This window comes from Pantoea sp. MT58 (assembly GCF_014495885.1).
Taxonomy (GTDB): Bacteria; Pseudomonadota; Gammaproteobacteria; order Enterobacterales; family Enterobacteriaceae; genus Pantoea; species Pantoea eucalypti.
This window is the reverse complement of record NZ_CP061083.1, coordinates 3,894,880-3,952,550: the sequence shown is the minus strand read 5'-3', so window position 1 is coordinate 3,952,550 and position 57,671 is coordinate 3,894,880. Positions and strand designations below refer to the sequence as shown.

The window sequence follows — 57,671 nt, the reverse complement described above, 5'->3', positions numbered from 1 at the left end:
TTGTGGAGCGCGGCTCGCATCAGCAGCTCCTGCAGAAGAACGGCGCGTATACACGGCTCTATAAGATGCAGTTCAGTCAGCCGCTGTGTGCGTAAGAGGTGTGAATGCCAGAAGCTAAAAAATGCGCCTCCGGGCGCATTTTTCGTCATCTGCATTCGCAGTCCATCTTCACGACGCTAACGGCTACAGCATCATTCAGGCATCGCCTCTGCCGGAATTATCGCGCCGCGATGCTGAATCACGATACTGGCTGTCAGATGCCCACGCTGCGCGGCTTCCTCCGCAGAAGCCCCGGTCAGACGGCGCGCCAGATACCCGGCACTGAATGAATCACCGGCAGCAGTCGTATCGATCACTTTCTCTTTCGCCAGACGCACCGCAGGCACATCAATCAGCGGCGCATCGCCGGTGACCACCAGACAGGAGTCGGCACCGCGCTTAATCACGATTTCGCTGGCGCCCGCCTGACGGGTTCGTGCGATAACCTCTTCCAGCGGCGCTTCGCCCCACAGCAGATGCTCATCATCCAGTGTCAGGAAGGCGATATCGGTACAGTTCAGCATGGCGCGATATGCAGCCTGCGCACTGGCGCGATCGGCCCATAAACGCGGGCGGTAGTTATTATCAAAAATCACCTTGCCGCCATTTGCCCGGCAACGGGCCAGTAGCGTCATTAGCTTCTCACGGCTGGACGGCGGCAGAATAGCCAGACTGATGCCGCTGAGATAGAGATAATCGTAGTGCGACAATTGCCCGGCTATCTCCTCAGATTGCGGGCTATCAAGCCAGTAACGCGCCGCAGCATCGCTGCGCCAGTACCAGAAAGTACGCTCGCCATCGGCATCCGTTTCAATCACATACAGGCCCGGCATCTTATTATCGAGGCGCTGGATCAGGTCCGTATTCACCTTCTCCTGCTGCCAGGCGGCGATCATCTGATCGCTGAACGAATCCGTTCCCAGCGCAGTGACATAATCGACCCGCAACTGCTGCTCATCGACCTGGCGGGCGAGATAAACTGCCGTGTTAAGCGTATCGCCGCCAAAGCCCCGTTTGATGTTCTCACCCTTTTCGGACAGCTCAATCATGCATTCGCCAATAATGGCGATTTTCTTGTGCGTCATGGTTTCAGACCTGTAGTGAAATATCGTCCTAGTCTCGCGTCTGGTATGGCAGACGTCAATGATTTTAAAACGCCGTTTTAATTTAACTTAAGGCATGAAACAGCCTCGATCTGGCAGATAAACGCGGCTAACGTCGGCTTGTTTAGCCGATTATGTTAGCGAGACGGCTGATAAACTCGCCGTTTTATATTGCCATGCCGTTCATCTTAATATCACAGGCACTTTTGATAATCGCTCAGTCATCCATTTTGGGGACTTGTTACCACTCAGGGAAATAGCATGGTGATGGAGAGTATTAGCCAATGGCTGCCGTCTTCAAACGACCTTAAACTCCACCCGGAAACCCCGCTCTTCTGGCAACAATGTCATCGACGCTATCGGTTTCAACCCATCTACCGGGTTACCGGTCAATTACTTGCCATTGAACTCCTGACCGCCGTGTCGCATCCTTCTGAACCGGAACGGAATCTTTCGCCTGAAGCCTGGTTTGCCGGACTCGATATCGCCCGGCGCCTGGATGTCGTGCATGAGCAGCTTGAACTGCTGGCAGAATGGAGCGCATTTTTTAAGCGCAGTGATGTGGTCGCTTCGGTCAACATAGACGGTCCTTCACTGCTCGCCATTCAGCAACGACCCGCCATTCGCCGCCTGATTGCCCAGCTGCCCTGGATACGGTTTGAGCTCACCGAGCATCAGGCGCTGCCGCAGGAGGAGAAAGTGGCGAAAATACCGGAACTGGGGCCGCTGTGGCTGGATGATTTTGGTTCAGGTATGGCAAATTTCTCAGCGCTGACTGAACTGAAATATGATTACATCAAGCTGTCGCGCGACCTGTTTATTATGCTGGGCACGACGGATGAAGGGCGGAGTCTCTTTTCGATGCTGCTTGCACTGATTAATCGTTACTGTAACGGTGTCATTGTTGAAGGGGTGGAAACGGAAGCGCAGTGGCAGCAGGTCAAAGCGTCGCCTGCGATTGCTGCACAGGGCTATTACTTTTCGCGTCCCGTCCCCTTTTCTGAATTGAATCACCTCACTCTCCAGCTTCCCTGATGCCGTTGCTCGTGGTCTCGACTATCTTTAACGCAGACCGTGAATGTGCAAGGAGAAAGCGTAATGTCGCGTACCGGGAAAATCGTCAGCTGGGTAGCAGGTATTCTGGTGCTGTTGATTGTGGTGATTATCGTTGTGATCGCTACCTTTGACTGGAACCGCCTGAAGCCCACCATTAATCAGAAAGTCTCAACAGAATTAAACCGTCCCTTTGCGATACGCGGGGATCTGGGCATCGACTGGGCACGAAATCGCGACGAGGCCGGCTGGCGGCGCTGGGTGCCGTGGCCGCAGATCCATGCGGAAGATATTATGCTGGGCAACCCGCCTGACATTTCTGACGTCACCATGGTGCATCTGCAGCGTGTAGACGCCACGCTGTCACCCCTGTCGTTACTGCATAAAGAGCTGTTCATCCCGTGGATTAAGCTGCAGCGACCCGATGCGCGACTGATCCAGACCGCCGATAAAAAGAACAACTGGACCTTTACCCTTGCTGACAGCGACAAGGATGAGAAGAATGCTGCGCCATCGGCCTGGTCCTTCCGTCTGGATAATATTCTGTTTGATCAGGGCCAGATTCGTTATCGCGACGCCATTAACCGCGCCGATGTCACGGTACAGGTCAATCCACTGGGCAAACCGGTGCCGTATACGCAGATCGCCGGAGGCGATGACCAGCAGAAAGGCGCAGGCGACTTTGTCTTTGGCTGGCAGGCCAGCGGCACCTACAACAACGAGAAACTCACTGGCGACGGCAAGATTGGGGGCATGCTGTCATTGCGAAGCCAGAACACCCCCTTCCCGATTCAGGCCGATGTGCGCAACGGCACCACGCGGGTTCAGGTGACTGGCGGTTTGCAGGATCCAATGAACCTCGGCGGGCTTAACGTGCGACTACGCTTCTCGGGCGATACGCTGGCTAATCTTTATGGCCTGACCGGTGTTCTGTTGCCTGACACACCGCCTTATGAAACTGACGGCCATCTGATAGCGAAATTCAATGGTAAAAAGGGCGCGGTCTACCGCTATGAGAAATTCAATGGTCACATTGGTGACAGCGATATTCATGGCTCGCTGATCTACAGCCAGGTCAAACCTCGCCCGACGCTCAGCGGCGAAATGACCTCTGAGCAACTGCGTATGGCCGATCTGGGTCCACTCATTGGCGTGGACTCCGGTAAAGGCAGTGAAAAAACCGCGCAGGCTAAAGCGCGTCGCGGTGAGAAATCGAACCAGCCTGCTGACCGCGTGCTGCCGCATGATAAATTCGAAACCAAAAACTGGGATGTGATGGATGCCGACGTGAAGTTCAGCGGCAAACGGATCGAACACAGCAATTCACTGCCGTTAAGCGATCTCTATACCCACTTACAGATGAAAAACGGCGATCTGCTGCTGGACCCGCTGCGCTTTGGTGTGGCGGGCGGCAATCTCAACAGCACTATCCGACTGGAGGGTGACCACTCGCCAATGCGCGGTCGGGTTGACCTTCATGTTCGTAAGCTGCAACTGCGTCAGCTCTTCCCGACGGTGGAGGCGATGAAGAACAGCCGTGGTCAGCTCAATGGCGATGCCAGCTTTACCGGCACCGGTAACTCAGTGGCCGACCTGCTGGGAACCAGTAACGGGCAACTTAAGCTGCTGATGAATGACGGTCTGATCAGCCGCAGCCTGATGGAAATTGCTGGTCTCAATGTCGGTAACTATGTGGTGGGTAAACTGTTTGGCGATGACCAGGTGCGCATCAACTGCGCCGCCACCGATCTCAAACTGCAGAATGGTGTGGCAACGCCCAACCTGTTTGTGTTTGACACCGAGAACGCGATTATCAATGTCTCCGGCAACGCAAACTTCGCCAGCGAGCGGCTTGATTTGTCGGTGAATCCGGAGAGTAAAGGCATTCGCATCGTGACGCTGCGCTCGCCGCTCTATGTGCGCGGCACCTTTAAAAATCCTGATGCGGGCGTGAAAACGGGGCCACTGCTGGCGCGTGGTGCCGCTGCCGTGGCGCTGGGCGCGGTCGTAGGTCCTGCAGCGGCGCTGCTGGCACTGATCTCTCCAAGTGATAACGAAGATAACCAGTGCAGCACCGTCCTGCAGCAGATGAAGCAGAAGAAGTAACTAGTTGCGGTAGAGCACTTTGATAATGTGATAACCAAAGCCGGTCTTTACCGGCCCGTAAGGCGTCAGCAGCGGGCAGGTAAAGACCGCTTTATCAAAGGCCGGTACCATCTGTCCCTGCCGGAACTCGCCCAGATCGCCACCCTTCCGGCCGGAAGGACAGGTTGAGTGCTTCTTTGCCAGCTCCTGAAAATTGCCGCCTTTCGCCAGTTTCGCCAGAATCTCTTTTGCCAGCGCTTCCTCTTTAACGAGGATGTGTAAAGCCGCCGCGGTTTTCGCCATGTTGATATCTCGGTTGTGTATAATTGCCGCCCAGTATAAACCCCTTTCTTTTGATCTAATCAGGCGATTTCTCCTATGCGTTTAAACCCCAGCCAACAACGTGCCGTCGAATTTGTTACCGGTCCCTGTCTGGTGCTGGCGGGCGCGGGATCGGGCAAAACCCGCGTGATTACCAATAAAATCGCCCACCTGATTCGTGAATGCGGCTATCAGGCGCGCCATATCGCTGCGGTGACCTTTACCAATAAGGCCTCGCGCGAAATGAAAGAGCGTGTGGCGCAAACCCTGGGCCGCAAAGAGGCACGCGGCCTGCTGATTTCGACCTTCCATACGCTGGGACTGGAGATCATCAAACGCGAAACCGCGGCGCTGGGCATGAAGTCCAACTTCTCCCTGTTCGACGATCAGGATCAGCTTGCGCTGCTGAAAGAGCTGACCAAAGAGTGGCTGGAAGAGGATAAGACGCTGTTACAGCAACTCATTTCCACCATCTCGAACTGGAAGAATGATCTGATCGATCCGCAGGGTGCCGCCGCGCTGGCGCGTTCGCAACAGGATAATATTTTTGCTCACTGCTATGCCCTTTACAGCCAGCATCTTAAGTCGTGCAACGTGCTCGATTTCGATGACCTGATTCTGCTGCCGACGCTGCTGCTGCAGCGTAATCAGGAGGTGCGTGAACGCTGGCAGCAGCGTATCCGCTATCTGCTGGTGGATGAGTATCAGGACACCAACACCAGTCAGTATGAGCTGGTTAAACTGCTGGTTGGCGCACGGGCGCGCTTCACGGTGGTCGGCGATGACGATCAGTCCATCTACTCCTGGCGTGGTGCGCGGCCGCAGAATCTGGTGCTGCTGAATCAGGACTTCCCTGCGCTGGAGGTCGTGAAGCTGGAGCAGAACTACCGCTCTTCGCAGCGCATCCTGAAGGCGGCGAATATCCTGATTGCTAACAACCCGCACGTCTTTGAAAAAAAATTGTTTTCGGAACTGGGGCAGGGCAGCGAGCTGAAAGTGCTGACCGCTAACAGCGAAGAGCATGAGGCGGAACGGGTGACCGGCGAACTGATCGCACATCACTTTATCAACCGGACGCAGTATAAAGATTACGCGATCCTCTATCGCGGCAATCATCAGTCACGGACCTTTGAAAAGTTTCTGATGCAGAACCGCATCCCTTATCGCATCTCTGGTGGCACTTCGTTCTTCTCGCGACCCGAGATCAAAGATCTGCTCGCCTATTTGCGCGTGCTGACCAATCCTGAAGATGACAGCGCGTTCCTGCGTATCGTCAATACGCCGCGCCGTGAGATTGGCCCGGCTACGCTGCAGAAGCTCGGTGAGTGGGCCAATCTGCGCAGCAAGAGCCTGTTTAATGCCAGTTTTGATGTCGGCCTGGGGCAGACGCTAAGTGGCCGTGGTCTGGAGCATCTGCAGCGCTTCACCCACTGGCTGAATGAGATTATCCAGCTCACTGAACGTGAACCCGTGAATGCGGTGCGCGATTTGATCCGCGGCATCGACTACGAAAGCTGGCTGTTCGAAACCTCCGGCAGTCCGAAAGCCGCCGAAATGCGGATGAAGAACGTCAACACGCTGTTTCAGTGGATGACACAAATGCTGGAAGGCACTGATATTGATGAGCCGATGACGCTGGCGCAGGTGGTAACGCGCTTTACTCTGCGCGACATGATGGAACGCGGTGAAAGTGATGAAGAGCTGGATCAGGTACAGCTGATGACGTTGCACGCCTCTAAAGGACTGGAGTTCCCCTATGTGTTCCTGGTGGGCATGGAAGAGGGGCTGTTGCCGCATCAGAGCAGCATTGATGAGAACAATATCGAAGAGGAGCGACGGCTGGCTTACGTCGGGATCACCAGGGCGCAGAAAGAGCTGACCTTTACCCTGTGTCGTGAACGCCGGCAATATGGCGAGTTAATCCGGCCTGAACCCAGCCGTTTTCTGCTGGAGCTGCCGCAGGACGATTTGCAATGGGAGACCGAGCGCAAAGTGGTCAGCGCGGAAGAGCGGATGAAAACCGGACAGAGCCGTGTCGCCGGTCTGAGAGCGATGCTGGATAAGGCGAAAAAGAGTTAAACCGGTGCAGGAGGCGAAGACATTTCGCCTCACACGGGTACCATTACGACAGGGTTAACAACCAGTGGACGTAAGACTGATAGTGGCTTTCCTGCTCCAGCAGTTCGCTGCGCAGCGGATGCGCTTCCAGCCAGCCTGCGGGCAGGGTCAGATGCAGGGCATCGTCGTCTGCCTGTAGCCGCACAGCAGGCAGGGTGTCGTCGCGACGGCGGGTGGAGAAAATAATCGCCAGTCGCAGCAGACGGCACATCCTTTCCGCCAGACGCGGCGGCAGGGCGTTTTGCTGGGTCAGCAACGCCAGGTCGATGCTGCCGCTCTGGTTTTGCAGCAAACAGGCCAGCAGCTTCTTCTGCGCCGGTGTGAAGCCGGGAAGGTCGAGGTGACGGACCAGATACGCCGCGTGCTGTGGCGCATGACGGAAGTCGACGCTCAGGCCGATTTCGTGGATCGCGCAGGCGCTGAGCAACAGCTCACGGCAGCGCTGATCCAGCTTCCACGGCGCAGAAACCTGACGGAAGAAACTTTCTGCCAGTTGACGCACGCGGTCTGCCTGTTCGACATCGATGCTGAAACGGCGCTGGACGTTGTGCAGCGTGCGGGTGCGGATATCGCGGTCAATAGGCAGATGCAGCATGCCGTAGACCAGTCCTTCCCGCAGTGCGCCGCCCGCCAGTGTCATGCTATCAATGCTGAGTTCCTGGAAGATGGCGATCAGGATCGACAGGCCACTGGGGAAGACCAGCGCCCGCTCCAGCGTCAGCCCTTCGATTTCCAGCTCTTCCAGTTTGCCGCACTGAATAGCGCGCTGCTTCAACTGCTGCAGTTTATTCAGCGTGATGCGCTCATCCATGCCCTGCGCCACCATGATCTCCTGCAGTGCCTGAACCGTGCCGGATGCCCCGACACAGGCCTGCCAGCCCTGTTCACGCAGTTGCGCTGCCACGGGCTGGATCATCTCACGCGCCGCCAGTTCGGCCTGATCAAAGTTCTCTTTGGCCAGGTGACGATCGCTGAAGAAGCGCTCCAGCCACGTCACACAGCCCATCGACAGACTAAACAACACCGAAGCATGTGAGCCATCGCCGGTGGCCAGCTCGGTGCTGCCGCCGCCGATATCGACCACTAAACGCTGGTCGGACCCGCCCGTGGTGTGGGCCACGCCCTGATAGATCAGGCGCGCCTCTTCTTCACCGCTGATAACGTTGATAGTACAGCCGAGAATCTGTTGAGCCGTATCAAGAAAGGTCTGCGCATTGGCAGCCAGACGCAATGTGGCGGTCGCCACCACGCGAATCTGATCGGGGGGAATATCCTGCAGTTGTTCAGAGAAGAGTCTGAGGCATTGCCAGCCACGCGACATCGCATCGGCTGACAGCAAGTTATTTTTATCCAGGCCGGCAGCAAGGCGAACCTTGCGCTTTATTTTTGCGATGGTCTGAATACTGCCAGAGACCTCGCGCACCACCAACATATGAAAGCTGTTAGATCCTAAATCAATCGCTGCATAAAGTGACGATGCGCTTAGCATGGTGCCCTAACCTGAACGTTTACGGTTGTTGTTGCGAGGCGCGCCGCGACGATTGGCGTTATTTCCCCCGCGACGCGGGCCGTTGCCGGAACGACTGCGTTGCAGACGCTTAGGCGGCGGTAAATCAGTTAACAACGCTTCACTGCTGTACTTGCTGACCGGGATGCTATGGCCAATGTACTCTTCAATCGAAGGCAGGTTCAGCGCGTACTCTTCACAGGCCAGGCTGATAGAGTGTCCGCTGGCGCCCGCACGACCGGTACGGCCAATACGGTGAACATAATCTTCACAGTCGTCTGGCAGATCGTAGTTAAAGACGTGGGTTACCGCCGGGATGTGCAGGCCGCGAGCTGCAACATCAGTTGCGACCAGAATATCTACATCGCCTTTGGTGAAGTCATCCAGAATACGCAGACGCTTCTTCTGAGCAACGTCGCCGGTCAGCAGGCCGACGCGGTGTCCATCAGCAGCCAGGTGGCCCCAGACATCTTCACAGCGGTGCTTGGTGTTGGCAAAAATAATGGCGCGATCGGGCCACTCTTCTTCCAGCAGGGTCTGCAGCAGGCGCATTTTCTCTTCGTTAGACGGATAGAAAAGCTCTTCCTGAATGCGATGGCCGGTTTTTTGTTCCGGTTCCACTTCCACATATTCAGCGCTGTTCATGTGCTCAAATGCCAGTTCACGGACACGATAAGAAAGGGTGGCCGAGAACAGCATGCTCAGACGCTGGGTAGCCGGCGGCATGCGACGGAACAGCCAGCGAATATCTTTAATAAAGCCGAGATCGAACATGCGATCGGCTTCGTCCAGCACCATAACCTGAATAGCACCGAGATTAACGTGATTCTGTTTCGCGTAGTCGATCAGGCGACCGGTGGTTGCCACCAGAATATCAACGCCCTGCTCAAGCACTTTCAGCTGTTTGTCATACCCGTCTCCGCCATAGGCGAGACCCAGTTTCAGGCCGGTTGAGGCGGTAAGGGGTTCGGCATCTGCATGAATCTGCACAGCAAGTTCACGCGTCGGCGCAAGAATTAATGCCCGTGGCTGGTTAACCTGACGGCCTTCCGCCGCAGGATGAGAGAGAAGATGATGAAACGTTGACGTCAGAAACGCCATCGTTTTGCCGGTACCGGTTTGCGCCTGGCCTGCAACATCACGCCCTGAAAGCGTAAAAGGCAGAGCTAACGCCTGAATCGGCGTGCAGTATTGAAAGCCTTTAGTATCAAGGGCTTCCACCACTTTTGGGTGCAGGGCGAAGTCGGAAAACTTCTGTTCAGTTAAGTGTGTTTTGCTCATAGTGTGGTAGAATATCAGCTTACTATCGCTTTACGAAAGCGTATCCGATGAAATAAAGTCAACCAACATTGGTATATTTTACGCCAATTCGCCAGGCATAATCTTGTGGAGTAAAACATGAGCAGCGATAAAATCGTTCATCTGACTGATGACAGTTTCGACACCGACGTGCTGAAAGCCGACGGCGTTACACTGGTAGATTTCTGGGCTGAATGGTGTGGTCCTTGCAAAATGATCGCGCCAATCCTTGATGAAGTTGCAGAAGAGTATGATGGCAAGCTGACCATCGCTAAGCTGAATATTGACGATAACCCAGGCACGGCACCGAAGTATGGCATTCGTGGTATCCCGACGCTGCTGCTGTTTAAAAATGGCGAAGTCGCCGCGACCAAAGTGGGCGCGTTGTCTAAAGGCCAGCTGAAAGAGTTCCTGAACGCCAATCTGGCGTAATGCAGGACTGAATGTCTGGCAGTGGTGAATTTATCTCCTGCTGCTGGACGTTCACTTTCAGGCGTGCTAAGTTACCAATACTGCATTACGAACTTACCTTGTAGTTAGCATCTAAAGTTTTCCCTTGTTGAACCCTGTCGCCCTGTACCTTATAAAGATAGAACGGTTCAGCAATCTTACGGTTAGCTCCAACTCTGGCATCACATTCGGACACCTTCTTGCATACCGATCGCCATTCCATACGATGATCGTCGGGAAGAGCCGAAAAGAGCCATTAACGGCATGGATTAATTGCCATACCACTCACGACAAACATTCCGAGTATTACCCCGAGTTTAAGAACCCATCACTATGAATCTTACCGAATTAAAGAATACGCCGGTTGCTGAGCTGATTACTCTCGGCGAAAATATGGGACTGGAAAACCAGGCTCGTATGCGCAAGCAGGACATTATCTTTTCAATCCTGAAGCAACACGCAAAAAGCGGCGAAGACATCTTCGGTGATGGCGTGCTGGAGATCCTTCAGGATGGATTTGGATTCCTCCGTTCCGGAGACAGCTCCTACCTCGCCGGCCCCGATGATATCTACGTTTCTCCCAGCCAAATCCGCCGTTTCAACCTCCGCACGGGTGACACCATCTCTGGCAAAATCCGTCCACCAAAAGAAGGTGAACGTTATTTTGCGCTGCTGAAAGTTAACGAAGTTAACTACGACAAGCCGGAAAACGCGCGTAATAAGATTCTGTTCGAAAACCTCACGCCGCTGCACGCAAATAAACGTCTGCGTATGGAGCGGGGTAATGGCTCAACGGAAGATTTAACCGCACGCGTACTCGATCTGGCCTCGCCAATCGGTCGTGGTCAGCGTGGTCTGATTGTGGCACCGCCGAAAGCCGGTAAAACCATGCTGCTGCAGAATATCGCGCAGAGCCTGGCGTATAACTACCCGGATTGCGTGCTGATGGTGCTGCTGATCGATGAGCGTCCGGAAGAAGTGACCGAGATGCAGCGTCTGGTGAAAGGCGAAGTTATCGCTTCAACCTTCGATGAGCCAGCTTCACGCCACGTTCAGGTTGCTGAAATGGTGATCGAAAAGGCCAAGCGTCTGGTTGAACACAAGAAAGATGTCATCATCCTGCTCGACTCAATCACACGTCTGGCGCGTGCCTACAACACCGTGGTTCCTGCTTCAGGTAAAGTCCTGACCGGTGGTGTGGATGCCAACGCCCTGCATCGTCCAAAGCGTTTCTTTGGTGCTGCACGTAACGTGGAAGAGGGCGGTAGCCTGACCATCATCGCGACCGCGCTGGTTGATACCGGTTCTAAGATGGACGAAGTGATTTACGAAGAGTTTAAAGGTACCGGTAACATGGAACTGCATCTCGCCCGTAAAATTGCTGAAAAACGCGTCTTCCCGGCGATTGATTACAACCGCTCTGGTACGCGTAAAGAAGAGCTGCTGACCTCTCAGGAAGAGCTGCAGAAGATGTGGATCCTGCGTAAGATTATTCACCCAATGGGCGAAATCGACGCAATGGAGTTCCTCATCAACAAGCTGGCGATGACCAAAACCAATGATGAATTCTTCGACATGATGAAGCGTTCTTAATCCGGGATTGCCAGGCCGAAGCACAGATTCGGCTTTTTTAGTCCAGATGCGCAGAAAATCGACCTTACGCCACGTCTCAACGTGGCGTTTTTCATTTGTGAGCTATAGGATTGAACACTGGCAGGAGCATTTATAATGACTGTGGTAGTGATGGCGAACTTTTGACCGTTCGTCTGTCTCTTAATGCAGAATTCGGAATCCGACACAGCGACCGGCGCGTTTTTTCGCGTATTGTTGTGCGGGATGTTAGCTGAGAGCGTTTAACGTGAATTTACTCACTATGAGTACTGAGCTTGGATTAATTTTTCTCTTTTCCCTGGCTTTCCTCTTTTTTGCTCGAAAAGCAGCTAAAAAAATTGGTTTAGTTGATAAGCCTAACTCACGTAAACGCCATCATGGCGCGATTCCGTTGGTGGGCGGCATTTCTGTGTTCGCAGGTATCTGCTTTACGTTTGCCATTACCAACTATTACCTGCCACACGCGATGCTCTATCTGGGCTGCGCAGGGGTGCTGGTGCTGGTTGGCGCACTGGATGACCGTTTCGATATCAGCGTCAAATTTCGCGCGGTCGTGCAGGCCATTGTCGCGCTGGTGATGATGTTTGGCGCAAAACTTTATCTGCTCAGCCTGGGCTTTATCGTCGGTCCGTTCGAGCTTATCGTTGGCCCCTTTGGCTATGTGCTGACACTGTTTGCCGTCTGGGCTGCAATCAACGCCTTTAATATGGTGGATGGCATCGATGGTCTGCTGGGCGGCCTCTCCTCCGTCACCTTTGCCGCCATGGGAATCATCCTCTACTTCGATGGCCAGACCAGCCTTGCGATGTGGTGTTTTGCGATGATTGCCGCCACGCTGCCCTATATTCTGCTTAATCTTGGCTTCCTTGGCCGCCGCTTCAAAGTCTTTATGGGTGATGCCGGCAGTACCATGATCGGTTTCACCATTATCTGGATTCTGCTGGAAACAACGCAGGGCCTGAGCCATCCCATTACCCCCGTCACCGCACTCTGGCTTATTGCCATTCCGCTGATGGATATGGTGGCGATTATGTATCGTCGTCTGCGTAAAGGCATGAGCCCGTTCTCGGCTGACCGTCAGCACATCCACCATCTGATCATGCGCGCCGGTTTCACCTCACGTCAGGCCTTTGTGCTGATAACTGTTGCTGCGGCCATCCTTGCCGGGATCGGTGTGCTGGGCGAATATCTGGCGTTCATTCCGGAGTGGGTGATGCTGCTGTTGTTCCTTGGCGCTTTCATGGTTTACGGCTACTGCCTGAAACATGCGTGGCGCGTGGCGCGACGTATCCGGCGCATTAAGCGCCGCCTGAGCCATTACCGCGAAGCAAAAAATAAATGAACCCGATGCTGATTAAAGGATACTTCTTCCATGCCTTCTGACGTTGTGGACAACGAACTGGATATTCGCGGCCTGAGCGGCCGTTTATGGCGTGGCAAACGCTGGATCATCGGGCTGGCACTGCTGTTTGCTCTGGTCGCCTGGCTGGTCACGCTGCTGCTGAAACAGGTCTGGAGCACCACCGCGATCACCGATCGTCCCACGGTGAACATGCTGGGTTCATACTATTCGCAGCAGCAATTCCTGACCAATCTGGATGCGCGCAGCAACACCTTAACCCTGTCAGCACCGTCACCGACTGTGATGGATCAGGTTTATCAGGAGTTCATCATGCAACTCGCGTCGTGGGATACGCGTCGTGAGTTCTGGCAACAGACGGATTACTTCAAGAGCCGCAAAACCGGCAATGCGCATAACGATGCTGCGCTGCTCGACGATATGATCGGCAATATCCTGTTTACGCCTGCTGACGCGGCCCATAACCTGCCCGATAACGTCAAACTCAAAGCGGAAACGGCAGGTGACGCCAATAATTTACTGCGTCAGTACATTGCCTACGCCAGTGAGCGCGCCGCGCGTCATCTGAACGATGAGTTAAAAGGTGCCTGGCGGGTACGTACCGATCAGCTGCAGGCGCAGGTGAAACGTCAGGAAGATGTGGCTAACGCGGTGTTCCAGCGCCAGCAGCATCGGCTGGAGCAGGCGCTGAAGATCGCCAGCCAGCAGGGCATTAATGAGAAGCAGACGCGCGAAGTGGGTGAGAATCTGGCAGACAGCGATCTGTTCCTGCTGGGTCAGCCGGTTTTACAGGGCCAGCTGGATACCCTGCGCGCAACGGGGCCGAGCTTTGATATCAGCTATGATCAGAACAGAGCAATGCTGACCACGCTGCAGGCCGGACCAAAACTGAACAGCAAGTTTCAGACCTACCGTTATCTGCGCACACCGGAAGAGCCGGTATCACGTGACAGTCCGCGACGTCTGTTCATGATGATTATGTGGGGTGCCGTTGGGGCATTAACAGGCGCGGGAGTGGCGCTGGCACGTCGTCCGCGTCTGATGTCAGACACGCATGAGTGAGAGAAACAGTGTGAAAGTTCTGACCGTATTTGGTACTCGTCCCGAAGCGATTAAAATGGCGCCACTGGTTCAGGCGCTGTCGCAGGATCCTGCTTTTGAATCGCGCCTGTGCGTCACCGCACAGCATCGCGAAATGCTCGATCAGGTGTTGCGTCTGTTTAAGCTCGAACCGGATTATGACCTTAATATTATGCGCCCTGAGCAGGGACTGACTGAGATTACCTGTCGCATTTTAGAGGGCATGAAAACCGTCCTGCTCGATTTCAAACCAGACATTGTGCTGGTGCATGGTGACACCACCACAACACTGGCTGCGAGCCTGGCCGCCTTTTATCAGCAAATTCCGGTCGGACATGTTGAAGCCGGTCTGCGTACCGGCGATCTCGCTTCGCCGTGGCCGGAAGAGGGCAACCGCAAACTCACCGGTCATCTTGCCCGTCTGCACTTCACCCCTACCACCCGCTCGCGTCAGAACCTGTTGCAGGAAAACCTGCCCGATTCGCGCATCATTGTCACCGGCAATACGGTCATTGATGCGCTGCTGTGGGTTCGCGATCGGGTGCTGGATGACTGCAATCTGAATGCACAATTAGCGGCGCGCTATCCCTTTATCGACCCGGATAAGAAACTGGTGCTGGTTACCGGTCACCGGCGTGAAAGCTTTGGCGGCGGTTTTGAGCGTATCTGCAGCGCGCTGGCGCAGATTGCCCGCCAGCATCCTGAGGCGCAGATCGTCTATCCGGTGCACCTCAATCCGAATGTCAGCGAGCCGGTTAACCGGATTCTCAGCGGCATTGAGAATATCATTCTGATTGAACCGCAGGAGTATCTGCCTTTTGTCTGGCTGATGAACCGTGCCTGGCTGATTCTGACCGATTCCGGCGGCATTCAGGAGGAAGCGCCTTCACTGGGTAAACCGGTGCTGGTGATGCGTGACACGACCGAGCGTCCGGAAGCGGTTGATGCGGGTACCGTTAAACTGGTAGGGACGGATATCGACAGGATCGTGGCCAGTGTCAGTGAATTGCTGAGCGACGACGATGCCTGGCAGGCGATGAGCCATGCCCATAATCCGTATGGCGATGGCAAAGCCTGTGGCCGAATTTTACAAGCCTTAAAAGATAACAGAGCTGAATTATGAGTTTTGAAACCATCTCCGTGATTGGACTGGGATACATTGGGCTGCCGACGGCAGCCGTTTTTGCCTCAAAGGGAAAAAAAGTGGTGGGCGTGGATATCAACGCGCGTGCCGTTGAAACCATCAATCGTGGCGCGATCCATATCGTAGAACCCGATTTAGATGAAGTGGTGCATGCGGCGGTTACGCGTGGCGACCTGCGCGCCACCACGCAGCCTGAACCCGCTGACGCTTTTCTGATCGCCGTACCGACGCCGTTCAAAGATGAATATCAGCCCGATCTGCGCTTTGTGAAAGCCGCAGCGGAGTCGATCGCACCGGTTCTGAAGAAGGGCGATCTGGTGATTCTGGAGTCCACCTCACCGGTGGGCAGTACAGAACAGATGGCCGAGTGGCTGGCTGCGGCGCGTCCTGATCTGCGCTTTCCGCAGCACGGTAAGACGCCCGATATTTTTGTCGCCTACTGCCCGGAGCGCGTACTGCCTGGCAAGGTAATGGTTGAGCTGATTAACAACGACCGGGTGATTGGCGGCATGACGCCTGCCTGTTCCGCCCGCGCCAGCGCGTTATACCGGCTGTTTCTGAAAGGTGAATGCGTTGAGACCAACGCCCGCACCGCCGAGATGTGCAAGCTGACTGAAAACAGCTTCCGTGACGTCAATATCGCCTTTGCCAATGAGCTGTCGCTGATTTGTGCCGAACAGGAAATTAACGTCTGGGAACTGATTGCGCTGGCGAATCGTCATCCGCGCGTCAATATTCTGCAACCCGGTCCCGGCGTGGGTGGTCACTGTATCGCCGTCGATCCCTGGTTTATTGTGGCGCAGAATCCTGAACTGGCACGCCTGATCCGCACCGCGCGTGAGGTGAATGACGCCAAGCCGCAGTGGGTGCTGGACCAGGTGAAAACCGCGCTGGCGGATTGCCTGACTCAAACCGGCAAGCGCGCCAGCGAGGTCACTATCGCCTGCTTTGGTCTGGCCTTTAAACCTGACATTGACGACCTGCGCGAGAGCCCGGCCGTGGGCGTGACCCAGAAAATTGCAGAGTGGCACAGTGGCAAGACCTGGGTGGTTGAACCTCACATCGAGCAGCTTGCGGACTCGCTGGCTGATAACGCCGAACTGGTCTCCTGCGAGCAGGCGCTGGCTCAGGCCGATATTCTGGTGATGCTGGTCGATCACCGTGCCTTCCGCGCGATTAACGCCGCCGATGTTCAGCAGAACTGGATTGTCGATACCAAAGGCGTGTGGCGATGAAGCGCTTTTTGATCACGGGCGGTGCCGGTTTTATCGGTTCGGCTCTGGTGCGCTTTCTGATCGCAGAAACCGAACATCAGGTCGTGGTTGTCGATAAACTCAGCTACGCGGGAAATCTGGCGTCACTCGCCAGTGTGGCCAACTCGGACCGCTTCTGTTTTGAGCAGGTCGACATCTGTGACCGTACGGCACTTGATGAGGTGTTTGCCCGTCATCAGCCCGACTGCGTGATGCATCTTGCCGCTGAAAGCCATGTTGATCGCTCGATTGACGGGCCGGCGGCTTTTATCGAAACCAATATTGTCGGGACCTGGCAGTTGCTGGAGGCTGCGCGTTCTTACTGGCAAACGCTGGATGACGCGCGTAAAAGGGCCTTTCTGTTCCACCATATCTCGACCGATGAAGTCTTTGGCGATCTGCATGACAGCCAGGCGTATTTCACCGAAACCACCCCTTATGCGCCAAGCAGTCCTTACGCCGCCAGCAAGGCCAGCAGCGACCATCTGGTGCGTGCCTGGCTACGAACCTATGGTCTGCCCACGCTGGTCACCAACTGCTCAAACAACTACGGCCCGTGCCATTTCCCGGAGAAGCTGATCCCGCTGACCATCATCAATGCGCTGGCCGGTAAGGCCTTGCCGGTTTACGGTAACGGGCAGCAGATTCGCGACTGGCTCTACGTTGAAGATCATGCCCGTGCACTCTACCAGGTGGTCAGCTATGGCAAGCCCGGCGAGACCTATAATATTGGCGGTCATAACGAGCGTCGCAATATTGAGGTGGTCGAGACGATTTGCAGCCTTCTTGAAGAGCTGGCAGCAGAGCAGAAACCCGCAGGGCTTGCGCATTACCGCGACCTGATTACCTATGTCGCTGACCGCCCTGGTCACGATCAGCGCTACGCCATTGATGCCAGTAAAATTGCGCATGAACTTGGCTGGGTGCCACAGGAAACCTTTGAAAGCGGCATGCGTAAAACCGTGGCATGGTATCTGGCGAATCCCGCCTGGTGGCAGGCCATTCTGGATGGTCGTTATCAGGGTGAACGCCTCGGCTTATCGCAATAAACCCGCGTAAGGAGCAGCGATGAAAGGCATCATTTTAGCGGGAGGATCGGGCACGCGGTTACACCCGATAACCCGGGCAGTATCAAAGCAACTTCTGCCGGTCTACGACAAACCGATGATCTACTATCCGCTTTCCGTGCTGATGCTGGCCGGGATTCGCGACATTTTGCTGATCACCACGCCGGAGGATCGGGCGCAGTTTGAACGCCTGCTGGGTGATGGCAGTGAATTTGGTATTCGCCTCAGCTATGCGGTGCAGCCCAGTCCCGATGGACTGGCACAGGCCTTTATCATCGGCGAATCCTTTATCGGCGATGACAATTGCTGCCTGGTGCTCGGTGATAACCTCTATTTTGGTCAGGGCTTCAGCCCCAAGCTGCGGAAAGTGGTCGAACAGAATCGTGGTGCAACGGTGTTTGGCTATCAGGTTATGGACCCGGAACGTTTCGGTGTGGTGGAGTTTGACGATAACTTTAAGGCGATCTCGATTGAAGAGAAGCCACAGCAGCCGAAATCGCGCTGGGCGGTCACCGGCCTCTACTTCTATGACAATCAGGTTATCGAATTCGCGAAGCAGGTTAAGCCTTCATCGCGGGGTGAGCTGGAAATCACCGCCATCAACCAGATGTATCTGGAGCGCGGTGAGCTGACAGTCGAACTGCTGGGACGAGGCTTTGCCTGGCTGGATACCGGGACACACGACAGCCTGGTGGAAGCCAGCATGTTTGTGCAGACGGTAGAAAAACGTCAGGGCTTTAAAATTGCCTGCCTGGAAGAGATCGCCTGGCGTAACAGCTGGCTCAGCGATGACCAGTTGCGTGCCGCGGGTGAAGCGCTGACAAAAACTGGCTATGGCCAATACCTGCTGGATTTATTACATGCCCGTCCACGTCAATATTAATCCCCTTAGCTGGGAGAGCACATTCTTCGGTGTTGATACCGTGCGGCTGGAGCCGCAGGGCGAGACGCCGCTGGAGCAGGCGCTGCGGCATCCCTGTGCACTGATACAGATGAAAGTCGCTGCCAGCGAGACGGCACTGATTGATACGCTGCAGCAGCATCAGTTTCAGCTGGCAGAAGGCGAAGCAGACCTGACGCTGGCGGTTAAAGAGACGGAACGTCAGGCGGGGATTCGCATTGCGCGTGACGCACAAATTCCGCCATTGCGCGATGCCGCATCTCAGCTCTTCAGCCAGAGCCGTTTTCGCGCGCCCTGGTATGCGCCGGACGCCAGCGGTCGCTTCTATGCGCAGTGGATTGAAAATGCGGTGCGCGGCACATTTGACGACCAGTGCCTGGTAGCCAGTGACGCCACCGGTCAGTTGCAGGGTTTTGTTTCGCTGCGCGTGGCAGACGGCGATGCGCGAATCGGTCTGCTGGGCGTGCTGCCTGACGCGCAGGGCCAGGGCGTGGGTCAGCGACTGCTGCTGGCGGCGGCGGACTGGGCACGGGTAAGACAGCTGGCTCAGCTTCGGGTTGCCACCCAGATGAGTAATCTCACGGCGATGCGCCTCTATTTACGCAGCGGTGCCCGGCTCGACAGCACCGCCTACTGGTTTTACAGGAAAGGTCATGATTCCATTTAATGCGCCCCCGATTGTGGGCACAGAAATTGATTATATGCAGTCGGCAATGAACAGCGGCAAGCTGTGCGGTGACGGCGGATTTACCCGTCGCTGTCAGCAGTGGATGGAGCAGCGTTTCGGTAGCAAAAAAGTGCTGCTCACTCCCTCCTGTACCGCTTCGCTGGAGATGGCGGCGCTGTTAATCGATCTGCAGCCCGGCGATGAAGTGATCATGCCGAGCTACACCTTTGTCTCGACCGCTAATGCCTTTGTGCTGCGCGGCGCGCGCATCGTGTTTGTCGATGTGCGCCCGGACACCATGAACATCGATGAAACGCTGATCGAAGCCGCTATCACTGAAAAAACCCGCGCCATTGTGCCGGTGCATTACGCAGGCGTGGCCTGTGAAATGGACACCATTATGGCGCTGGCGGCAAAGCATAAGCTGTTTGTGATCGAAGATGCGGCGCAGGGCGTGATGTCACGCTACAAAGGGCGCGCCCTGGGCACCATTGGTCATATTGGCTGCTTCAGTTTTCACGAAACCAAGAACTACACCGCCGGTGGCGAAGGTGGCGCGACACTCATTAACGACGCCAGCCTGGTCGAGCGCGCCGAGATCGTGCGGGAAAAAGGTACCAACCGCAGCCAGTTCTTCCGGGGTCAGGTCGATAAATATACCTGGCGCGATATGGGGTCGAGCTACCTGATGGCCGATCTGCAGGCGGCCTATCTCTGGGCGCAGCTGGAAGCCGCTGAGCGCATCAACCAGCAGCGGTTACGCATCTGGCAGCGCTATTACGACGCACTCCAGCCGCTGGCGGCCCAGGGACGTATCAGCCTGCCGGTGATCCCCGCCAGCTGTGAACACAATGCGCACATGTTTTATATCAAACTGCGCGATCAGGACGATCGCCAGGCGCTGATCAACTGGATGAAAGAAGCTGAGATACTGACGGTGTTCCACTATATTCCGCTGCACAGTTCGCCAGCCGGTGAGCGTTTCTCGCAGTTTGTCGGCGACGATCGCTATACCACGCAGGAAAGTGAACGTCTGCTGCGCCTGCCGCTGTTCTATAACCTGTCCGATAATAATCAGAGCACGGTTATCAGCTCACTGCTGAGCTTCTTTTCCTGATGTCATTGGCCAGAGCCTCAGTGTGGACCGCATCGTCCACGCTGGTAAAAATTGTGGCTGGTCTGCTGGTGGTCAAACTGCTGGCGGTAAGTTTCGGACCCGAGGGTGTCGGCCAGGCGGGGAACTTTCGTCAGCTGATCACCGTGCTGGGTGTGCTGGCGGGCGCGGGCATCTTCAATGGCGTCACCACCTATGTGGCGCAGTATCAGCAGCAGCCCGGACAACTGCGCGCGATGGTGGGCACGGCATCCGCTATGGTGCTGGGCTTTTCCGGTGTGCTGGCGCTGCTGTTTCTGCTGGCGGCGGCACCCATCAGCGCCGCGCTGTTTGGTCATGATCGCTATCAGGGCGTCATCCGCGTCGTCGCCTTTCTTCAGCTCGGTATCGCCTGGGCCAACTTTACCCTGGCGCTGCTGAAGGGTTATCGCGATGCGCGCGGTAATGCGCTGGCACTGATTCTCGGCAGCCTGACTGGCGTGGCGGGCTATCTGCTCTGCTGGTGGCTGGGTGGCTATCAGGGGGCGCTGATTGGCCTGGCACTGGTGCCGGCCTTGCTGCTGCTGCCGGCGCTACTGATGCTGAAACGCCGCGCACCGCTGCCGCTGAGCTGGCTGCGTCCGCAATGGCACCCTGAGCTGGCGCGTAATCTGGCAAAATATACCCTGATGGCGCTGATCACGGCTGTGACCCTGCCGGTCGCCTGGGTGTTGATGCGTAACCTGCTGGCAGAGCAGGAAGGGTGGGCGCAGGTAGGATTGTGGCAGGGTGTCACCAGTATTTCGGATGCCTATCTACAGTTTATCACCGCAACCTTTAGCGTCTGGCTGTTGCCGACGCTGGCGCGGCTTGAGAGCAAACACGACATTGCACGCGAGATTGGCCGTGCACTGCGTTTTGTACTGCCCGCCGTAGCGGTTGCCAGTTTTGGTGTCTGGGTGCTGCGCGATTTCGCCATCAGCCTGTTGTTCTCTGAGGCTTTTCGCGGGATGCGCGATCTTTTCGTCTGGCAGCTGTGCGGTGATGTTTTTAAAGTCGGTGCCTATGTTTTCGGATATCTGGTTATCGCCAAAGCCTCGCTGCGCTTTTATGTTCTCACTGAGATCAGCCAGTTTCTGTTGCTGACGCTGTTCTCACGCTGGTTGATCCCGTTACATGGCGCGACGGGTGCGGCGCAGGCCTATATGTTTACCTATGTGGCTTACTTTGCCCTGTGTTGTGGCGCTTTTATTGTTTACTGCCGGAAAAAATGACTTTAATTCACGTTTTGGGATCGGACATTCCCCACCACAATCTTACGGTGCTGCGCTTTTTCAACGATGTACTCAGCGTTAAGCAGCCCGTGGCTTCGCCACGCCATTTTATGGTAGTAACGCAGCAGCCAGAGAGCCTGGCACCGTTCAGTGCATTGCAGATTGAGTGCTTTACCAGCAAGAAAGCGCTGGCGCAGGCGGTGCTGCAGCGGGCCAGAAATCGTCAGCAGCGTTTTTTCTGCCACGGTCAGTTTAACCCGTGGATCTGGCTGGCGTTACTCAGTGGCAAGTTGCGCCGTTCCCAAATCTTCTGGCATGTCTGGGGTGCCGATCTCTATGAAGATTCACGCAGCCTGAAGTTTCGCCTGTTCTATCTGGTTCGCCGGATAGCACAGGGACGCGTTGCACAGGTTTTTGCGACCCGTGGCGACCTGCATCACTACCAGCAGCGTCATCGCAGGGTGCCGGGTTCGCTGCTCTATTTCCCGACCCGAATGCCCGCCGCCGCAGTTGAGTCTGATCCCGCAGAGCCGTTTACGCTGCTGCTGGGCAACTCCGGCGATCCAAGTAACCGGCATATTGAAGGTTTAAAAGCGATTCGCGCGCAGTTTGGCACGCAGGTGCGCATCGAGGTGCCGCTGGGCTATCCGCCAGGCAACGAGGCGTACATCAGTGAGATTCAGGCTGCAGCAGAGACACTGTTCCCTGACGGGCAGGTGAATCTGATGCGTGAAAATCTGGCGTTTGATGATTATTTAGCGCTGCTGGCGCGCTGTCATGTCGGCTATTTTATGTTTGAACGTCAGCAGGGAGTGGGAACACTCTGTCTGCTGATCCAGGCCAACGTGCCGTTTATCCTGACCCGCAAAAATCCGTTCTGGCGTGATGTGGCTGAGCAGCAGCTTCCGGTATTGTTCAGCGAAGATACGCTGTCGCCTGCGATGATTGCCGAGGCACGCCGCCAGCTGATGAGCTGTGATAAACAGGCGATCGCCTTTTTTTCGCCGGGCTATCTCGCAGGCTGGCGGGCCGCGTTACAGCTCAGCGAAGGGGAGTTGTCATGAGTCTTATGCAGTTTGGCGGCCTGCTGGTGGTCTATCTGCTGTCGCTGGTTTTTATTCTGACCCTGACCTGGCGGGAGTTTAAGCGCGTCCGTTTTAACTTCCACCTGTTCTTTACACTGCTGTTCTTACTGACCTTTTACTTCGGCTTCCCACTGACCTCGGTGCTGGTGTTTCGCTTTAATGTTGAGGTGGTGCCGGTCGAGAATCTGCTGGAGGCGTTGCTGTCAGCGACGGCATTTTACGCCATTTATTACGTCAGTTATAAAGTGCGGCTGAAGCCCGCCAGTGCGCCACCGGCGAAGCCCTGGCTGCAGATGAATCGGGTTGAAACGCACCTGACCTGCGTGATTCTGGCGCTGGTGGCGCTGGGAACCGTCACTGTGTTTTTCATTCACAACGGTTTTCTGCTGTTCCGCCTGACCGCCTATAACCAGATCTTCTCCAGTGAAGTCTCGGGGGTGGCGCTCAAGCGCTTCTTCTACTTCTTTATTCCGGCGATGTTGATCCCCTATTTTCTGAGCCCGACGCGCCGCAACTGGCTGCTGTTCCTGGTGGTGACGGTGGCCTTTGGTTTGCTGACCTACGCACTGGTGGGCGGCACCCGCGCCAATATCATTATTGCTTTTGCCCTGTTCCTGTTCATCGGGATCACCCGTGGCTGGATCACATTGTGGATGCTGGCAACGGCGGGCGTACTGGCGATTGCGGGGATGTTCTGGCTGGCGCTGCGCCGCTATAACCTCGACGTAATGGGCGATGAAGCGTTTTATACCTTCCTCTATCTGACGCGTGATACGTTCTCGCCGTGGGAGAATCTGGCTCTTCTGCTGGATAACTACGCCCGCATTGAGTTCCAGGGGCTGGCGCCGCTGTGGCGTGATTTCTACGTTTTCATTCCGACCTGGCTCTGGCCGGATCGGCCGCTGGCGGTGTTAAACAGTGCGAACTACTTCACCTGGGAAGTGCTGAATAACCATTCTGGCCTGGCGATTTCCCCCACATTAATTGGATCGCTGGTGGTGATGGGCGGCGTCTGGGCGATTCCAGTTGGTGCTGTCGCGGTAGGGATGATTATCAAAGCCTTTGATGCGATCTATCAGCGTGGCTGCCTTGAGACCAATCGCTACACCGGCGCCATCCTGCAAAGCTTCTGTTTTGGCGCGGTATTTAACATGATTGTGCTGGCCCGCGAAGGTCTCGATGCGTTCGGTTCTCGCGTGGTGTTTTTCTGCATCATTTTTGCTGCCTGTCTGGGCATAGCTAAATTACTTTTCTGGTTACTGGATCGCGCAGGTTTGATTCGCGACCGCAGCAGGCGGGTGTTGCACAGCCCGCTCTGATTAACCTCTGGGATTGACGGAAGATATGACAACGTTAACTGAGACGCCGCAGTACCGGATTCGCGGCGTTGATTTGTATGGCTTCGAAAACATGCCGTCGGCGGTGAATTTTTTGATGCCGCCGCAGCGCGTTCGCAGCGGTATTTTAGTGGCGATCAATGCAGAGAAGATTCTGACCGCTGAGCGGGATGAGGGATTACGCACGCTGTTAGCGCAGGCTGAATATGCGTATGCCGATGGCATCAGTATTGTGCGGTCGATTCGTAAAAAATATCCGCAGGCGTCGGTGCAGCGCATTGCGGGAGCAGATTTATGGGAAGCGTTGATGGAGCGCGCCGGGCGTGAAGGGACGCCGGTGTTTCTTATCGGTGGTCGCCAGCGGGTGCTGGATGAAACCTGTGATAAGTTACGCCGCCAGTGGAATGTGAATATTGTTGGCGCGCAGGATGGCTATTTTGCGCCAGCCGATCAGGATGCGCTGTTTGCCCGGATTGCGGCTAGCGGTGCGAAGCTCGTCACTGTAGCGCTGGGATCGCCACGTCAGGAGCTGCTGATGCTGGCGTGCCGTGCGCACTGTCCTGATGCGCTCTACATGGGCGTAGGCGGAACCTACGATGTTTTTACCGGTCATGTGAAGCGCGCCCCTAAAATCTGGCAGCGACTGGGGCTGGAGTGGCTCTATCGTCTGATTCGACAACCGAGCCGCCTGCGCAGGCAATTAAAACTGCTTAAATATTTGCGCTACCACTGGCGCGGCGATCTCTGATATTGCTGATAAATGCCGCATTTTTAGGCATTGTGAGAGAGGAAATGCACTATTTGTCGAGAAAGTGCACAAAGCGTAATCAAACGCGTCTTTTTATTTAAAAAGCACTAGACACGATGGGCGCTTATCTCTAGTATGCACATCCGCAACGGCGCTACGCGCCCGTAGCTCAGCTGGATAGAGCGCTGCCCTCCGGAGGCAGAGGTCTCAGGTTCGAATCCTGTCGGGCGCGCCATATCGTTTGTGCGCATGAGCTTCGGTGGTTGATTTACCGCGGTTGGCAGTAGAGATTTAAATGGTGCAGGTTTTAAATCTGTGACATTAAGAATTGTGGTGGCTATAGCTCAGTTGGTAGAGCCCTGGATTGTGATTCCAGTTGTCGTGGGTTCGAGTCCCATTAGCCACCCCAGATTTTGCTGGGAAACGCGAAGGTGGCGGAATTGGTAGACGCGCTAGCTTCAGGTGTTAGTGTCTTAACGGACGTGAGGGTTCAAGTCCCTCTCTTCGCACCAGGCAAAACAGTTAAAAAAATCGGCGAGTAGCGCAGCTTGGTAGCGCAACTGGTTTGGGACCAGTGGGTCGGAGGTTCGAATCCTCTCTCGCCGACCATTTTTAGAAACCTGTCTGAAAAGACAGGTTTTTTTTCGTCTGTAGAAAAGTGGATTCGAATGTCTGCGGGAGATATGGGCCGGGCCGGCTTGGGTGCTGTGGAACAATGTTGCTGTGAGTTCGAGTCTGCGAAGGGAACACGGTCAGATCGGAAAGGCGCTAATGCCATCCATGGCCGCTCGGCCCACGCGATTACGCACCTCATCCCTGAGGTGCGCCCGTAGCCGGGCCAACGCTCTGCGTTGTTCAAAAACGCTCCCGGCGTTTTTGTCCCAGGCGTGGGACGCTTTCCTCCTCTGACCGTGTTCCCTACGCATTGGGCTTCTTCATTGCTGCGGAATCACTCTGCTTTGACTCCGCACGCAGTATTAGCAGAATCAATAGCGTCGTGAATTGCCGACAAATAAGTCATTGTTATTGTTGAGTTAACAGAGAGATTGATCTTGCTGTCTCTATTAAGAGACAGAGAAAATGCCAGCTGTCGCCGGATACCGACACTTAACATCGGACATGGCTAAGAACAGATTCGGCACTGTGATTAAGTTATTGATTTATAATTACTTTAAAAATAAACCTTAACCTGGCACGGCTTGTGCAACACCTCTGCTGTAGATGCTCATTCCACCTCTTATGTCTGCTTATGCTACATAAACCTGGGAATGATGCAGAGCCAATTTTCGGTACCTGTTGTCTGCCTGCCTGTATCGCGTAAGCCTTACAGGGTTAACAGACACCACGTTGAGTCAGGTACCTCCCGGTTGTCTTACCGACCTGATCTTACACCTGCCACTGGCAGGTGTTTTTTTTTGCCTGCGAGAACCGGATGGCAGATTTTGGGCACAAAAAAGCCGGGCGAGCCCGGCTTTATCCTGTCTGACAATCGCATCAGGCGTTTGGGTTATTCTTCAGCGTCAGCAACAACCCTTCACGGCGCATTTTTGCAGCCTCTTCCGGGCGATGCAGACGGTCATAAACATCTGCCAGCCATGCATAATCGAACGCATCCGGACGCTGCGCCAGCGCCTGCTGCAGCGCGTCAGCTGCCTGCTGCCATTCCCCATGACGCATCAGCAACTGCCCCAGCGTACTGTGCAGCAACGGCGTTGCGCCATGCTGTTTAATCTGCTGACGTAATGCTTTCTCCAGTGCTTCGGGATTGCCGCTTTTGATACGTGGCATCAGCAGTACCAGACGATCGTCATAATGACGTTTCAGGCCTTCCAGCACGATAGACTGTGCGGTGTCGTGATCGTCACACTCAATCAGATGATCCGCCATGGCGACCTGCAACGTCGTATCCTGACGGGTCTTGCGACTCAGTGTGCTCCACCAGCGCTTCAGCCCATCACTGCCCTGATCAGCCATCGCCTGATTCATCAGACCCAGCCAGGCCTGCTGCTGCAAGGCATCACGATGGAGCTCATCGCCGACCTGTGACTTCTGCATCGACGGCAGAATATCCAGCAACGCACTCCAGGCACCTGTGCGAATATACGCCTGTTCGGCCAGGCGCAGCACTTCCGGGTGACGCGGTGCCACTTCCAGCAGGCGGTCGATGCTATGACGTGCAGCGTGATCTTCGTTACGTGCCAGCTGAATACGTGCGCGGGCGATTTCCACCGGAATGGTATTGTTTTCCGACAGCTCTGCAGCACGCTCAAGATGCTGATTAGCACGGGCTTCATCACCACGCTGTTGTGCGGCTTCTGCAGCCAGCAGATAGTTGGCTACAGGCACATCAGCGTGATCGGCATCTTTAGAGAGCAGTTTCTCAACCTGACGGTGGTCGCCTTCTGCCAGCTTCATCAGCGCCGACTGAGTATGGCGCTGGGCGCGACGGCGTTTACGTCCGGTAAACCAGCCACGGGTCCGCGCGCCGGTGTGCAGCACGCGGCGCAGCAGCCACTCTACGGCCAGAATCACCAGCAGGCTGAGAATAAGGATAATGACCAGGCCTGTGACGCTGGTTTCGATATTCCAGTTATCAGTCTGAATCAGCACGTAGCCCTGATGACCGGCAATCATCGGTCCCAGCACCACGCCCGCAATCAGCAGGATAAAGAGGATAAATACCTTAAGCATGCTTAGCCCCCCTGCTGATTAGCAGCGGCAGAAGGTTGCGCTAACAGGTTACGCACCCGCGTCTGCATCAGCTGTTCCAGCAACGGCTGACTTTCCAGGTTATCCGGCAGATCCATATTGATGTTCTGCTGACTCAGCTCATCCAGCTGAGCAAGGAAAGCTTTGGTGGCGGCATCATTAGTGTCGTACCAGGCGCGAACCCAGGCGGACACGGTATCGATAGATTGTTTATAAATCTCATCCTGATGACGCGGAACAGCCTGAGCAGCGATCAGCAGACGTGAGCGGATATTCTCACGCAGATATACATCCTGATTCGGTGCCAGCAGCGGCTGTGCGGTGTTATCGCGGCGACGGATGGTAATAAAATCATCCATAAAATTATGCCAGCTTTTCACCAGATTCTGACGCCATTCGCGCACCGAACCTGAGAGCTCGCCGCCATCGCTGTCCATCGGCGCATCATCGCTGTCGTTATCGGCCAGGCGCAGATTATCAACGTTATTCGACAACTGATTCAGCTTGAGGATCACCCCGTCGTAGTCGACCTGCGTAACGGAAGAGAGGTTGCTGATATCCTGGGTCAGTGCACGACGCACATTCATCACGCTGGGATCGTTCATGTCGGCCAGGCTGGCATCGGCGCTTTTCAGCAGTGCCGCGGCTGTCGTGACATCCTGATCGCTCCAGAGTTTGCGGCCCGCCAGTTTCACCAGATAGTCCGCCTGTGCCAGCAGCCAGCTGCGCACGTCGTTGCCAGAGATCACGGCTACTTTTTCACGCAGGGTTTCCAGCTCTTTTGCTGAGGCATTCTGCTGCTGTTGCGCAGTCTGCAACGCCTTTTCAGCGCTACTTAATTGCTGTGTCAGCTGCTGTTTATCGCTGCCGGCCTGCTGCTGCAACGCGCTTAACTGGTCGCTCAGCTTTTGATTGGTTTGTGCCTGTAAATCAGCCTGATGTTTCCCGTTAAGGTATAAACCCGCACCCATCGCCAGCGCGATGACAATCGCAACGGCACCCAACACCATGCCACCCTTTTTCGCATTACGCGGTGGTATGCTGTTGCTGGAAGAGGAGCGGTCAACCGCTGGGGTGGTTTCTTCAACCATGGCGGAGGAGTCTTTTTGTTCCGTCATATGTGGCACATCCCATTGTTAAAGTTCAGCGTAACGCGCGCAGCAGCGCATCGTTATCGGCACCATCGGCTACCTGAATATCCTGCCAACCTAATCCAGCGGCCAGGGTAGCCAAACGTTCACTGACGACAATCAGTCGGCAGTGGAGCAGCCATTCCTCACGATCAACCGCGGGGAACAGCGAAAAGAGCTGTTGTAACATTTCACCGCTGGTCACCACCAGCACCGAGACGCCGCGATCGCGCCAGCGGCGGCCTTCAACGGGTCCATCATAATGCTTCTGGCAGCGCTGGTAGCAGGCAGCAAACGTTACCTCAGCACCTCGCCGGGTTAAGGTCTCTGCCAGCAATTCGCGTCCGGGATCGCCTCGCAGGATCAGCGCACGTTTACCGGAAATCTGCTGAAGCGTGTTTATCTGGATCAATTCCTCACTGGTTTCATGAGCATGTGGCCAGGTCACCTGCTGGCCACTGACGGTGTGAAACGCCAGTGCGGTGCTGCGACCAATTGCATAATAGTCCAGCTCAGTGGGCCATGCTTTGATCGCATGCTGCGCGTAGTGAATAACCTGCTGAGAAAGGATAAAGACGAGGTCGCCAGCATGAAGTCCGGCGAGCTTCTGGGGCAGAGAGGCGAGGTCAGCGCCCGGTGCGAACTCGATCAGCGGCAGGCTCCACGCCTGTTTGCCAAGGGCATGCAGGCGCGATACCAGCTCTGCCGCTGCGGGTTCCGGGCGCGTCACCAGGATGGTCATGCCGGCGGCTGCCCCTGGTAAACTTCTTTCAGGATTTCACGTGCGCCGCCATTCAGCAGTTCATCGGCCAGTGAAATGCCCATCTGTTCTGCCTGCGCGCGTGGACCCCGGCGTTCGCCGCTGACCATCACCCGGCCATCTGGTGCGCCGACCATGCCGCGCAGCCAGAGGTCATTGCCTTCCAGCACCGCGAAACTGCCGATGGGTACCTGGCAGCCACCCTCTAAGCGGGTATTCATGGCGCGTTCCGCTCTGACGCAGACTTCGGTGTCATCGTGGTTCAGTGCCCGTAACAGGTCAATTAAGACGCTGTCGTCCAGACGGCATTCAATGCCGACCGCACCCTGACCCACGGCGGGCAGGGAAACTTCGGCAGGCATTGCCTGGCGAATGCGATCTTCCAGTCCCAGGCGTTTCAGCCCGGCAACGGCCAGAATGATCGCGTCATACTCTCCGGCATCGAGCTTGCCGAGACGGGTGCCCACATTACCCCGCAGCGAACGGATCACCAGATCCGGACGGCGCGCACTAATCTGGCACTGACGACGCAGGCTGGAGGTGCCGACAATGGCTCCCTGTGGCAGCGCGTCAATAGAGTCATAATGATGGGAAACGAACGCATCGCGCGGATCGTCGCGCTCGCAGATGGTCACCAGGCCCAGACCTTCAGGGAAACTGACCGGCACATCTTTCATGGAGTGCACAGCCATATCGGCACGGCCATCCTGCATCGCCAGCTCAAGCTCTTTGACAAACAGTCCTTTGCCACCCACTTTTGCCAGCGGCGTATCAAGAATAATGTCACCTTTCGTGACCATAGGCACCAGCTCAACGCGAAGTCCCGGATGGGCACTCATGAGGCGTTGCTGTACATAATGTGCCTGCCATAATGCGAGCGGGCTTTGTCTTGTAGCAATTCTGAAAATTTTGTCTAACATGCTGTTAACCATTTTTATCGTTCACTGAATATCCTATCATCTCTGGATGAATACTGTCAGTTTCAACGGATTGAAAAGGGCCTGCGCACGGTTTCAGGCCCGGATTATCAAGCCATAACGTGGGAACCAGCGCTGAAAAGGCGGGAAGCTGGTAAGAACGTGCTAAACTGTTAAGTAGCGCAACTTTCTTTACGGTCAATCTGGCGAGTGTTAGATTGATCACGTTTCCAGCAATTATCTGCCCACTTTTTACTTTAATAAGCGGCAGAGCGTGGAAACAGGGTGCTTAAACACTGGGACAATCAGGCGAAACGTCTTGTACCTCTACATTGAGACACTGAAACAGAGACTGGATGCAATCAACCAGCTGCGCGTTGATCGTGCGCTGGCTGCTATGGGACCCGCTTTTCAGCGCGTCTACAGTCTGCTGCCAACCTTATTACATTATCAACATCCTCAGATGCCGGGTTACCTTGAAGGTAGCGTTCCATATGGCATCAGCTTCTACACGCCTGATGAAAATCAGCGCCAGCTGCTGGCCGATCTCACCGGCGACAGCGACCTGCGCCATGCCGATGCGCCGAAAGGCGAGATGCCAATCACCGCCATTTACTCCATGGGCAGCACCTCGTCTGTCGGCCAGAATAGCGTCTCGGATCTCGATATCTGGGTCTGCCATCAATCCTGGCTTGATAATGAAGAGCGCCTGAATCTGCAGCGCAAATGTACGCTATTGCAGAAGTGGTGCGTCTCAATGGGTGTGGAAGTCAGTTTCTTCCTGATTGATGAGAACCGCTTCCGTCACAATGAAAGCGGCAGCCTGGGCGGTGAAGATTGCGGCTCAACCCAACACATTTTGCTGCTGGATGAGTTTTACCGTACTGCGGTTCGTATGGCGGGCAAACGTCTCCTGTGGAATATGGTACCGGGTGAAGAAGAGCATCACTATGACGATTACGTGATGTCGCTGTACGCGAAAGGCGTGCTGACCCCCAATGAGTGGCTCGATCTGGGTGGCCTCGGTACGCTGTCTGCTGAAGAGTATTTTGGTGCCAGTCTGTGGCAGCTCTATAAAAGCATCGACTCGCCTTATAAAGCCGTACTGAAAACGTTGCTGCTGGAAGCCTATAGCTGGGAATACCCGAACACGCAGCTGCTGGCGATGGATATCAAACAGCGCCTGCACGACGGCGAAATCATCTGCTTCGGACTCGATCCTTACTGCATGATGCTGGAACGCGTAACGCACTATCTCACCAGCGTTGACGATCAGCCGCGTCTTGATTTGGTTCGTCGCTGCTTCTATCTCAAAGTGTGTGAAAAGCTCAGCACCGAAGATCATCATCATCGCACCGGCTGGCGTCGCGAGATTTTATCGCAGCTGGTCAAAGAGTGGGGCTGGAACGAAGAGAAGATTGCCGTTCTGGACAACCGCGCCGAGTGGAAAATTGAGCGGGTGCGCGAAGCTCATAATGAATTACTGGATGCGATGATGCAAAGCTATCGCAACCTGATCCGCTTTGCCCGCCGTAATAACTTAAGCGTTAGCGCCAGCCCGCAGGATATCGGTGTATTAACCCGTAAACTGTATGCCGCGTTTGAAGCGCTGCCGGGCAAAGTGACGCTGGTGAACCCGCAGATTTCGCCCGATCTCTCTGAACCGAATCTGACCTTTATTCATGTCCCACCTGGCCGTGCCAACCGTTCCGGCTGGTATCTCTATAACCAGGCACCAGATATGGATTCGATCATCAGCCATCAGCCGCTGGAATATAACCGCTACCTGAACAAGCTGGTGGCGTGGGCGTGGTTTAATGGTCTGCTGACCCGCAAAACCCGGCTGCATATTAAAGGCAATGAGATTTGCGATCTGGCGCGTCTGCAGGAGCTGGTTAACGATGTTTCCAGCCACTTCCCGCTGCGTCTGCCTTCGCCGACACCAAAAGCGCTCTACAGTCCGTGCGAAATTCGTCACCTGGCGATTATTGTTAACCTTGAGCATGACCCGACAGCGGCCTTCCGCAACCAGGTGGTGCACTTCGACTTCCGCAAGCTGGATGTTTTTAGCTTTGGTCAGCAGCAGCAGTGCCTGATTGGCAGTATCGATCTGCTCTATCGCAACTCCTGGAATGAGGTGCGTACACTGCATTTCAGCGGCGAACAGGCGATGATCGAAGGACTGAAAACCATTCTTGGCAAGATGCATCAGGATGCCGCACCGCCGGATACGGTGGAAGTGTTCTGCTACAGCCAGCACCTGCGCGGTCTGATCCGCACGCGCGTGCAGCAGCTGGTCTCAGAGTGCATTGAGCTGCGCCTTTCCAGCACACGTCAGGAGCCGGGCCGCTTTAAAGCGCTGCGCATGGCAGGCCAGACCTGGGGTCTGTTCTTTGAACGTATGAGTGTTTCTGTGCAGAAGCTGGAAAATGCCGTTGAGTTTTATGGCGCGATCTCCAACAACAAGCTGCATGGACTCTCTATTAAAGTCGAAACGAATCAGACGCCGCTGCCACCCGTTGTTAACGGCTATGCCAGCGAAGGCATCATTCAGTTCTTCTTTGAAAACACCACGGATGAGCGCGGCTTCAATATCTACATTCTCGATGAGACGAATCGGGTTGAGGTCTATCACCACTGTGAAGGCAGCAAAGAGGAGCTGGTGCGCGACGTCAGTCGGTTCTACTCCTCATCGCACGATCGCTTCACATATGGGTCGAGCTTTATCAACTTTAACCTGCCGCAGTTCTATCAGATTGTGAACACGGGTGAGCGATTCCAGGTGATTCCGTTCCGTAGTCAGACGCTGACGCAGCTGTGTACGACGCAGCCTGACAACGACAACAGCGACTATCAACCGCGCTATCAGGTGCATTGATGCTGACGGCCTGCCTGCGCTCTGCAGGTGGCCGCTATCTTTCTGGCTTGTCACCCGGTTCACGCTATTAGCGGGGATTTCCTGTTGCTTTTCCACCTTCAACTGCGATGATAAGCATCCAGGTAAAGGACATGAAGAGCATAAAGAATGAAGAAAGTAATAAGCCTGTTGGCCGTGACACTGGCTGTAACCAGCCTTGCAGGTTGTGGTCTGAAAGGACCGCTTTACTTCCCGCCGAAGGATCAGCCGAAGAAACAACAATCGCCGACCGAACGCCAGAAAGCGGATGCCAAAAAAGCCGATGTGGGCGGACTGGTTACCGGCAACTCAGGCGTACAAGCGAACTAATCTGATGGCTTATCCGGCGGAGCAAAAAATGCAGTTCTCCAAAATGCACGGTCTCGGCAACGATTTTATGGTTGTGGATGCAGTGACACAAAACGTCTTTTTTTCGCCGGAGTTGATCCGCCGGCTGGCCGATCGTCATCTGGGGATCGGATTTGATCAGCTGCTGATTGTTGAACCCCCTTACGATCCCGATCTCGATTTCCACTATCGCATTTTCAACGCCGACGGCAGTGAAGTGGCTCAGTGCGGTAACGGTGCGCGCTGTTTTGCCCGCTTTGTTCAGCTCAAAGGGCTGACCAACAAGACCGATATCCGGGTCAGTACGCAAAATGGCCGTATGGTCCTGACCGTGACGCCGGATGACCAGGTGCGCGTGAACATGGGCGAGCCCAACTTTGAGCCTCAGCAGGTGCCGTTCCGCGCCAACAAAGCCGAAAACCTCTATCTGCTGCGCGTTGCCGAACAGACGGTAATGCTGGGTGCGGTGTCGATGGGTAATCCTCACTGCGTCATCCAGGTTGAAAGTGTGAAAACCGCGCAGGTTGAACTGCTGGGCCCGATTCTGGAGAGCCATGAGCGTTTCCCGGATCGCGTCAATGTGGGTTTTATGGAGATCATCAATCCCGAACATATCCGCCTGCGCGTCTATGAACGCGGCGCGGGTGAAACACAGGCGTGCGGCAGTGGCGCCTGTGCTGCCGTTGCATGCGGCATTCAGCAGGGCATTCTGGCACCTAACGTCCGTGTCGATCTGCCTGGTGGAACGCTGCATATCTCCTGGAAAGGTGCCGGTCAGCCGCTCTATATGACCGGGCCTGCGACACACGTCTACGATGGGTTTATTCATCTATGAAAAATATCGAAGAGCAGACTGACAGTTCGGTTCTGCTGGACGATCAGGCCGTCAGTGATTATCTGCGGCAGAATCCCGATTTCTTTATCCGCAATGCCCGCGCAGTTGAACAGATGGCGGTGCCGCATCCGGTGCGCGGCAGCGTGTCGCTGGTTGAGTGGCACATGGCGCGGCAACGCAACCACATTCAGCGGCTGGAAGAAGAGATCACGCTGCTGATGGAGCAGGCCAGCGCTAACCACGAACTGTTTGACCGTCTGCTGTCGCTGGAAAGTCATCTGGCAGCGGCTGATTCGCTGCAGGATATGCTCAACCGACTGCACCGCTGGGCACGTGAATTGGGCCTGGCAGGTGCCAATGTGCGGCTGTTTAGTGATAAATGGCTGCTGGGCGCGCCTTCCGATTTCTTTCAGCTGAGCCTGTCGCGTCAGGCGTTTGAACCGCTGCGTATTCAGCGCTTCGGTAACCAGCATCACTATCTCGGCAACATTAATGGCCCGGAACTGCTGCTGCTGCTGCCGCAGGCAAAAGCGATCGGTTCGGTGGCCATGTCGCTGATGGGCGAAGAGGGCGATCTCGGCGTGCTGGTGTTCAGCAGTCGCGACAGCCAGCACTACCAGTCGGGTATGGGGACACTGCTGTTGCAGCACCTGTCGCAGATGATGCCTGATCTGCTTTCCCGCTGGGTCGAGCGCGCATGAGTAGCACGCTGCTGGAGGCTGTCGACGGATTCCTGCGCTACCTGAAAGTGGAGCGCCAGCTGAGTCCGTTAACCCAGAGCAGCTATGCGCGACAGCTTGCCGCGCTGGTGGCGATTGCTGACGAGATGAAGCTCAGCAGCTGGGCACAGCTGGAACCCGCGCAGGTGCGCAGCATGGCGGCGCGTAGCCGTCGTGCCGGACTCTCTGCCAGCAGCCTGGCGCTGCGCCTCTCTGCGCTGCGCAGTTTCCTCGACTGGCAGGTGAGTCAGGGTTTGCTCTCCGCTAATCCTGCCAAAGGGGTAATGACGCCACGTAAAGCACGGCATCTGCCCAAAAATATTGATGTTGATGAAGTGAATCAGCTGCTGGAGATCGACCTTGACGATCCGCTGGCGGTGCGCGACCGGGCGATGCTGGAAGTGATGTATGGCGGCGGTCTGCGTCTCTCCGAACTGGTCAATATGGATTGCCGCCATGTCGATCTCGATTCCGGTGAAGTGTGGGTCGTGGGTAAGGGCAGCAAAGAGCGCCGGGTTCCGATTGGCCGCACGGCCGTCACCTGGATCCAGCACTGGCTGCCGCTGCGTGAAACGTTCGGTGCCCAGGATGATGCGCTGTTTCTGTCGACGCGCGGCAACCGCATTTCGCCCCGCAACGTACAGAAGCGCTTTGCCGAATGGGGCATCAGACAGGGTCTGGCGAGCCATATCCATCCGCATAAGTTGCGCCACTCTTTTGCCACGCATCTGCTGGAGTCCAGCGGCGACCTGCGCGCCGTGCAGGAGTTACTGGGGCATGCGAATCTGTCGACGACCCAGATCTACACCCATCTCGACTTCCAGCATCTGGCTTCGGTGTATGACGCTGCGCATCCCCGCGCCAAACGAGGAAAGAACGAATGAAGTTTTATCGTCCGCTGTCGGCCATAAAAGCTATGAGCTTCGACCTTGATGACACGCTCTACGATAACTACCCGGTGATTCGTCGTACCACGCTGGAGTCCCATGCGGCGTTGCAGGCTTTTCATCCGGCGCTGCGTGACTTCACGCCGCAGGATTATCAGCAGTTACGTGACGAACTGCTGCAGCGTGAGCCTGAAATCTATCATGATGTATCGGAGTGGCGACGCCGTTCGGTAGAGCTGGCGATGCTGAATGTCGGCCTCTCGGCCGCTGAAGCGACAGCGGGCGCGGCAGATGTCATGGCGGTCTTTCATCAGTGGCGGAGTCAGGTCGAGATGCCGGATGAGACGCATCAGACGCTAAAAGCGCTGGCGGAAAAAATCCCGCTGGTGGCGGTCACCAACGGTAACGCCTGCCCGGAAAAAATGGGCATTGCGCACTACTTTCAGTTTACGCTGCGGGCCGGGCCGGATGGGCGCGCCAAGCCGTGGCAGGATATGTATCAGCTTGCCGCGCAACGCCTTGATATCGCACCACATCATATTCTGCATGTCGGTGATGACCTCACAACCGATGTCGCGGGCTCACTGCGCTCTGGACTGCAGGCCTGCTGGATTAACCTGCGGCAGGGCAACCTGATGCATATCCCGGATGCGCGCCTGTTGCCGCATGTCGAAATTTCGCGGTTGGCATCACTCACCTCACTGCTATAATGGCTGTAAATTTATCCAGTCGTCTCCTCTTTTCTGCTTTGCCGCCGTCGCTAATCTGGCATCTGTGTCGCCGCCTGACGGGCAGCGATACTGTCTTGCGGCAGGCGGAATAATCAGCGCGACGACGACGCTTTTTCTCTGGTAAACGGTGCTTATGGACGTTTCTGAACTGCTCGATGGTTTGAATGACAATCAGCGCGCTGCCGTTGCGGCTCCGCGCAGTAACCTGCTGGTGCTGGCAGGCGCGGGCAGTGGTAAAACGCGGGTGCTGGTGCATCGCATTGCCTGGCTGATGTCGGTGGAGAATTGCTCTCCCTATTCAATTATGGCGGTGACCTTTACCAACAAAGCGGCCGCGGAGATGCGTCACCGTATCGAGCATCTGATCGGCACCAGTCAGGGCGGGATGTGGATCGGCACCTTCCACGGCCTGGCGCACCGTTTACTGCGCGCTCACCATCTTGATGCCGGTCTGCCGCAGGATTTTCAGATCCTCGACAGTGAAGATCAGCTGCGTCTGCTTAAGCGCCTGATTAAATCCATGAACCTTGATGACAAGCAGTGGCCTGCGCGTCAGGGCATGTGGTACATCAACGGCAAAAAAGATGAAGGCCTGCGGCCAAAGCATATTGAAAGCTACGGCAATCCGATTGAGCAGACCTGGCTGCGCATTTATCAGGCCTATCAGGAAGCCTGTGATCGCGCCGGTCTAGTCGATTTCGCTGAGCTGCTGCTGCGCGCCCATGAGCTGTGGCTCAACAAGCCGCACATTCTTAATCACTACCGCGAACGTTTTACCAACGTGCTGGTGGATGAGTTTCAGGATACCAACAACATTCAGTACGCCTGGATTCGGATGCTGGCGGGCGACAGCGGCCGGGTGATCATCGTGGGCGATGATGATCAGTCGATCTACGGCTGGCGCGGCGCGCAGGTCGAGAATATTCAGCGCTTCCTGCAGGATTTCCCAGGCGCGGAAACCATTCGTCTGGAGCAGAACTATCGCTCAACCAATAACATCCTGAAAGCCGCCAATGCCCTGATCGCCAACAACAATGGCCGCCTGGGTAAAGAGCTCTGGACTGAAGGCAGCGATGGTGAGCCAATCTCTATCTATTGCGCCTTTAATGAGCTGGATGAAGCACGCTTTGTGGTTAACCGCATCAAGGTCTGGATGGAGAACGGCGGCGCGCTCAACGACTGCGCCATTCTCTATCGCAGCAACGCCCAGTCGCGTGTGCTGGAAGAGGCGCTGCTGCAAAGCAGCATGCCGTACCGTATTTATGGCGGCATGCGCTTCTTCGAACGCCAGGAGATCAAAGATGCGCTCTCCTATCTGCGTCTGATGGCGAACCGCAATGACGACGCGGCCTTTGAGCGCGTGGTAAATACCCCGACACGTGGCGTGGGCGATCGCACGCTCGACGTGGTGCGTCAGACCGCCCGTGAGCGTCAGATGACGTTGTGGCAGGCCACGCGCGAACTGCTGCAAAGCCGCGCGCTGGCTGGCCGTGCCGCGTCTGCGCTGCAACGCTTCTGTGAGCTGGTCGATTCACTGGCTACCGAAACCGCCGATTTACCGCTGCATGTTCAGACTGACCGGGTCATTAAAGACTCAGGCCTGTGGCTGATGTATGAGCAGGAAAAAGGTGAGAAGGGCCAGGCGCGTATCGAAAACCTTGAGGAGCTGGTGACGGCAACACGCCAGTTCAGCTATCAGGACGAAGATGAAGATCTGATGCCGCTGCAGGCCTTCTTGTCCCATGCCGCCCTTGAAGCGGGTGAAGGTCAGGCGGACAAGTGGCAGGATGCGGTTCAGTTGATGACGCTGCACTCGGCGAAAGGGCTGGAGTTTAGCCAGGTCTTTATTGTCGGCATGGAAGAGGGGATGTTCCCGAGCCAGATGTCGCTGGATGAAGGCGGCCGTCTGGAAGAGGAGCGTCGTCTGGCTTATGTCGGCGTAACCCGTGCCATGATGAAGCTGACGCTGACCTACGCTGAAACCCGCCGACTCTATGGTAAGGAAGTGTATCACCGGCCTTCCCGTTTCATCGGCGAACTGCCCGAAGCGTGCATCGAAGAAGTGCGTCTGCGCGCCAGCGTGAGCCGTCCGGTAAACCATCAGCGGATGGGTGCCCCGGTGACCAAAAATGACAGCGGATTCGCGCTGGGTCAGCGTGTTCATCACGCGAAATTTGGCGAAGGCACCATCATCAATCTGGAAGGCAGCGGTGAACACAGCCGCCTGCAGGTGGCGTTTCAGGGGCAGGGAATCAAGTGGCTGGTGGCGGCTTACGCAAAGCTGGAAACGCTTTAGCGTGCGGTTGACGGCTTTTTCGTCTCAGCGTAACATGCGCCCACTATTATCATGAGAGGACAATGCCTTGGACACGCCCAGTCGATGCTGGCTCAATGACCTGGATACCAGGAATAACATCTAAGGCTACCTCTTTACGCGGGTAGCCTTAGCGGTTATCAGCGACCTCCCTTTTTGATTCCGTCGCACGAGTCAGCACTGATTTATCTCTGAAACTCTGTTTCCGTGTTCAGGCCGCACGTTCCATGTTGAGGAACGGCGGACTGCCTTGTCCCATTTAGTCTGCAATGGGGAGTATTGCTATGCTGAGCGCATTTAAACTGGATCACAGCCGCCTGACGCGACTGGAGCTGGAAGACGAAAACGACAAACTGACCACCTCCGTCTGGGTCGATCTTATTGAACCGGAAGAGGGCGAACGTGATCGGGTGCAGTCAGAACTGGGTCAGAGCCTGGCAACACGGCCTGAGCTGGAAGACATTGAGGCCTCAGCACGTTTCTTCGAAGATGAAGATGGTCTGCATATTCACTCCTTCTTCTTCTATGAAGATGCTGACGATCACGCCGGTAACTCTACTGTGGCGTTCACCATCCGTGAAGGCCGCCTCTATACACTGCGCGAACGCGAACTGCCCGCTTTTCGCCTCTATCGTATGCGCGCCCGTAACCAGACGCTGATCGACGGCAATGCCTTTGAGCTGCTGCTCGACCTGTTTGAAACCAAAATCGAACAGCTTGCCGATGAAATCGAGAACATCTACAGCGCGCTGGAGAAACTCAGCCGGGTGATCATGGAAGGTCAGCAGGGCGAAGAGTACGATCAGGCGCTGTCGCGGTTAGCGGAACTGGAAGATATCGGCTGGAAAGTGCGCCTCTGTCTGATGGATACCCAGCGCGCGCTGAACTTCCTGGTGCGTAAAGCGCGCCTGCCGGGCAATCAGCTGGAGCAGGCACGTGAAATTCTGCGCGATATCGAATCGCTCCTGCCGCATAACGAATCGCTGTTCCAGAAGGTGAACTTCCTGATGCAGGCGGCAATGGGCTTTATCAATATTGAGCAGAACCGCATCATCAAGATCTTCTCCGTGGTCTCCGTGGTATTTCTGCCGCCAACGCTGGTGGCTTCCAGCTACGGGATGAACTTCGAGTTTATGCCGGAACTGAAGTGGAGCTTTGGTTATCCTGCGGCTATCGGCCTGATGATTCTTGCCGGACTGGCACCTTATCTCTACTTCAAGCGTAAAAACTGGCTTTAAAACAGCCACGGGCCATCTCAGATGGCCCGTTTTGCTGGCTCTCATCCCCGTTTCTGCGTACTCTGACCCTCCTGTTTTTACAAATAATTAACTTCTTATGGACGCTTTTTCGTTGCGCGCGCAGTGGACGCTGCTGTTGCTGGTCTCAGTGTTGCTGGGTGCGGTGCTGCACTATTTTCATGTGCCTGCCGCGCTGTTACTGGGACCGATGATCGTGGGCGTGGTGATGGGGCTATCAGGTGCCACGCTGCGCATTGATAAACGGTTCTTCCTGGTTGCTCAGGCCGTTCTGGGCTGCATGATTGCGCAAAGCCTGTCACCTTCGATTCTGACACCGCTGATTCAGGACTGGCCGATCGTACTGGCGGTGCTGTTGCTGACGCTGGCGGCCAGTGGCTTGTCCGGTTTTCTGCTGGTGCGCTTCAGTCATCTGCCTGGCCCGACCGGCGCATGGGGATCGTCGCCGGGGGGAGCATCGGCCATGGTGGCGATGGCGGGTGACTTTGGCGCTGACGTCCGGCTGGTGGCGTTTATGCAGTATCTGCGGGTGCTGTTTGTCGCCTCGGCGGCCGCGCTGGTGGCGCGCATCGGGCTGGGCGATGAAGCACACAGCGTGTCGCTGCTCTGGTTTCCGGCGCTGAATCGCGGTTTTGCCATTACCCTGGTCGTCATGCTGCTGGGCGCATGGCTGGGCACACGACTGCGCATTCCTTCTGGCGCGTTGCTGCTGCCCGCACTGGCGGGTGCGGCACTGAACAGCAGTCATATCGCGATATTACAGGTGCCGGAATGGTTGCTGGCCGTGGCCTATGCGCTGATTGGCTGGAGCGTGGGACTGCGTTTCACCCGCCCGATTTTTCTGCTGGCACTGCGCACGCTGCCGCAAATGCTGGCCTCGATCTTCGGGTTGATGTTGTTGTGTGGCGGGCTGGCGTGGATGCTGACCCGAATGCTGGATATCGATCTGATGACGGCTTATCTCGCCACCAGTCCAGGCGGACTGGACACGGTGGCGATTATTGCTGCAGGCACGCAGGTCAATATGGCGTTTGTGATGGCGATGCAGACGTTGCGTCTCTTTACCATCCTGCTGACCGGCCCGGCTTTAGCGCGCTTTATCTCACGCTACGCGCGCACGGGAACGGGAGCGGAATGAAAACGCCACCGCATCGCAGACAAACACCAGCAGCGCCAGCCAGATGAAGGCAAAGGTCACCAGCTTGTCTGGCGTGATGGTTTCACCGTAAAACACCACCGCCAGGACAAACATCAGCGTCGGGCCGAGGTACTGGAAGAAGCCCACGGTGGAGAGTCGCAGTCGGCTGCAGGCCGCCGCAAACAGCATCAGTGGAATGGTGGTAACAATGCCGGCCGCAATCAGCTTCAGGTTGAGGCTCAGCGGGTTAGCCGATAAATGGCTGGTGGCGCTGTCGGCAAAGCCAAACAGGTAAATCGCCGCCAGCGGGAACAGCCACAGGGTTTCAATCAGCATACCGCTCTGCGCATCGACCTGAATCTTTTTGCGCAAAAGACCGTACAGGGCAAAGCTCAGCGCCAGGCCCAGCGCGATAATCGGTAACGATCCAAACTGCCACAGCTGCACCAGCACGCCGACGGCTGCCAGCAGTACGGCCAGCCACTGCAGGCGACGAAAGCGTTCGCGCAGAAACAGCATGCCGAACACCACGTTAATCAGCGGGTTAATAAAGTAACCGAGGCTGGCTTCCAGCATATGCTGATTGTTGACCGCCCAGATGAACAGCAGCCAGTTGCCGCCGATCGTCACTGCTGTCAGCGCCAGCATCAGCACTTTTCGGGGCTGGCGCAATACGCTGCGTACACCGGGCCAGCTGCGGCTCAGGGTAATCAGCAACAGCATAAAGAGCGCAGACCAGATCACGCGATGCGTCATGATTTCTGTCGCGGGAACCTGTTTCACCAGCTTGAAATAGGCGGGCGCAATGCCCCAGATAAAGTAAGCGCCCAGTGCAAAGCCAACGCCCTGCCGGGTTTGTTGCGTATCCATATGCGATCCATTCAATGTCGTGGTTAGCCGATAAGATAGGTGGCAGTCGCCGTAGCGATGTAGTCGCCCTGTTGATTGTGCAGCTCCACCCGAGCCACGCCGACTTTGTTACCGGCACGCAGCAGGCTGCTGGTGGCGATGAAGCGTTCACCGCGTCCGGGACGTAAATAGTCGACACGCATATCAATGGTGCCCATGCGCGACAGACGCTGGCGCAGCTCCTCCTCAGTGATGCTCTCCTGACGGGTTAGCGCATTACTGACGCACACCATGCCCGCAGCGACATCCAGTACCGAGGCGATAACACCGCCGTGCAGGATCTGCTGTGCCTGATTACCTACCAGCATGGTTTTGTTATTGAAACTGATCTCTGCGTAGTCTGCGTCAAGGCGCAGCAGCTCCAGGCCCAGCGCCTGATTAAACGGCATGTGATAAACGAAAATTTCGCCGACCAGCTTACGAGCGTCCTGCTGTGTCAGCACGGGTGATGACATGATGATGTGTCCTGAAAAAATCGGGCCAGAGGGGCGCGGAACGTTAATGAGTTGTGTATTCTATGACGCCTGCGAGGGTGTTTCCAGTTTAAGAAATCAGCACTCATGCTCGCTGCCATTTGTGTGTAGAATGGCCTGCTTTTTACGACACCCTTTCAGTTATTCTGATACGCAGTTGCTCACCGGAGAATTCTATGCGTAAGCATCGCGCCTTGCTGGCGGCAATGTTGATATTTCCTGCGCTGGCGCAGGCGGATGAAGCCCAGATTAAAGAGGTTCATGACGCGCCACAGGTCCAGGGCAGCATTATTGCTAACCTGCTGGAGAAGCACGACAACCCGTTTGTTCTCTATCCTTACGAGAACAACTATCTGCTCTACACCTATACCAGCGATCTGAATAAAGAGGCGATCTCATCTTATAACTGGGGAGAAAATGCCCGTAAAGATGAAGTGAAATTCCAGCTCAGTCTGGCATTTCCGTTATGGCGCGGTATTCTGGGCGACAACTCCGTCCTGGCGGCCTCTTATACACAGCGTTCCTGGTGGCAGCTGTCGAATAGCGCGGAGTCTTCGCCATTCCGCGAAACCAACTATGAACCCCAGATCTTCCTCGGCTGGGCAACCGACTATTCACTGGCGGGCTGGACCTTACGGGATGTTGAAGTGGGTCTGAATCATCAGTCCAATGGACGAAGCGATCCGACTTCACGCAGCTGGAACCGTGTTTATGCGCGTCTGATGGCGGAGAACGGTAACTTCCTGGCGGAAATCAAACCCTGGTATCGCATCCCGGAAGGGGAGAGCAGCGATGATAATCCTGATATCACCAAATACATGGGTTATTACCGTGCCAAAGTGGGCTACCGGCTAGGCGACAGTATTTTCAGCGTTGAGGGCAACTATAACTGGAACAGCGGTTATGGCGGCGCGACAATGGGCTGGAGCTACCCTATCAGTGAGCATGTCCGCTTCTATACTCAGGTATTTAGCGGTTACGGTGAATCACTGATCGATTACAACCATCGCCAGACGCGTCTGGGTGTGGGTGTAACGCTTAACGACTTGTTCTAATCTCAAACGTAAGACAGGAATCGCGTGGCAACCTCGGCAGTTCTCAATCAGGAAGCGCTGGCGCAGCAGGTATTGCAGGATACCTTCGGCTATCAGCATTTTCGTCCCGGTCAGCAGACGATCATTCATCAGGCGCTAAGCGGGCGCGATTGCCTGGTGGTGATGCCCACTGGCGGAGGGAAATCGCTTTGTTATCAGATTCCGGCGCTGGTGCGCGAGGGACTGACGCTGGTGGTGTCACCGCTGATCTCTCTGATGAAAGATCAGGTCGATCAGCTGCTGGCGAATGGCGTGGCGGCGGCGTATCTCAACTCCACCATGACGCGCGATCAGCAGCAGACGGTGATGGCAGACTGCCGTACCGGTCGGGTTAAGCTACTTTATATCGCTCCCGAACGCCTGATGATGGATAACTTCCTGGAAAGTCTGGCGCACTGGCAGCCCGCGATGCTGGCCGTGGACGAAGCGCACTGCATTTCCCAGTGGGGCCACGATTTCCGTCCGGAATATGGCGCACTCGGAAAGATGCGTCAGCGCTTCCCGGAATTACCGGTGATGGCACTGACCGCGACGGCGGATGAAACCACCCGCAATGACATCGTTAACCTGCTGCACATGCAGGATCCGCTGATCCAGATCAGCAGCTTTGACCGTCCTAATATCCGTTACACGCTGGTGGAGAAATTTAAACCCACCGATCAGCTGCTGCGCTACGTTCAGGATCAGCGCGGTAAGTGCGGCATTATCTACTGCAACAGCCGGGCGAAGGTGGAAGACACCGCCGCGCGTCTGCAAAGCCGTGGATTCAGCGTGGGCGCCTATCATGCCGGAATCGACAGCGAACAGCGTGGCCGGGTGCAGGAAGCGTTTCAACGTGACGATCTGCAAATCGTGGTGGCGACGGTGGCCTTTGGCATGGGTATCAACAAACCCAACGTCCGTTTTGTCGTTCACTTCGATATTCCGCGTAATATTGAGTCCTATTATCAGGAAACCGGCCGGGCCGGACGTGATGGTCTGCCCGCCGAAGCGATGATGCTCTACGATCCGGCCGATATGGCCTGGTTGCGTAAATGCCTTGAAGAGAAAGTGCCTGGGCCGCTGCAGGATATTGAACGCCACAAGCTCAATGCGATGGGCGCGTTTGCGGAAGCGCAGACCTGCCGCCGTCTGGTGCTGCTGAACTATTTTGGCGAGGGTCGCCAGCAGCCATGCGGCAACTGCGATATCTGTCTCGATCCGCCTAAACGCTACGACGGTCTGGTTGAAGCGCAAAAAGCGCTTTCCGGTATCTATCGTGTTGGTCAGCGTTTTGGCATGGGCTATATCGTTGAGGTGCTGCGCGGGTCTAATAATCAGCGTATTCGTGAACAGGGTCATGACAAACTGCCGGTTTATGGACTGGGCAAAGACCAGAGCCACGAACACTGGGTCAGTGTGTTACGTCAGTTAATCCATCTGGGGCTGGTGACGCAGAACATCGCTATGCATTCGGCGTTACAGTTGACCGAAGCAGCGCGCCCGGTGCTGCGCGGTGAAGTGCCACTGATGCTGGCAGTGCCGCGATTGATTACTGCGAAAACAAAAAGCAGCAGTCCGGCGAAGTTTCTCGGTGGCAATTACGACCGCAAGCTGTTCGCCAAGCTGCGTAAGCTGCGAAAAGCGATCGCCGACGAAGAGAATATTCCCCCCTATGTGGTGTTCAATGACGCCACACTGATAGAGATGGCAGAACAGATGCCGGTCAGCGCGTCGGAGATGCTCAGCGTCAACGGCGTGGGCCACCGCAAACTGGAGCGCTTTGGCAAACCTTTCCTGGTGATGATCAAAGAGCATCTTGATGATGAAGAATAAAGGACACTGATTATGCTGATGTTATTCGCAACGGTTGCGCTGGTTCATCTGGTGGCATTGATGAGCCCCGGCCCTGATTTCTTTTTCGTATCGCAAACCGCCGCCAGCCGCTCGCGTAAAGAGGCGATGATGGGGGTACTGGGTATTACGCTGGGTATCGTTGTCTGGGCGGGCGTGGCGCTGATGGGACTGCACCTGATCCTGGAAAAAATGGCGTGGCTGCATCAGATCATCATGGTCGGTGGTGGACTCTATCTGTTGTGGATGGGCTGGCAGCTGATGTGTTCGGCACGTCAGCGACACAAACAGCCGCAGCAGGATGAGCCCGTAGTTGAGCTGCCGAAACGCGGAATGAGCTTTCTCAAAGGCCTGCTGACGAACCTGTCGAATCCTAAAGCGATTATTTACTTCGGTAGCGTCTTCTCGCTGTTCGTCGGTGATGATGTGGGTTCGGCAGAGCGCTGGGGCCTGTTCCTGTTGATTATTGGTGAAACCTTTGCCTGGTTTGCCCTGGTCGCGGCTATCTTTGCGCTACCGTGGATCCGCGCAAAATATCAGCGCCTGGCAAAGTGGGTCGATGGCATGGCAGGCGTCCTGTTTGCCGGTTTTGGTATCCACCTGATTATTTCACGTTAAGCGCTGCAATCCCTTTATGCCGGAGAGCGCATTGCGCATCCGGCAAAACTTCATTGCCTGTGGTATCTCTCTGAACTTCACGTGCGTGACGACTGTCACAAACTGCACCTGTTAACGCCCCACTGTTACAACCGCGTATAAATCGTCACCCTTCTTTGATTAATGAAATCTTCACCTCCGGTATGGTCGTATCGACGGACTCTGTTTTCATGGAGATGATAATGAACACAAAACCCCTGTTAGTGTTGTTAATCGCGTTCTGCATCAGCGCCTGCGCCGCGCCTGAGGCTGCCCATTATCGCGTTCCTGACCAGGTGAAGGGAGACAGGATATCGGCCATCCTGGCGCAGTTGCCTCCGGTGTCTGAGCAGCAGCAGGGCGAAAGAATTAACCAGATCTCCGCTGCGTTTCTCGGTACGCCTTATCAGGCGGATACGCTGATCGGCTCGCCCGAAACACCAGAAGCGCTGGTGATCAATTTCAACGGAGTGGATTGTTTCACGCTGCTTGATTACGTTCAGGCGCTAAGCCGCAGCCACGATCGCGCCAGCTTTGAGGCTAACCTGGTTCGGACGCGTTACGCGGGCGGAGAGGTCAGCTACCTGAAACGGCGTCACTTTTTTTCCGACTGGTTTGCTGAAAGCCCGCGTAATGCCACTGACATAACCCGCACACTCAGCCCGGATGCGGTGACGGTGGTGAAGCAACTGAATCGTGAGGTCAGCGGAAAAGAAAGGCTGCCCGGTCTGGGTGTGGTTCCCCGACGCATAACTTACATCCCAGCTCGCGCGATCACATCGCAGGTACTGAAGCAGATTCAGACCGGCGATTACATTGGCGTTTATACCAACGCTCAGGGGCTGGATGTATCGCACGTCGGGATTGCCGTCTGGCATGATGGACGGTTGTGGTTCAGGAACGCCTCTTCGCTGGCGATTAATCGCAAAGTGGTCGATACGCCATTCAGGGAATATATGCGATCAAAACCGGGCATTATTGTGTTGCGTGCGGTGCCATTGACCGCGCCGTAATGGTGCCAGGAAAGGGAGAATGTGATGCAGAGCAGGATCGCGCCGACCTCAGCGTGTCGGCGCGTAAGGCCTTACGCGATCTTTCTGGCGCTGGCCAGCAGCGCGCCCACCGCCATAAACAGACCACCGAAAATGCGGTTCATTAACTTCATCTGTTTTGGTCCTTTAATCCAGCCAGCAATCCGCGTTGCCAATGTGGCGTAACCAATCATCACGATGATATCGACCACCACGGTGGTGACACCCAGCACCAGATACTGCATAAACAGCGGCTGATGTGGCTGGATAAATTGCGGAAAGAGTGCAGCAAGAAAAACGATACTTTTCGGGTTGGTCAGGTTAACCAGTACGGCGCGTTTGAAAAGGCGACGACGCGGCATCGCTTTGGCGACCGCATCCAGATCGATGCCACCTGCGGAGCGCCATTGCTGAATACCCAGCCAGACCAGATAGGCTGCACCGGCCCATTTCAGAATTTCAAATGCCAGCAGCGACTGAGAAAACAACGCGCCCAGACCGATACCGACCAGCACGATGTGCAGTGCCAGGCCGACCTGCAAACCGGAGATGGACGCTACCGTGCCACGGTAGCCATGGCTGATACCGGTACTCATGGTGTTGATTGCCCCGGAGCCAGGCGACAGGCTGAGAATTGTGGTGGTAAGCAGATAGGTCAGCCACCATTCGATGGTCATGGGTCAGGCTCTCTTTAGTAACGGAATTGTGACACAATACGCCAGAAATAAGCGCGACGCTACGGCCTGCGCATGGCATTCATGACTCAGTATCCGGTCATCAGGAGGGCGAATGAATCAACACAAAGCCAGTTGGCTGCGACGTGAAAAAGCCTTTGCTGCCTTCGCCACCGGGCCGCTGCTCGATTTCTGGCACAGTCGTGAAGAACGGGAGTTTACCGGCGTAGGAAATCTGACGCTGCGCTATGTCCGCTTCACATCGCCGCAACATAAGCGTGTGATCCTGATTGTGCCGGGACGCATCGAGAGTTACATAAAATATCCTGAGCTGGCGTACGATCTGTTTCACTGCGGATTTGATGTGGTGATCCTGGACCATCGCGGTCAGGGGCGTTCCGATCGCCTGCTGGAAGATTCACACCGCGGTCACGTGGCAGAATTTACCCATTACGTCGACGATCTTGAAACGCTCTATCTTAAAGAAATTGTCAGCGGTCACTATCAGCAGCGCTATGCGCTGGCTCACTCGATGGGTGGCGCAATCTTAACGCTGTTCCTGGCGCGTCAGCCGCAGGCGTTTCATGCGGCAGCGTTAGTGGCGCCGATGTTTGGCATTGCCTTGCCGCTGCCCTCATTTCTGGCCCATCGGCTTCTTGACTGGGCGGAGAAACGTCCGGCTATGCGCGATGGCTATGCGCTCGGCACCGGACGCTGGCGCGCGCACCCGTTTGGCATTAACCGGCTGACGCACAGCACCGAGCGTTACCGGCGAAACCTGCGATTTTATGCGGACGATCCGGCAATTCGCGTCGGCGGGCCAACCTACCACTGGGTGCGTGAAGGCATCCATGCCGGTCGCAATATTATCAGTCAGGTCGATAAGATCACCACGCCGCTACTGCTGTTACAGGCCAGCGACGATCGGGTGGTCGACAATCGTTCACAGGATCTGTTTTGTGCCGCAATGGCCGCGGCGGGTCATCCGTGTGAGGGCAATAAGCCACGGGTGATCGAGGGTGCGCGTCATGAGATCCTGTTTGAAAAGGATGAGATGCGCGCCGAAGCACTCAATGCAGTGGTCGACTTTTTTTCATCGCACCACTGACGTTTTTTATCCGACCGGTTAAACCGGCAGAACCAGATACCCGAGGTTTTCATGTATCACATCGTTGCATCCGATCTGGATGGCACGCTGCTTTCTCCCGAACATCGTCTGACCCCTTTTGCGCGTGAAACACTGCAGCAGCTGGTCGCGAAAGATATTCACTTTGTGTTCGCCACTGGCCGTCATCATATTGATGTCGGACAGATGCGCGACAGCCTGGCCATTCCTGCCTATATGATCACCTCAAACGGCGCGCGCGTGCACAACGCACAGGGCGAACTGGTGTTCAGTCATAATCTGGATGAGGACATCGCCAGCGATCTGTTTGGTCTGCAGTATCATCACAGCGATATTCTGACGCACGTTTACCGCGACGATGAGTGGTTTGTCAGCCGTTCAAGCCCGGCGGAGCAGGACTATTTCCGCGAGTCGGTCTTCAACTATCAGGTCTATGAGCCGGGTCTGTTGCCTACTGATAACATCAGCAAGGTTTTCTTCACCTGCGAAAATCCTGAGCATCTGATTCCGATGGAGCAGGCGATTGAAGCGCGCTGGGGCGACCGGGTTAATGTCAGTTTCTCGCTGCCCACCTGTCTGGAAGTGATGGCGGGCGGCGTGTCGAAAGGGCATGCGCTGGAGGCGGTCGCGAAGACGCTGGGCCATACGCTGAAAAGCTGTATCGCTTTTGGCGACGGCATGAATGATGTGGAGATGCTGAGTATGGCGGGTAAAGGCTTTATCATGCAGAACGCCCATCAGCGGTTGAAAGATACGCTGCCAGCGCTGGATGTGATTGGGTCGAATGCCGATGATGCGGTGCCGCAGATGCTTCGCACGCTCTATCTGGCTTAAGCCGTCAGCGTAAAACAGGGCCGGTTATCCGGCCCTGTTTTTATGGCCGTCAGGCGAGGGTCTTTTTGTGTTTGTGTTCGCTGACCATGGTCAGTAACAGCAGAATAACCGCCAGCACGCAGCCCGCAATCATCACCATGAAGCCGCCGTCCCAGCCGAAATAATCGACGGTGTAACCGACAATGGCGCTGGCCGCCACCGATCCGCCCAGATAGCCGAACAGGCCGGTGAAGCCCGCTGCCGTGCCCGCCGCTTTTTTCGGTGCCAGTTCCAGAGCATGCAGACCAATCAGCATCACCGGGCCGTAGATCAGGAAGCCAATCACGATCATGCAGGCCATGTCGACGCCAGGATTACCCGCCGGGTTGAGCCAGTAGATCACAGTTGCAATGGTCACCAGCGTCATAAAGAACACCCCGGTTGCACCGCGATTGCCGCGGAACACTTTGTCCGACATCCAGCCACAGAGCAGCGTGCCCGGAATCCCCGCATATTCATACATGAAGTAGGCCCACGACGATTTATCCAGCGTGAAGTGTTTTACTTCGCGCAGATAGGTCGGCGACCAGTCGAGAATGCCGTAGCGCAGCAGATAAACAAAGACGTTGGCCAGTGCGATGTACCACAGCAACTTGTTTGGCAGCACATACTTCATGAAGATCTGTTTTGCCGTCAGCTCCTCTTCGTGGCTGGCATCGTAATCAGGCGGATAGTCGTTTTTGTACTCTTCAATCGGCGGCAGACCACAGGATTGTGGGGTGTCGCGCATCAGCGCAAAGGCCAGAATCGCAATAGCAATCGCGCCAAACGCCGGCATGTAGAGTGCTGCTTTCCAGTCGTTGAACCACGCCATACCGAGCAGGAACAGCAGAGGCGGAATACCGCCGCCTACGTTATGCGCACAGTTCCAGATCGATACGATGCCGCCGCGCTCTTTCTGCGACCACCAGTGAACCATGGTGCGGCCACAGGGCGGCCAGCCCATGCCCTGAAACCAGCCACAGACAAACAGCAGTACGAACATCACCATGATGCTGGAGGTCGCCCAGGGAACGAATCCCATAATCAGCATCACCGCCGCGGCCAGAATCAGACCAGCCGGTAAGAAGACGCGCGGATTTGATCGGTCAGAGACCGAGCCCATGATGAATTTTGAAAAGCCGTAGGCAATGGAGATGCCGGATAAGGCAAAACCGAGATCGCCACGTGAAAAACCCTGCTCCACCAGATAGGGCATGGCGAGTGCGAAGTTTTTCCTGACCAGATAGTAGGCCGCGTAACCAAAGAAGATCCCGATGAAAATTTGCCAGCGCAGGCGACGGTAGAGCGGATCGACATGATCCTCCGCCACCTGCGGCTGACGTGGTGCAGGTTTAAAAATGCTCAGCATCAGTGAGGCCCTCCAGGGCACATTATGGTTTTTTATTCCCAGCAGGTTGGGGCAGGAAAAGAGCAGAAAAAAATGGACGCAGGATGTTCCATTTCGCGCAAAGAATAGTGTTAGTTGCGCAACGTTACTGTGATGAGTGACACATTTGTTACAGTTTTATTACAGTTGAGAGCGAATATGATCATCCGATGGATCATTTCGCGCATTTTATCTGGCATAAAACCCATTCCGGCACCGCTTATGTCAGTAAGTGTAAACAAGTCATTTTTCGGGCGTTTTAATCGCCTGGTTAGTAATCAGATGTCAACCAGATTTAACAGCCTGAGGGCTGCACATTGTTTACACTGACGGCCTGTTTATTTCGGGATCGTCACCGTGTTTTTATTGATTATTACCACCATTCTGTGGGCCTTTTCGTTCAGCCTGATTGGCGAGTATCTTGCCGGTCAGGTAGACAGCTGGTTCTCTGTGCTCATGCGTCTGGCGCTTGCTGCGCTGGTGTTTCTCCCTTTCCTGCGCTGGCGCGGCCATCGCCCTTCGACATTGCTGCTTTATATGCTGGTGGGGATGTTGCAGCTGGGCGTGATGTATCTGCTGAGCTTCGAAGCCTATCTCTACCTGAGCGTGTCGGAGTTCCTGCTGTTTACGGTGATGACCCCGCTCTACGTGACGCTGATTTATGATCTGATCAGCCGCCGTCCACTGCGCATCGGCTATATCTTCAGTGCGTTGCTGGCGGTGGCAGGCGCGGCCATTATTCGCTATGACAAAGTCAGCGATCATTTCTGGTTTGGCCTGCTGTTAGTGCAGCTGGCAAACATCTGCTTTGCGGCGGGAATGGTAGGTTATAAGCGTCTGCAGGAGACCCGACCCATGCCGCAGCATACCGCTTTCTCCTGGTTCTATCTGGGGGCAGTGTTGATTGCGGTGATCGCCTGGTGTGCCTGGGGTAACCCGCAGAAGTTGCCGACGACTTCATTGCAGTGGGGCATTCTGATCTGGCTGGGGGTGGCAGCTTCCGGTCTCGGCTATTTTATGTGGAATTACGGTGCGACGCAGGTCGATGCCGGTACGCTGGGCATTATGAATAACATGCACGTTCCCGCCGGTCTGCTGGTGAATCTGGCTATCTGGCAGGAAAAGCCGCACTGGCCGAGCTTTATTGCGGGCGCGCTGGTGATCCTCGCCTCACTGTGGGTGCATAAGCGGTGGGTGGTGGGGCGTAGTGACCGGTAATCATTAGGTGCTGGGACAAACCGTTGCTGTAGCCGGACTGCGGCCTCCCGGGCTGGCGCGTCCGATCGCGAAGGAAACTCACCTCCCTGTGGATCGGCCGGGCCATCCCTGGCCCGGACGCTTCGCTCTTCAGACGCGCCAGCCCTGGAGACTTAACAGCATCATCGCAGTTGAACAAAGGACTCAGAGCGAATATGAAGGAGGGGATGGCGGGTTGAGAAGTAAAGCGTCCGCCGCAGGGATGCGGCGGTCGAGGCTCCAGGGATGGATTTACGCCGTCTTTACGCAGCAACCCGCCATTTCCGACTGGATGGCGCCATATCAGGCAGGCTTCTCACTCTTAGGACGCTGAATCATCGCCAGCCCTTTCAGGAAGTTGCGCAGAATCTGGTCGCCGCATTCGCGGTAGTTCTTATGATCCGGTTTGCGGAAAATCGCGCCAATCTCAGCCTGTGAAACAGTAAAATTCACGCGCTTCAGGACATCAGGAATGTCGGTGGTTTTCAGATCAAAAGCGATGCGCAGCTTTCTCATGAAGATATTGTTAGTCATCTTGCGTTCTATGGACGGCGCGGGCGCATCTTCACTTTTGCCACGACGGTAAAAGATCAGGCCATTCAGAAAATAACCCATCAGCACATCCGGGCAGGGACGAAACGCAGCATCGTCATCTTTTTTCAGCCACGCCTGAATATCCGCTACCGGCACGTCACATTGCGCCAGCGCAAAAATCTCCACCATTTTGGCATCGCTCAGATTGAGCATGTAGCGCACGCTGCGCAGAATATCATTGTTAGTCATGGTGAGATCTTCTCATGTTCAGTCGACAGGCTGCGCATTATAGGGGATTTCGCCCGCGTTCGCGCAGGTTTGTGCCCGCCGGATTACCGCTGTAATACTGCACCGGGCAGCGCGGCGTCGCGCACAAATGGCAGATGCTCGCAGGCGTGCTGACGGGCAAAGCGGATAAAGGCTTCCAGCACAGGCTGACGCTGCTCGCCTTCGCGCACGGCGGCATAAAGACGGCTCCAGAGGCCATCGCCCAGCGTGCGGGTAACGACCAGACCCTGCTTCTCAAAACTCTCCACCACCCAGTGCGGCAGTGCGGCAATCCCCATGCGCGCCGACACCATCTGAATCATCAGCAGGGTGTTATCCACACTTTTCAGAGCCGGACTCACGCCCGCTGGCTGCAGGAAGTGACGCCAGATATCCAGACGCTGACGCTGAACCGGATAGATCATTAACACTTCATCGGCCAAATCTTCTGGCGAAATCTGCTCAACCTGCGCCAGCGGGTGGTCCGTCGCCAGTACCAGCCGCACTTCATAATCAAACATCGGCGAGTAGAACAGGCCCGAGCGCGCCAGAATGTCGGAGGTCAGCACCACATCCAGCTCACCCTGTTGCAGAGCGGGCTGCGGATCAAAGGTCACGCCTGATTTGAAATCCATCACCACCTGCGGCCAGCTCTGGCGGAACTTGTCCAGCGCGGGAGTCAGCCACTGAATGCAGCTGTGACACTCAATCGCCACCCGCAGCGTGGTCTGATGCGGCTCATGACAGGCCTGCAACGCCTGCTGAATCTGCGGCAGCACCTGCTCAGCCAGCTGCAGCAGAATATCCCCCTGCGGCGTAAAGCGTAGCGGCTGACTTTTACGCACGAACAGGCGGAATCCCAGCCGCTGCTCCAGATCGCTGAACTGATGAGACAACGCCGATTGCGTCTGATGAAGCTGGGCCGCCGCCGCCGCCAGCGATCCCGTATTGCGCAGAGCCTGAAGCGTCCGCAGGTGCTTGAGTTCGATCATGAGAGTCCTTCACATCGAAAATGAACATATTGCGCTTGAGAGACATACAGTACCCGCAGATTATAGCAGTGTAAACATCTGGACGGCTAAACATCTTTGGCTGCCCATTTTAGCCAAAGTGAAAGATTATCTGGAGAACAGCACATGACTATCCTCAACCATACCCTCGGCTTTCCCCGCATTGGTCTGCGCCGTGAACTGAAAAAAGCACTGGAGAGTTACTGGGCAGGCGACAGCACGCAGCAGGCACTACTGGCGACGGGCCGCGAGCTGCGGGCGCGACACTGGCAACAGCAGAAAGAGGCGGGCGTCGATCTGCTGCCGGTCGGCGATTTCGCCTGGTATGATCATGTGCTGACCACCAGCCTGCTGCTGGGCAATGTGCCTGCACGTCATCAGAGCACAGAGGGCACCGTTGATCTGGATACGCTGTTTCGCGTGGGGCGCGGGCGTGCGCCGACCGGCGAACCCGCGGCGGCGGCAGAAATGACCAAATGGTTTAACACCAACTATCACTTCATCGTGCCGGAATTTACTCAGGGCCAGACATTTAAACTGAGCTGGACTCAGCTGCTGGACGAGGTTGATGAGGCGCTGGCGCTGGGCCATAACATTAAGCCGGTGCTGCTCGGGCCGGTGACGTATCTGTGGCTGGGTAAAGTCAAAGGTGAACCCTTTGAACGTCTGTCGCTGCTGGCGGCGATTTTGCCGGTCTATCAGCAGGTGCTGGCGGAACTGGCAAAGCGCGGCATCGAATGGGTACAGATTGATGAACCCGCCCTGGCGCTGGAGCTGCCGCAGACCTGGCGCGACGCCTTTCAGCTGGCGTATGACGCTCTGCAGGGCCACAGCAAGCTGCTGCTGACCACCTATTTTGACAGCATCGGCCAGAACATTGATGTGATTCGTGCGCTGCCGGTGCAGGGCCTGCATGTCGATCTGGTCCATGGCAATGATGATATTAAGCAGCTGAATCAGCAACTCCCCGCCAGCTGGCTGCTGTCGCTGGGCGTGATCAACGGACGTAACGTCTGGCGCGCCGATCTGAGCCGCTGGTTCAGTCGCCTGCAACCGCTGACCAGAGAGCGTGAGCAGCTGTGGATTGGATCTTCCTGCTCACTGCTGCACAGCCCGATCGACCTGAGTGTCGAGACCCGCCTGGATGACGAAGTCAAAAGCTGGTTCGCCTTTGCGCTGCAGAAATGTGCTGAGCTCTCGCTGCTGAGTCAGGCTCTGAACAACAATGATGCGGCGTCGCTGGACGCCTGGAGCGCGCCGGTGCAGGCCCGTGCTCACTCCCGACGGGTGCATAATGCGGCGGTGGGGCAGCGTCTGGAGGCCATCACGCCACAGCACAGTGAGCGGCAGAGTGCTTACCCGGTTCGCGCCGTCCTGCAGCGTCAGCGTTTCAATCTGCCCGCCTGGCCCACCACCACCATTGGCTCTTTTCCACAGACCACTGAAATTCGCGGCCTGCGTCTCGACTTTAAACAGGGCCGTCTTGACAGCAGTCATTACCGCACCGGCATCGCAGAGCACATTAAACAGGCGATTACCGAGCAGGAGCGGCTGGGGCTGGATGTGCTGGTGCATGGTGAAGCAGAACGTAACGATATGGTTGAGTACTTCGGCGAGCATCTGGACGGCTTTGTCTTTACCCAGAACGGCTGGGTGCAGAGCTACGGTTCTCGCTGTGTGAAACCGCCTGTCATTATTGGCGATATCAGTCGCCCGGAGGCGATCACTGTGGAGTGGGCCCGCTATGCCCAGTCGCTGACGGACAAGCCGGTAAAAGGGATGCTGACCGGTCCGGTGACGATTCTCTGCTGGTCATTCCCGCGTGAAGATGTGTCACGTGAAATCATCGCCAAGCAGATCGCGCTGGCGCTGCGTGATGAAGTGGAAGATCTGGAGAAGGCGGGCATCGGGATTATTCAGATTGATGAGCCTGCGCTGCGTGAAGGTCTGCCCCTGCATCAGTCTGAGTGGGCGACCTATCTGAACTGGGCCGTTGAAGCGTTCCGGCTGAATGCGGCGGTGGCGCGGGATGAAACTCAGATTCACACGCATATGTGTTACTGCGAGTTTAACGACATTATGGACGCCATCGCAGCCCTGGATGCGGATGTCATCACGATCGAAACTTCGCGTTCAGACATGGACCTGCTGGAGTCGTTTGAAGATTTCGAGTATCCGAATGAAATCGGGCCCGGCGTCTATGATATTCACTCCCCCAATGTTCCTAGTGTCGAGTGGATTGAAGCACTGTTGCTGAAGGCGGCGAAACGGATTCCGGAAGCGCGGCTGTGGGTCAACCCGGACTGCGGTCTGAAGACGCGTGGCTGGACGGAGACGCGTCAGGCGCTGGCGAATATGGTGACAGCGGCGAAGAAACTGCGTGGTGAGACGGCGTAGGAATGGGGCCGGTGGGTAAAATCAGGGGCGCAGAAGCGCCCCTTTTTCATTTATTTTGATGCCACGCCATACTGCCTGAACCAGGCCAGCATGCGTTGCCAGCCATCATTCGCTGATTCAGCATGGTAGCTCGGACGGTAATCAGCATTAAACGCATGTCCCGCTTCGGGATAGACGATGATCTCGGCGGTTGCATTAGCGGCATGCAACGCCTGACGCATCTGCTCGACGCTCTCCAGTGGAATGCCGTCATCCTGACCACCATACAAACCTAACACCGGGGCACTCAGGTCGACCGCAATATCAATAGGATGCTTCTGCTGCTTCAGCGTGCGCTCACCGGTCAGTCGCCCGTACCAGGCAACCGCGGCGCGCAGCTGTGGGTTATGCGCGGCGTAGAGCCAGCTGATGCGGCCACCCCAGCAAAAACCGGTGATGCCCATGCGACGGATATCACCGCCATTGCGCGCCGCCCAGTTTGCGGCATGATCGAGGTCAGCCAGCACCTGAGTGTCAGGGACTTTACTGACCAGCTCGCTGAATAGCGTCGGGATATCATTGTATTCAGAAGGATCGCCCTCGCGGAAATAGAGCTCGGGCGCGATCGCCAGATAGCCTTCCAGCGCAAGACGACGGCAGATATCCCGGATGTGTTCATGCACACCAAAGATTTCCTGCACCACCAGGACAACAGGCAACGGGCCTTCCGCTGAGTGAGGCTTTGCAAAAAATGCCGGCATGTTTTCGCCCTGGCTGGGAACCGAGGTTTCACCTGCATGAATGGCCGGGCTTTCGGTAATGATGGTCGTAGAGGCGGTGGGCTGCACGGCAGGGGCAAAGCCGCCCGTCGCCGGTTTTTGTGCCATATTATCACTGGGTTTCATTATTCTCTCCGTGCAAGCATTTGCGCAATCACGTAACTATAGCCTGGCGACAAAGCATATGCGCCAGGTGTCGGGTAACAGAATCAGCAG

51 protein-coding genes and 4 tRNA genes (1 of these 55 running past the window's edge) are annotated in these 57,671 nt (G+C 55.8%); 40 read left to right on the top strand and 15 right to left on the bottom strand.

What is annotated here, in order from left to right:
* Window positions 1-95, top strand: the 3' end of a protein-coding gene (gene msbA / locus IAI47_RS18570; protein ID WP_008926421.1) for a lipid A ABC transporter ATP-binding protein/permease MsbA. 1,663 nt of this gene lie to the left of the window's left edge; only the last 95 of its 1,758 coding nucleotides appear in the window; its start codon lies beyond the left edge, outside the window; its stop codon occupies window positions 93-95.
* Between the two features lie 96 nt (window positions 96-191).
* On the opposite strand, the gene IAI47_RS18565 is transcribed toward msbA, so the two are convergent.
* Window positions 192-1,124, bottom strand: coding sequence for a sugar kinase (locus IAI47_RS18565; RefSeq protein ID WP_003851975.1), 933 nt, complete (start codon window positions 1,122-1,124; stop codon window positions 192-194).
* A gap of 279 nt (window positions 1,125-1,403) precedes the next feature.
* Between IAI47_RS18565 and pdeH the strand changes: the two genes are divergently transcribed.
* Together pdeH and IAI47_RS18555 are read left to right on the top strand one after the other, a co-directional pair.
* Window positions 1,404-2,177 (top strand): cyclic-guanylate-specific phosphodiesterase, encoded by a 774-nt coding sequence (pdeH, locus tag IAI47_RS18560; protein WP_008926422.1) that lies wholly within the window; start codon window positions 1,404-1,406, stop codon window positions 2,175-2,177.
* A 63-nt stretch (window positions 2,178-2,240) separates the two neighbouring features.
* A complete protein-coding gene (locus IAI47_RS18555; protein WP_003851971.1) occupies window positions 2,241-4,301 on the top strand; it encodes an AsmA family protein in 2,061 nt (686 codons plus the stop codon).
* Here the strand turns inward: IAI47_RS18555 and ppiC are convergent, their stop codons facing one another.
* The gene (gene ppiC / locus IAI47_RS18550) at window positions 4,302-4,583 is read right to left on the bottom strand and encodes a peptidylprolyl isomerase PpiC (RefSeq protein WP_008926423.1); all 282 of its coding nucleotides are present in this window, start codon (window positions 4,581-4,583) and stop codon (window positions 4,302-4,304) included.
* Between the two features lie 75 nt (window positions 4,584-4,658).
* Here ppiC and rep point away from each other — a divergent pair, with 75 nt between their 5' ends.
* Window positions 4,659-6,680, top strand: a complete 2,022-nt coding sequence (rep, locus tag IAI47_RS18545; RefSeq protein ID WP_008926424.1) for a DNA helicase Rep — start codon at window positions 4,659-4,661, stop codon at window positions 6,678-6,680.
* Window positions 6,681-6,723: 43 nt separating this feature from the next.
* Here the strand turns inward: rep and gppA are convergent, their stop codons facing one another.
* Both gppA and rhlB read right to left on the bottom strand, forming a co-directional pair.
* Complete coding sequence (gppA, locus tag IAI47_RS18540) at window positions 6,724-8,208, bottom strand: guanosine-5'-triphosphate,3'-diphosphate diphosphatase (RefSeq protein ID WP_003851967.1); 1,485 nt, start codon at window positions 8,206-8,208, stop codon at window positions 6,724-6,726.
* Between the two features lie 6 nt (window positions 8,209-8,214).
* Window positions 8,215-9,507 (bottom strand): ATP-dependent RNA helicase RhlB, encoded by a 1,293-nt coding sequence (rhlB, locus tag IAI47_RS18535; protein ID WP_003851965.1) that lies wholly within the window; start codon window positions 9,505-9,507, stop codon window positions 8,215-8,217.
* Window positions 9,508-9,624: 117 nt separating this feature from the next.
* On the opposite strand from rhlB, the gene trxA reads away from it, so the two are divergent.
* The 18 genes from trxA to IAI47_RS18445 all read left to right on the top strand — a co-directional run bounded on the left by trxA (window position 9,625) and on the right by IAI47_RS18445 (window position 25,204).
* Window positions 9,625-9,957 (top strand): thioredoxin TrxA, encoded by a 333-nt coding sequence (gene trxA, locus IAI47_RS18530; RefSeq protein ID WP_003851963.1) that lies wholly within the window; start codon window positions 9,625-9,627, stop codon window positions 9,955-9,957.
* 351 nt (window positions 9,958-10,308) lie between these two features.
* The gene (gene rho, locus IAI47_RS18525) at window positions 10,309-11,568 is read left to right on the top strand and encodes a transcription termination factor Rho (protein ID WP_003851960.1); all 1,260 of its coding nucleotides are present in this window, start codon (window positions 10,309-10,311) and stop codon (window positions 11,566-11,568) included.
* 280 nt (window positions 11,569-11,848) lie between these two features.
* Window positions 11,849-12,928 (top strand): UDP-N-acetylglucosamine--undecaprenyl-phosphate N-acetylglucosaminephosphotransferase, encoded by a 1,080-nt coding sequence (wecA, locus tag IAI47_RS18520; protein ID WP_003851958.1) that lies wholly within the window; start codon window positions 11,849-11,851, stop codon window positions 12,926-12,928.
* 30 nt (window positions 12,929-12,958) lie between these two features.
* Entirely contained in the window at window positions 12,959-14,008 is a 1,050-nt protein-coding gene (gene wzzE, locus IAI47_RS18515; protein ID WP_003851956.1) for an ECA polysaccharide chain length modulation protein, read from the top strand.
* Window positions 14,009-14,018: 10 nt separating this feature from the next.
* A complete protein-coding gene (gene wecB, locus IAI47_RS18510) occupies window positions 14,019-15,149 on the top strand; it encodes a non-hydrolyzing UDP-N-acetylglucosamine 2-epimerase (RefSeq protein ID WP_008926425.1) in 1,131 nt (376 codons plus the stop codon).
* Entirely contained in the window at window positions 15,146-16,405 is a 1,260-nt protein-coding gene (gene wecC / locus IAI47_RS18505) for a UDP-N-acetyl-D-mannosamine dehydrogenase (protein ID WP_008926426.1), read from the top strand. The genes wecB and wecC overlap by 4 nt, the downstream gene beginning before the upstream one ends.
* Window positions 16,402-17,472, top strand: a complete 1,071-nt coding sequence (rffG, locus tag IAI47_RS18500) for a dTDP-glucose 4,6-dehydratase (protein WP_008926427.1) — start codon at window positions 16,402-16,404, stop codon at window positions 17,470-17,472. The genes wecC and rffG overlap by 4 nt, the downstream gene beginning before the upstream one ends.
* 19 nt (window positions 17,473-17,491) lie before the next feature.
* Window positions 17,492-18,373: a glucose-1-phosphate thymidylyltransferase RfbA gene (gene rfbA, locus IAI47_RS18495; RefSeq protein WP_008926428.1), complete on the top strand. Its 882-nt coding sequence runs from the start codon at window positions 17,492-17,494 to the stop codon at window positions 18,371-18,373.
* Window positions 18,351-19,058 carry a dTDP-4-amino-4,6-dideoxy-D-galactose acyltransferase gene (gene rffC, locus IAI47_RS18490; protein ID WP_003851951.1) on the top strand — a complete coding sequence of 236 codons (708 nt, stop codon included), beginning with the start codon at window positions 18,351-18,353 and terminating at the stop codon, window positions 19,056-19,058. Before rfbA ends, rffC begins: the two co-directional genes overlap by 23 nt.
* On the top strand, window positions 19,045-20,175 hold the full coding sequence (gene rffA, locus IAI47_RS18485; RefSeq protein WP_039658617.1) for a dTDP-4-amino-4,6-dideoxygalactose transaminase: 1,131 nt from the start codon (window positions 19,045-19,047) through the stop codon (window positions 20,173-20,175). Before rffC ends, rffA begins: the two co-directional genes overlap by 14 nt.
* Window positions 20,175-21,425, top strand: a complete 1,251-nt coding sequence (wzxE, locus tag IAI47_RS18480) for a lipid III flippase WzxE (RefSeq protein ID WP_033743352.1) — start codon at window positions 20,175-20,177, stop codon at window positions 21,423-21,425. Before rffA ends, wzxE begins: the two co-directional genes overlap by 1 nt.
* Window positions 21,422-22,489, top strand: a complete 1,068-nt coding sequence (locus tag IAI47_RS18475) for a TDP-N-acetylfucosamine:lipid II N-acetylfucosaminyltransferase (RefSeq protein WP_008926431.1) — start codon at window positions 21,422-21,424, stop codon at window positions 22,487-22,489. The genes wzxE and IAI47_RS18475 overlap by 4 nt, the downstream gene beginning before the upstream one ends.
* Window positions 22,486-23,829 carry an ECA oligosaccharide polymerase gene (gene wzyE, locus IAI47_RS18470; RefSeq protein WP_008926432.1) on the top strand — a complete coding sequence of 448 codons (1,344 nt, stop codon included), beginning with the start codon at window positions 22,486-22,488 and terminating at the stop codon, window positions 23,827-23,829. The genes IAI47_RS18475 and wzyE overlap by 4 nt, the downstream gene beginning before the upstream one ends.
* A gap of 25 nt (window positions 23,830-23,854) precedes the next feature.
* Complete coding sequence (gene wecG, locus IAI47_RS18465) at window positions 23,855-24,595, top strand: lipopolysaccharide N-acetylmannosaminouronosyltransferase (protein WP_008926433.1); 741 nt, start codon at window positions 23,855-23,857, stop codon at window positions 24,593-24,595.
* Window positions 24,596-24,753: 158 nt separating this feature from the next.
* A tRNA-Arg gene (locus tag IAI47_RS18460) sits at window positions 24,754-24,830 on the top strand.
* A 98-nt stretch (window positions 24,831-24,928) separates the two neighbouring features.
* Window positions 24,929-25,004, top strand: a tRNA-His gene (locus tag IAI47_RS18455).
* A 16-nt stretch (window positions 25,005-25,020) separates the two neighbouring features.
* Window positions 25,021-25,107 (top strand) — tRNA-Leu (locus tag IAI47_RS18450).
* 20 nt (window positions 25,108-25,127) lie between these two features.
* A tRNA-Pro gene (locus IAI47_RS18445) sits at window positions 25,128-25,204 on the top strand.
* 885 nt (window positions 25,205-26,089) lie between these two features.
* Here IAI47_RS18445 and hemY read toward each other — a convergent pair.
* The 4 genes from hemY to hemC are packed head-to-tail and all read right to left on the bottom strand — an operon-like array spanning window position 26,090 to window position 30,114.
* On the bottom strand, window positions 26,090-27,286 hold the full coding sequence (hemY, locus tag IAI47_RS18440; protein ID WP_008926434.1) for a protoheme IX biogenesis protein HemY: 1,197 nt from the start codon (window positions 27,284-27,286) through the stop codon (window positions 26,090-26,092).
* A 2-nt stretch (window positions 27,287-27,288) separates the two neighbouring features.
* Window positions 27,289-28,422, bottom strand: coding sequence for a uroporphyrinogen-III C-methyltransferase (hemX, locus tag IAI47_RS18435; RefSeq protein WP_008926435.1), 1,134 nt, complete (start codon window positions 28,420-28,422; stop codon window positions 27,289-27,291).
* Between the two features lie 25 nt (window positions 28,423-28,447).
* On the bottom strand, window positions 28,448-29,176 hold the full coding sequence (gene hemD / locus IAI47_RS18430) for a uroporphyrinogen-III synthase (RefSeq protein ID WP_003854352.1): 729 nt from the start codon (window positions 29,174-29,176) through the stop codon (window positions 28,448-28,450).
* Window positions 29,173-30,114 (bottom strand): hydroxymethylbilane synthase, encoded by a 942-nt coding sequence (gene hemC / locus IAI47_RS18425; protein ID WP_033743361.1) that lies wholly within the window; start codon window positions 30,112-30,114, stop codon window positions 29,173-29,175. The genes hemD and hemC overlap by 4 nt, the downstream gene beginning before the upstream one ends.
* A gap of 316 nt (window positions 30,115-30,430) precedes the next feature.
* Between hemC and IAI47_RS18420 the strand changes: the two genes are divergently transcribed.
* The 10 genes from IAI47_RS18420 (at window position 30,431) to IAI47_RS18380 (ending at window position 41,235) form a co-directional block, all read left to right on the top strand.
* Window positions 30,431-32,989, top strand: a complete 2,559-nt coding sequence (locus IAI47_RS18420; RefSeq protein WP_003854355.1) for a class I adenylate cyclase — start codon at window positions 30,431-30,433, stop codon at window positions 32,987-32,989.
* A 147-nt stretch (window positions 32,990-33,136) separates the two neighbouring features.
* The gene (locus IAI47_RS18415; protein WP_008926437.1) at window positions 33,137-33,337 is read left to right on the top strand and encodes a lipoprotein; all 201 of its coding nucleotides are present in this window, start codon (window positions 33,137-33,139) and stop codon (window positions 33,335-33,337) included.
* A 28-nt stretch (window positions 33,338-33,365) separates the two neighbouring features.
* Complete coding sequence (dapF, locus tag IAI47_RS18410) at window positions 33,366-34,190, top strand: diaminopimelate epimerase (protein WP_008926438.1); 825 nt, start codon at window positions 33,366-33,368, stop codon at window positions 34,188-34,190.
* Complete coding sequence (locus IAI47_RS18405) at window positions 34,187-34,891, top strand: DUF484 domain-containing protein (protein ID WP_003854361.1); 705 nt, start codon at window positions 34,187-34,189, stop codon at window positions 34,889-34,891. The genes dapF and IAI47_RS18405 overlap by 4 nt, the downstream gene beginning before the upstream one ends.
* Window positions 34,888-35,793 carry a tyrosine recombinase XerC gene (gene xerC, locus IAI47_RS18400; RefSeq protein WP_008926439.1) on the top strand — a complete coding sequence of 302 codons (906 nt, stop codon included), beginning with the start codon at window positions 34,888-34,890 and terminating at the stop codon, window positions 35,791-35,793. Before IAI47_RS18405 ends, xerC begins: the two co-directional genes overlap by 4 nt.
* Window positions 35,790-36,506 (top strand): 5-amino-6-(5-phospho-D-ribitylamino)uracil phosphatase YigB, encoded by a 717-nt coding sequence (gene yigB, locus IAI47_RS18395; protein ID WP_008926440.1) that lies wholly within the window; start codon window positions 35,790-35,792, stop codon window positions 36,504-36,506. Before xerC ends, yigB begins: the two co-directional genes overlap by 4 nt.
* A gap of 154 nt (window positions 36,507-36,660) precedes the next feature.
* Window positions 36,661-38,823, top strand: a complete 2,163-nt coding sequence (uvrD, locus tag IAI47_RS18390; RefSeq protein ID WP_003854368.1) for a DNA helicase II — start codon at window positions 36,661-36,663, stop codon at window positions 38,821-38,823.
* 67 nt (window positions 38,824-38,890) lie between these two features.
* Complete coding sequence (ysgD, locus tag IAI47_RS22210) at window positions 38,891-38,947, top strand: YsgD/CorL family protein (protein WP_369690086.1); 57 nt, start codon at window positions 38,891-38,893, stop codon at window positions 38,945-38,947.
* A gap of 178 nt (window positions 38,948-39,125) precedes the next feature.
* A complete protein-coding gene (corA, locus tag IAI47_RS18385) occupies window positions 39,126-40,079 on the top strand; it encodes a magnesium/cobalt transporter CorA (protein ID WP_003854370.1) in 954 nt (317 codons plus the stop codon).
* A 97-nt stretch (window positions 40,080-40,176) separates the two neighbouring features.
* Window positions 40,177-41,235, top strand: a complete 1,059-nt coding sequence (locus IAI47_RS18380; protein ID WP_003854372.1) for an AbrB family transcriptional regulator — start codon at window positions 40,177-40,179, stop codon at window positions 41,233-41,235.
* On the opposite strand, the gene rarD is transcribed toward IAI47_RS18380, so the two are convergent.
* Both rarD and IAI47_RS18370 read right to left on the bottom strand, forming a co-directional pair.
* Window positions 41,200-42,105 (bottom strand): EamA family transporter RarD, encoded by a 906-nt coding sequence (gene rarD / locus IAI47_RS18375; protein ID WP_003854374.1) that lies wholly within the window; start codon window positions 42,103-42,105, stop codon window positions 41,200-41,202. The genes IAI47_RS18380 and rarD overlap by 36 nt on opposite strands.
* Before the next feature lie 23 nt (window positions 42,106-42,128).
* A complete protein-coding gene (locus tag IAI47_RS18370) occupies window positions 42,129-42,599 on the bottom strand; it encodes a thioesterase family protein (protein WP_008926441.1) in 471 nt (156 codons plus the stop codon).
* A gap of 194 nt (window positions 42,600-42,793) precedes the next feature.
* Between IAI47_RS18370 and pldA the strand changes: the two genes are divergently transcribed.
* The 4 genes from pldA (at window position 42,794) to IAI47_RS18350 (ending at window position 47,193) form a co-directional block, all read left to right on the top strand.
* Complete coding sequence (gene pldA / locus IAI47_RS18365; protein WP_003854378.1) at window positions 42,794-43,672, top strand: phospholipase A; 879 nt, start codon at window positions 42,794-42,796, stop codon at window positions 43,670-43,672.
* 24 nt (window positions 43,673-43,696) lie between these two features.
* Window positions 43,697-45,526 carry an ATP-dependent DNA helicase RecQ gene (gene recQ / locus IAI47_RS18360; protein WP_003854379.1) on the top strand — a complete coding sequence of 610 codons (1,830 nt, stop codon included), beginning with the start codon at window positions 43,697-43,699 and terminating at the stop codon, window positions 45,524-45,526.
* A 12-nt stretch (window positions 45,527-45,538) separates the two neighbouring features.
* A complete protein-coding gene (gene rhtC / locus IAI47_RS18355) occupies window positions 45,539-46,162 on the top strand; it encodes a threonine export protein RhtC (protein ID WP_008926442.1) in 624 nt (207 codons plus the stop codon).
* Window positions 46,163-46,383: 221 nt separating this feature from the next.
* The gene (locus IAI47_RS18350; protein WP_008926443.1) at window positions 46,384-47,193 is read left to right on the top strand and encodes a DUF1460 domain-containing protein; all 810 of its coding nucleotides are present in this window, start codon (window positions 46,384-46,386) and stop codon (window positions 47,191-47,193) included.
* 71 nt (window positions 47,194-47,264) lie between these two features.
* Here IAI47_RS18350 and rhtB read toward each other — a convergent pair whose 3' ends face one another.
* Window positions 47,265-47,888: a homoserine/homoserine lactone efflux protein gene (gene rhtB / locus IAI47_RS18345; RefSeq protein ID WP_003854387.1), complete on the bottom strand. Its 624-nt coding sequence runs from the start codon at window positions 47,886-47,888 to the stop codon at window positions 47,265-47,267.
* A gap of 112 nt (window positions 47,889-48,000) precedes the next feature.
* Between rhtB and pldB the strand changes: the two genes are divergently transcribed.
* Together pldB and yigL are read left to right on the top strand one after the other, a co-directional pair.
* A complete protein-coding gene (gene pldB, locus IAI47_RS18340) occupies window positions 48,001-48,993 on the top strand; it encodes a lysophospholipase L2 (protein ID WP_003854390.1) in 993 nt (330 codons plus the stop codon).
* Window positions 48,994-49,044: 51 nt separating this feature from the next.
* Window positions 49,045-49,845, top strand: a complete 801-nt coding sequence (yigL, locus tag IAI47_RS18335) for a sugar/pyridoxal phosphate phosphatase YigL (RefSeq protein WP_003854392.1) — start codon at window positions 49,045-49,047, stop codon at window positions 49,843-49,845.
* A 49-nt stretch (window positions 49,846-49,894) separates the two neighbouring features.
* On the opposite strand, the gene glpT is transcribed toward yigL, so the two are convergent.
* A complete protein-coding gene (gene glpT / locus IAI47_RS18330) occupies window positions 49,895-51,235 on the bottom strand; it encodes a glycerol-3-phosphate transporter (protein ID WP_008926445.1) in 1,341 nt (446 codons plus the stop codon).
* A gap of 375 nt (window positions 51,236-51,610) precedes the next feature.
* Between glpT and IAI47_RS18325 the strand changes: the two genes are divergently transcribed.
* Window positions 51,611-52,471: a carboxylate/amino acid/amine transporter gene (locus IAI47_RS18325; RefSeq protein ID WP_008926446.1), complete on the top strand. Its 861-nt coding sequence runs from the start codon at window positions 51,611-51,613 to the stop codon at window positions 52,469-52,471.
* 321 nt (window positions 52,472-52,792) lie between these two features.
* Here the strand turns inward: IAI47_RS18325 and IAI47_RS18320 are convergent, their stop codons facing one another.
* Together IAI47_RS18320 and metR are read right to left on the bottom strand one after the other, a co-directional pair.
* Entirely contained in the window at window positions 52,793-53,272 is a 480-nt protein-coding gene (locus IAI47_RS18320) for a DUF1456 family protein (protein WP_003854397.1), read from the bottom strand.
* 83 nt (window positions 53,273-53,355) lie between these two features.
* Entirely contained in the window at window positions 53,356-54,282 is a 927-nt protein-coding gene (gene metR, locus IAI47_RS18315; RefSeq protein ID WP_003854400.1) for an HTH-type transcriptional regulator MetR, read from the bottom strand.
* A 144-nt stretch (window positions 54,283-54,426) separates the two neighbouring features.
* Between metR and metE the strand changes: the two genes are divergently transcribed.
* On the top strand, window positions 54,427-56,697 hold the full coding sequence (gene metE, locus IAI47_RS18310; RefSeq protein ID WP_008926447.1) for a 5-methyltetrahydropteroyltriglutamate--homocysteine S-methyltransferase: 2,271 nt from the start codon (window positions 54,427-54,429) through the stop codon (window positions 56,695-56,697).
* Window positions 56,698-56,747: 50 nt separating this feature from the next.
* Here metE and IAI47_RS18305 read toward each other — a convergent pair whose 3' ends face one another.
* Window positions 56,748-57,581 (bottom strand): dienelactone hydrolase family protein, encoded by an 834-nt coding sequence (locus tag IAI47_RS18305; RefSeq protein ID WP_008926448.1) that lies wholly within the window; start codon window positions 57,579-57,581, stop codon window positions 56,748-56,750.
* Window positions 57,582-57,671: the final 90 nt, after the last annotated feature.

Coding starts and splice junctions, on each gene's coding strand:
- pldB (WP_003854390.1), top strand. CDS start 48,001: ATGAATCAACACAAAGCCAGTTGGCTGCGACGTGAAAAAGCCTTTGCT.
- rffA (WP_039658617.1), top strand. CDS start 19,045: ATGATTCCATTTAATGCGCCCCCGATTGTGGGCACAGAAATTGATTAT.
- rhtC (WP_008926442.1), top strand. CDS start 45,539: ATGCTGATGTTATTCGCAACGGTTGCGCTGGTTCATCTGGTGGCATTG.
- pldA (WP_003854378.1), top strand. CDS start 42,794: ATGCGTAAGCATCGCGCCTTGCTGGCGGCAATGTTGATATTTCCTGCG.
- metR (WP_003854400.1), bottom strand. CDS start 54,282: ATGATCGAACTCAAGCACCTGCGGACGCTTCAGGCTCTGCGCAATACG.
- dapF (WP_008926438.1), top strand. CDS start 33,366: ATGCAGTTCTCCAAAATGCACGGTCTCGGCAACGATTTTATGGTTGTG.
- glpT (WP_008926445.1), bottom strand. CDS start 51,235: ATGCTGAGCATTTTTAAACCTGCACCACGTCAGCCGCAGGTGGCGGAG.
- rarD (WP_003854374.1), bottom strand. CDS start 42,105: ATGGATACGCAACAAACCCGGCAGGGCGTTGGCTTTGCACTGGGCGCT.
- hemD (WP_003854352.1), bottom strand. CDS start 29,176: ATGACCATCCTGGTGACGCGCCCGGAACCCGCAGCGGCAGAGCTGGTA.
- wzxE (WP_033743352.1), top strand. CDS start 20,175: ATGTCATTGGCCAGAGCCTCAGTGTGGACCGCATCGTCCACGCTGGTA.
- wzyE (WP_008926432.1), top strand. CDS start 22,486: ATGAGTCTTATGCAGTTTGGCGGCCTGCTGGTGGTCTATCTGCTGTCG.
- rffG (WP_008926427.1), top strand. CDS start 16,402: ATGAAGCGCTTTTTGATCACGGGCGGTGCCGGTTTTATCGGTTCGGCT.
- hemC (WP_033743361.1), bottom strand. CDS start 30,114: ATGTTAGACAAAATTTTCAGAATTGCTACAAGACAAAGCCCGCTCGCA.
- rffC (WP_003851951.1), top strand. CDS start 18,351: ATGCCCGTCCACGTCAATATTAATCCCCTTAGCTGGGAGAGCACATTC.
- uvrD (WP_003854368.1), top strand. CDS start 36,661: ATGGACGTTTCTGAACTGCTCGATGGTTTGAATGACAATCAGCGCGCT.
- IAI47_RS18320 (WP_003854397.1), bottom strand. CDS start 53,272: ATGACTAACAATGATATTCTGCGCAGCGTGCGCTACATGCTCAATCTG.
- metE (WP_008926447.1), top strand. CDS start 54,427: ATGACTATCCTCAACCATACCCTCGGCTTTCCCCGCATTGGTCTGCGC.
- IAI47_RS18350 (WP_008926443.1), top strand. CDS start 46,384: ATGAACACAAAACCCCTGTTAGTGTTGTTAATCGCGTTCTGCATCAGC.
- rhtB (WP_003854387.1), bottom strand. CDS start 47,888: ATGACCATCGAATGGTGGCTGACCTATCTGCTTACCACCACAATTCTC.
- hemY (WP_008926434.1), bottom strand. CDS start 27,286: ATGCTTAAGGTATTTATCCTCTTTATCCTGCTGATTGCGGGCGTGGTG.
- IAI47_RS18415 (WP_008926437.1), top strand. CDS start 33,137: ATGAAGAAAGTAATAAGCCTGTTGGCCGTGACACTGGCTGTAACCAGC.
- rep (WP_008926424.1), top strand. CDS start 4,659: ATGCGTTTAAACCCCAGCCAACAACGTGCCGTCGAATTTGTTACCGGT.
- rfbA (WP_008926428.1), top strand. CDS start 17,492: ATGAAAGGCATCATTTTAGCGGGAGGATCGGGCACGCGGTTACACCCG.
- ppiC (WP_008926423.1), bottom strand. CDS start 4,583: ATGGCGAAAACCGCGGCGGCTTTACACATCCTCGTTAAAGAGGAAGCG.
- wzzE (WP_003851956.1), top strand. CDS start 12,959: ATGCCTTCTGACGTTGTGGACAACGAACTGGATATTCGCGGCCTGAGC.
- corA (WP_003854370.1), top strand. CDS start 39,126: ATGCTGAGCGCATTTAAACTGGATCACAGCCGCCTGACGCGACTGGAG.
- gppA (WP_003851967.1), bottom strand. CDS start 8,208: ATGCTAAGCGCATCGTCACTTTATGCAGCGATTGATTTAGGATCTAAC.
- IAI47_RS18305 (WP_008926448.1), bottom strand. CDS start 57,581: ATGAAACCCAGTGATAATATGGCACAAAAACCGGCGACGGGCGGCTTT.
- IAI47_RS18565 (WP_003851975.1), bottom strand. CDS start 1,124: ATGACGCACAAGAAAATCGCCATTATTGGCGAATGCATGATTGAGCTG.
- pdeH (WP_008926422.1), top strand. CDS start 1,404: ATGGTGATGGAGAGTATTAGCCAATGGCTGCCGTCTTCAAACGACCTT.
- wecA (WP_003851958.1), top strand. CDS start 11,849: ATGAGTACTGAGCTTGGATTAATTTTTCTCTTTTCCCTGGCTTTCCTC.
- rhlB (WP_003851965.1), bottom strand. CDS start 9,507: ATGAGCAAAACACACTTAACTGAACAGAAGTTTTCCGACTTCGCCCTG.
- xerC (WP_008926439.1), top strand. CDS start 34,888: ATGAGTAGCACGCTGCTGGAGGCTGTCGACGGATTCCTGCGCTACCTG.
- trxA (WP_003851963.1), top strand. CDS start 9,625: ATGAGCAGCGATAAAATCGTTCATCTGACTGATGACAGTTTCGACACC.
- wecC (WP_008926426.1), top strand. CDS start 15,146: ATGAGTTTTGAAACCATCTCCGTGATTGGACTGGGATACATTGGGCTG.
- IAI47_RS18380 (WP_003854372.1), top strand. CDS start 40,177: ATGGACGCTTTTTCGTTGCGCGCGCAGTGGACGCTGCTGTTGCTGGTC.
- yigL (WP_003854392.1), top strand. CDS start 49,045: ATGTATCACATCGTTGCATCCGATCTGGATGGCACGCTGCTTTCTCCC.
- IAI47_RS18555 (WP_003851971.1), top strand. CDS start 2,241: ATGTCGCGTACCGGGAAAATCGTCAGCTGGGTAGCAGGTATTCTGGTG.
- yigB (WP_008926440.1), top strand. CDS start 35,790: ATGAAGTTTTATCGTCCGCTGTCGGCCATAAAAGCTATGAGCTTCGAC.
- IAI47_RS18370 (WP_008926441.1), bottom strand. CDS start 42,599: ATGTCATCACCCGTGCTGACACAGCAGGACGCTCGTAAGCTGGTCGGC.
- rho (WP_003851960.1), top strand. CDS start 10,309: ATGAATCTTACCGAATTAAAGAATACGCCGGTTGCTGAGCTGATTACT.
- IAI47_RS18405 (WP_003854361.1), top strand. CDS start 34,187: ATGAAAAATATCGAAGAGCAGACTGACAGTTCGGTTCTGCTGGACGAT.
- wecG (WP_008926433.1), top strand. CDS start 23,855: ATGACAACGTTAACTGAGACGCCGCAGTACCGGATTCGCGGCGTTGAT.
- IAI47_RS18475 (WP_008926431.1), top strand. CDS start 21,422: ATGACTTTAATTCACGTTTTGGGATCGGACATTCCCCACCACAATCTT.
- hemX (WP_008926435.1), bottom strand. CDS start 28,422: ATGACGGAACAAAAAGACTCCTCCGCCATGGTTGAAGAAACCACCCCA.